Annotated in this window: 52 protein-coding genes (1 of these 52 running past the window's edge); 28 read left to right on the plus strand and 24 right to left on the minus strand. The window is 63.0% G+C overall.

Translation table 11 applies throughout. The features are described 5' to 3' along the window. Window positions 1-145 precede the first annotated feature (145 nt). Window positions 146-1135 (plus strand): LysR family transcriptional regulator, encoded by a 990-nt coding sequence (locus HY26_RS02330; protein ID WP_146740157.1) that lies wholly within the window; start codon window positions 146-148, stop codon window positions 1133-1135. Window positions 1136-1181: 46 nt separating this feature from the next. Here HY26_RS02330 and HY26_RS02335 read toward each other — a convergent pair whose 3' ends face one another. From HY26_RS02335 to HY26_RS02345, 3 genes are all read right to left on the minus strand, one after another. Continuing rightward, window positions 1182-1559 (minus strand): helix-turn-helix domain-containing protein, encoded by a 378-nt coding sequence (locus tag HY26_RS02335; protein ID WP_139068786.1) that lies wholly within the window; start codon window positions 1557-1559, stop codon window positions 1182-1184. Window positions 1560-1823: 264 nt separating this feature from the next. Beyond that, window positions 1824-5942 carry a translocation/assembly module TamB domain-containing protein gene (locus HY26_RS02340; RefSeq protein ID WP_112072852.1) on the minus strand — a complete coding sequence of 1373 codons (4119 nt, stop codon included), beginning with the start codon at window positions 5940-5942 and terminating at the stop codon, window positions 1824-1826. Then, window positions 5942-7789 (minus strand): autotransporter assembly complex family protein, encoded by a 1848-nt coding sequence (locus HY26_RS02345; protein WP_034768134.1) that lies wholly within the window; start codon window positions 7787-7789, stop codon window positions 5942-5944. The genes HY26_RS02340 and HY26_RS02345 overlap by 1 nt, the downstream gene beginning before the upstream one ends. A gap of 169 nt (window positions 7790-7958) precedes the next feature. On the opposite strand from HY26_RS02345, the gene HY26_RS02350 reads away from it, so the two are divergent. Further along, entirely contained in the window at window positions 7959-8987 is a 1029-nt protein-coding gene (locus tag HY26_RS02350) for a calcium/sodium antiporter (protein ID WP_112072853.1), read from the plus strand. After that, window positions 8980-9447 carry a preQ(1) synthase gene (gene queF / locus HY26_RS02355; RefSeq protein ID WP_034768138.1) on the plus strand — a complete coding sequence of 156 codons (468 nt, stop codon included), beginning with the start codon at window positions 8980-8982 and terminating at the stop codon, window positions 9445-9447. Before HY26_RS02350 ends, queF begins: the two co-directional genes overlap by 8 nt. 9 nt (window positions 9448-9456) lie before the next feature. Here the strand turns inward: queF and HY26_RS02360 are convergent, their stop codons facing one another. Both HY26_RS02360 and HY26_RS02365 read right to left on the minus strand, forming a co-directional pair. Continuing rightward, the gene (locus HY26_RS02360; RefSeq protein ID WP_112072854.1) at window positions 9457-10062 is read right to left on the minus strand and encodes a hypothetical protein; all 606 of its coding nucleotides are present in this window, start codon (window positions 10060-10062) and stop codon (window positions 9457-9459) included. Window positions 10063-10065: 3 nt separating this feature from the next. Next, entirely contained in the window at window positions 10066-10647 is a 582-nt protein-coding gene (locus HY26_RS02365; RefSeq protein WP_065382767.1) for a nitroreductase, read from the minus strand. Window positions 10648-10817: 170 nt separating this feature from the next. Here HY26_RS02365 and HY26_RS02370 point away from each other — a divergent pair, with 170 nt between their 5' ends. From HY26_RS02370 to HY26_RS02415, 10 genes are all read left to right on the plus strand, one after another. Further along, window positions 10818-11513 carry a TetR/AcrR family transcriptional regulator gene (locus tag HY26_RS02370; protein WP_034768413.1) on the plus strand — a complete coding sequence of 232 codons (696 nt, stop codon included), beginning with the start codon at window positions 10818-10820 and terminating at the stop codon, window positions 11511-11513. Then, the gene (locus tag HY26_RS02375) at window positions 11513-12694 is read left to right on the plus strand and encodes an efflux RND transporter periplasmic adaptor subunit (protein WP_034768142.1); all 1182 of its coding nucleotides are present in this window, start codon (window positions 11513-11515) and stop codon (window positions 12692-12694) included. The genes HY26_RS02370 and HY26_RS02375 overlap by 1 nt, the downstream gene beginning before the upstream one ends. A gap of 6 nt (window positions 12695-12700) precedes the next feature. Further along, window positions 12701-15832: an efflux RND transporter permease subunit gene (locus tag HY26_RS02380; RefSeq protein ID WP_034768144.1), complete on the plus strand. Its 3132-nt coding sequence runs from the start codon at window positions 12701-12703 to the stop codon at window positions 15830-15832. A gap of 83 nt (window positions 15833-15915) precedes the next feature. Beyond that, entirely contained in the window at window positions 15916-16728 is an 813-nt protein-coding gene (gene cysE / locus HY26_RS02385; RefSeq protein WP_034768146.1) for a serine O-acetyltransferase, read from the plus strand. Between the two features lie 321 nt (window positions 16729-17049). Continuing rightward, the gene (locus tag HY26_RS02390; RefSeq protein ID WP_034768148.1) at window positions 17050-18252 is read left to right on the plus strand and encodes an OmpA family protein; all 1203 of its coding nucleotides are present in this window, start codon (window positions 17050-17052) and stop codon (window positions 18250-18252) included. Window positions 18253-18298: 46 nt separating this feature from the next. Then, window positions 18299-20044, plus strand: coding sequence for a hypothetical protein (locus tag HY26_RS02395; protein WP_112072855.1), 1746 nt, complete (start codon window positions 18299-18301; stop codon window positions 20042-20044). Window positions 20045-20160: 116 nt separating this feature from the next. Continuing rightward, entirely contained in the window at window positions 20161-21894 is a 1734-nt protein-coding gene (locus HY26_RS02400) for an SUMF1/EgtB/PvdO family nonheme iron enzyme (RefSeq protein WP_112072856.1), read from the plus strand. After that, window positions 21891-22298 carry a hypothetical protein gene (locus HY26_RS02405; protein ID WP_034768150.1) on the plus strand — a complete coding sequence of 136 codons (408 nt, stop codon included), beginning with the start codon at window positions 21891-21893 and terminating at the stop codon, window positions 22296-22298. The genes HY26_RS02400 and HY26_RS02405 overlap by 4 nt, the downstream gene beginning before the upstream one ends. Next, entirely contained in the window at window positions 22292-23677 is a 1386-nt protein-coding gene (locus HY26_RS02410; RefSeq protein ID WP_034768152.1) for a hypothetical protein, read from the plus strand. The genes HY26_RS02405 and HY26_RS02410 overlap by 7 nt, the downstream gene beginning before the upstream one ends. 69 nt (window positions 23678-23746) lie before the next feature. Further along, a complete protein-coding gene (locus HY26_RS02415; RefSeq protein WP_034768154.1) occupies window positions 23747-23956 on the plus strand; it encodes a DUF3126 family protein in 210 nt (69 codons plus the stop codon). Window positions 23957-24029: 73 nt separating this feature from the next. Here HY26_RS02415 and HY26_RS02420 read toward each other — a convergent pair whose 3' ends face one another. Continuing rightward, the gene (locus HY26_RS02420; protein WP_034768156.1) at window positions 24030-24458 is read right to left on the minus strand and encodes a hypothetical protein; all 429 of its coding nucleotides are present in this window, start codon (window positions 24456-24458) and stop codon (window positions 24030-24032) included. A 237-nt stretch (window positions 24459-24695) separates the two neighbouring features. After that, window positions 24696-26099 (minus strand): exodeoxyribonuclease VII large subunit, encoded by a 1404-nt coding sequence (gene xseA / locus HY26_RS02425; RefSeq protein ID WP_034768162.1) that lies wholly within the window; start codon window positions 26097-26099, stop codon window positions 24696-24698. A gap of 132 nt (window positions 26100-26231) precedes the next feature. Between xseA and HY26_RS02430 the strand changes: the two genes are divergently transcribed. Continuing rightward, window positions 26232-27095, plus strand: a complete 864-nt coding sequence (locus tag HY26_RS02430; RefSeq protein WP_081813186.1) for a class I SAM-dependent methyltransferase — start codon at window positions 26232-26234, stop codon at window positions 27093-27095. 73 nt (window positions 27096-27168) lie between these two features. Here HY26_RS02430 and HY26_RS02435 read toward each other — a convergent pair whose 3' ends face one another. After that, window positions 27169-27801: a hypothetical protein gene (locus HY26_RS02435; protein WP_112072857.1), complete on the minus strand. Its 633-nt coding sequence runs from the start codon at window positions 27799-27801 to the stop codon at window positions 27169-27171. A gap of 101 nt (window positions 27802-27902) precedes the next feature. After that, complete coding sequence (locus HY26_RS02440) at window positions 27903-28316, minus strand: hypothetical protein (RefSeq protein WP_146740158.1); 414 nt, start codon at window positions 28314-28316, stop codon at window positions 27903-27905. Between the two features lie 42 nt (window positions 28317-28358). On the opposite strand from HY26_RS02440, the gene purD reads away from it, so the two are divergent. The 4 genes from purD (at window position 28359) to HY26_RS02460 (ending at window position 35185) form a co-directional block, all read left to right on the plus strand. Continuing rightward, the gene (gene purD, locus HY26_RS02445; RefSeq protein ID WP_112072859.1) at window positions 28359-29654 is read left to right on the plus strand and encodes a phosphoribosylamine--glycine ligase; all 1296 of its coding nucleotides are present in this window, start codon (window positions 28359-28361) and stop codon (window positions 29652-29654) included. A 132-nt stretch (window positions 29655-29786) separates the two neighbouring features. Beyond that, entirely contained in the window at window positions 29787-31727 is a 1941-nt protein-coding gene (locus tag HY26_RS02450) for a hypothetical protein (RefSeq protein WP_112072860.1), read from the plus strand. Window positions 31728-31784: 57 nt separating this feature from the next. Further along, window positions 31785-33713 carry a hypothetical protein gene (locus HY26_RS02455; protein ID WP_112072861.1) on the plus strand — a complete coding sequence of 643 codons (1929 nt, stop codon included), beginning with the start codon at window positions 31785-31787 and terminating at the stop codon, window positions 33711-33713. Window positions 33714-33754: 41 nt separating this feature from the next. Beyond that, entirely contained in the window at window positions 33755-35185 is a 1431-nt protein-coding gene (locus HY26_RS02460) for an amidohydrolase family protein (protein WP_158531401.1), read from the plus strand. A 196-nt stretch (window positions 35186-35381) separates the two neighbouring features. On the opposite strand, the gene HY26_RS02465 is transcribed toward HY26_RS02460, so the two are convergent. The 3 genes from HY26_RS02465 to HY26_RS02475 are packed head-to-tail and all read right to left on the minus strand — an operon-like array spanning window position 35382 to window position 37778. Then, a complete protein-coding gene (locus HY26_RS02465) occupies window positions 35382-36443 on the minus strand; it encodes a zinc-binding dehydrogenase (protein WP_112072863.1) in 1062 nt (353 codons plus the stop codon). 9 nt (window positions 36444-36452) lie between these two features. Continuing rightward, on the minus strand, window positions 36453-37229 hold the full coding sequence (locus HY26_RS02470) for an SDR family NAD(P)-dependent oxidoreductase (RefSeq protein ID WP_112072864.1): 777 nt from the start codon (window positions 37227-37229) through the stop codon (window positions 36453-36455). A gap of 15 nt (window positions 37230-37244) precedes the next feature. Then, window positions 37245-37778, minus strand: coding sequence for a cupin domain-containing protein (locus tag HY26_RS02475; protein WP_034768174.1), 534 nt, complete (start codon window positions 37776-37778; stop codon window positions 37245-37247). A 200-nt stretch (window positions 37779-37978) separates the two neighbouring features. Between HY26_RS02475 and HY26_RS02480 the strand changes: the two genes are divergently transcribed. Then, the gene (locus HY26_RS02480; RefSeq protein WP_034768175.1) at window positions 37979-38608 is read left to right on the plus strand and encodes a TetR/AcrR family transcriptional regulator; all 630 of its coding nucleotides are present in this window, start codon (window positions 37979-37981) and stop codon (window positions 38606-38608) included. Here HY26_RS02480 and sigJ read toward each other — a convergent pair. The 12 genes from sigJ to HY26_RS02540 all read right to left on the minus strand — a co-directional run bounded on the left by sigJ (window position 38605) and on the right by HY26_RS02540 (window position 48132). Further along, the gene (gene sigJ / locus HY26_RS02485) at window positions 38605-39483 is read right to left on the minus strand and encodes an RNA polymerase sigma factor SigJ (protein ID WP_034768176.1); all 879 of its coding nucleotides are present in this window, start codon (window positions 39481-39483) and stop codon (window positions 38605-38607) included. The two genes, HY26_RS02480 and sigJ, sit on opposite strands and share 4 nt — an antisense overlap. After that, entirely contained in the window at window positions 39480-40016 is a 537-nt protein-coding gene (locus HY26_RS02490; protein WP_034768177.1) for a hypothetical protein, read from the minus strand. The genes sigJ and HY26_RS02490 overlap by 4 nt, the downstream gene beginning before the upstream one ends. After that, complete coding sequence (locus HY26_RS02495) at window positions 40013-40399, minus strand: hypothetical protein (protein WP_034768179.1); 387 nt, start codon at window positions 40397-40399, stop codon at window positions 40013-40015. Before HY26_RS02495 ends, HY26_RS02490 begins: the two co-directional genes overlap by 4 nt. A 56-nt stretch (window positions 40400-40455) precedes the next feature. After that, window positions 40456-42336 (minus strand): ABC-F family ATP-binding cassette domain-containing protein, encoded by a 1881-nt coding sequence (locus HY26_RS02500; RefSeq protein ID WP_034768182.1) that lies wholly within the window; start codon window positions 42334-42336, stop codon window positions 40456-40458. 821 nt (window positions 42337-43157) lie between these two features. Next, window positions 43158-43646, minus strand: a complete 489-nt coding sequence (locus HY26_RS02505; protein ID WP_112072865.1) for a hypothetical protein — start codon at window positions 43644-43646, stop codon at window positions 43158-43160. Next, the gene (locus HY26_RS02510) at window positions 43636-44352 is read right to left on the minus strand and encodes a hypothetical protein (RefSeq protein ID WP_112072866.1); all 717 of its coding nucleotides are present in this window, start codon (window positions 44350-44352) and stop codon (window positions 43636-43638) included. The genes HY26_RS02505 and HY26_RS02510 overlap by 11 nt, the downstream gene beginning before the upstream one ends. Continuing rightward, window positions 44349-44876, minus strand: a complete 528-nt coding sequence (locus HY26_RS02515) for a nuclear transport factor 2 family protein (protein ID WP_233351511.1) — start codon at window positions 44874-44876, stop codon at window positions 44349-44351. The genes HY26_RS02510 and HY26_RS02515 overlap by 4 nt, the downstream gene beginning before the upstream one ends. After that, a complete protein-coding gene (locus HY26_RS02520) occupies window positions 44873-45634 on the minus strand; it encodes a hypothetical protein (RefSeq protein WP_112072867.1) in 762 nt (253 codons plus the stop codon). Before HY26_RS02520 ends, HY26_RS02515 begins: the two co-directional genes overlap by 4 nt. After that, on the minus strand, window positions 45631-46425 hold the full coding sequence (locus tag HY26_RS02525; protein WP_112072868.1) for a hypothetical protein: 795 nt from the start codon (window positions 46423-46425) through the stop codon (window positions 45631-45633). Before HY26_RS02525 ends, HY26_RS02520 begins: the two co-directional genes overlap by 4 nt. Beyond that, a complete protein-coding gene (locus HY26_RS02530; protein WP_112072869.1) occupies window positions 46422-47231 on the minus strand; it encodes a hypothetical protein in 810 nt (269 codons plus the stop codon). The genes HY26_RS02525 and HY26_RS02530 overlap by 4 nt, the downstream gene beginning before the upstream one ends. A gap of 116 nt (window positions 47232-47347) precedes the next feature. After that, on the minus strand, window positions 47348-47947 hold the full coding sequence (locus tag HY26_RS02535; RefSeq protein ID WP_034768185.1) for a murein L,D-transpeptidase catalytic domain-containing protein: 600 nt from the start codon (window positions 47945-47947) through the stop codon (window positions 47348-47350). Further along, a complete protein-coding gene (locus HY26_RS02540) occupies window positions 47944-48132 on the minus strand; it encodes a hypothetical protein (RefSeq protein WP_034768186.1) in 189 nt (62 codons plus the stop codon). The genes HY26_RS02535 and HY26_RS02540 overlap by 4 nt, the downstream gene beginning before the upstream one ends. Window positions 48133-48245: 113 nt before the next feature. Here HY26_RS02540 and HY26_RS02545 point away from each other — a divergent pair, with 113 nt between their 5' ends. From HY26_RS02545 to HY26_RS02585, 9 genes are all read left to right on the plus strand, one after another. Further along, window positions 48246-49334, plus strand: a complete 1089-nt coding sequence (locus HY26_RS02545) for a phosphotransferase family protein (RefSeq protein ID WP_034768188.1) — start codon at window positions 48246-48248, stop codon at window positions 49332-49334. Continuing rightward, on the plus strand, window positions 49331-50569 hold the full coding sequence (locus HY26_RS02550) for an MFS transporter (RefSeq protein ID WP_233351512.1): 1239 nt from the start codon (window positions 49331-49333) through the stop codon (window positions 50567-50569). The genes HY26_RS02545 and HY26_RS02550 overlap by 4 nt, the downstream gene beginning before the upstream one ends. A 13-nt stretch (window positions 50570-50582) precedes the next feature. Next, entirely contained in the window at window positions 50583-51806 is a 1224-nt protein-coding gene (locus HY26_RS02555; RefSeq protein ID WP_233351513.1) for a serine hydrolase, read from the plus strand. A gap of 31 nt (window positions 51807-51837) precedes the next feature. After that, window positions 51838-52749, plus strand: a complete 912-nt coding sequence (locus HY26_RS02560; RefSeq protein WP_112072870.1) for a hypothetical protein — start codon at window positions 51838-51840, stop codon at window positions 52747-52749. Window positions 52750-52759: 10 nt separating this feature from the next. Then, complete coding sequence (locus HY26_RS02565; protein ID WP_034768194.1) at window positions 52760-53254, plus strand: DUF4262 domain-containing protein; 495 nt, start codon at window positions 52760-52762, stop codon at window positions 53252-53254. Next, complete coding sequence (locus HY26_RS02570; protein WP_034768196.1) at window positions 53251-54162, plus strand: crotonase/enoyl-CoA hydratase family protein; 912 nt, start codon at window positions 53251-53253, stop codon at window positions 54160-54162. Before HY26_RS02565 ends, HY26_RS02570 begins: the two co-directional genes overlap by 4 nt. Before the next feature lie 61 nt (window positions 54163-54223). Beyond that, window positions 54224-55504, plus strand: a complete 1281-nt coding sequence (locus HY26_RS02575) for an amidohydrolase family protein (RefSeq protein ID WP_034768198.1) — start codon at window positions 54224-54226, stop codon at window positions 55502-55504. A gap of 154 nt (window positions 55505-55658) precedes the next feature. Beyond that, window positions 55659-56531 (plus strand): OmpA family protein, encoded by an 873-nt coding sequence (locus tag HY26_RS02580; protein WP_158531402.1) that lies wholly within the window; start codon window positions 55659-55661, stop codon window positions 56529-56531. A 267-nt stretch (window positions 56532-56798) separates the two neighbouring features. Beyond that, window positions 56799-57671, plus strand: partial view of a DEAD/DEAH box helicase gene (locus tag HY26_RS02585; protein WP_034768429.1) — the 5' portion only. It continues 477 nt past the right edge of the window; the window shows 873 of its 1350 coding nt (coding positions 1-873); its start codon is at window positions 56799-56801; its stop codon lies beyond the right edge, outside the window.

Genomic DNA, 57671 nt, shown 5'->3' on the forward strand with positions numbered 1-57671 from the left:
TCGCGGGTTCGAGTCCTGCAGCCGGCACCATGCGGAGATATATCCGACATCCTGTGGCCAAATATCCTAATGCCTGCGGCAAAGTATTGCGCTGGGGCCATGTTGCCTGTGTAGTCGTCGCTCTGACGCGGGAGAGGTGAGAAGCGTGAGCGAACCGGATGGCATAATAATGACCGAACGGATGGACTGGGATAATATGCGTGTGTTCCGCATCGTTGCGGAACTTGGCAGCATGAATGCAGCAGCGCATCGCCTCCAGGAATCCGCGCCAACGATCGGCCGCAAAATCGACCAGCTGGAAAAGGACCTGAACACGGTCCTGCTCGTGCGCACGACGCGCGGGGTCGAACTGACAGACGCTGGCCGGATCGCGCTCAGCCATATTCACGCCATGGCGGAATCGGTCGGCGAGGTCTTCGAAAACGCAGGGAATCGCGACCGGGACGTGGAGGGCCGCATCGTGCTGGCCACAGGCGACGGCCTCGGGCCGTACTGGATCGCGCCGCGCCTGCCGGAGTTCCAGGCCGCCAATCCGCGTGTCCAGCTACGTCTGAGAGTCGTCGATACCGTGCCGGACCTTCTGGAAGGCGAAGCTGACATCGCAATCCAGTTCACAGAACCGAAATCTCCGGAAATCATCGGCCGGAAGCTGGGCGTTCTTCATTATATGAGTTTCGCGTCCGAGGCTTATCTGGCCGACTATGATGAACTGCCCAACAGCCTGTTCGAATACTACCGCTACAAGACCATCCTTCATGAAGGCTATGTGCACCAGATCGAGCGCTGGGCGCCGCGCGTCGCTGAACTCAAAAAGATGATCGACTACTCGCTGGTCACCAATTCTGCCGCTGCCATGATTGAGGTTTGCGCGCATGGCGGGGGCATTGCGGTGCTGCCGTCCTATATCGGCGAGATCGACAAACGGGTGAAGCCGCTGAACCTGCCGGAAATCGCACCCATCCAGTTCTGGCTGACCTATACCGAACGGGTGCGCCGCCTGCCTCATGGCCAGGCTGTGCTCGATTGGCTGTGGACCATATTCGATGAGCGCCGGGTCGCCTGGTTCCGGGATGCCTTCGTGCATCCGGATCAGGTGAAGTATGGCGCAGAATCGCAAATCGCCCGGACTTTCTAGGCGGACCTGAAAGCCGGACGACCGGATATTCGCGAGCGGGCAGGGATCAGTCTGCCGACAGGGCCTTCAGCACGCGGGCCATGGCGCCGAGCTTTTCGACGGAATTCGCCCGGTTGATCCAGGAGTGGCACTCGTTGCGGGCCTTCTCCAGCGGATCGGGCGCATTGCCCTTGTTGGCATTGGTATCTTCGAACAGGTCTGTGATCTCGACGCGCAGCACATCAGCGACGTTCGACAGCATGCCGGCGCTCAGGCGATTGGTGCCGGTTTCGTATTTCTGCAGCTGCTGATGAGAGATGCCGAGTTCGGATCCGAGTTCGGCAAGTGTCATGTTTCTGTCGAGGCGAAGTTTGCGGATTTTTTCGCCCACCATCTGGTCGATTGCGGTGGGGGCGCGGGATGTAGTCTGTCGGCGAGATGGCACGTCCAATATCCTCAGAAGTTTACGGATTATGGGTTAGCAAACTCTTCTCTCCTAGGGTGTAGAAGCAAATCGAGTGCTTATAACAAATTTGAAACACCACCCTGCCGACGCTATTCGATAGCGAATATTACATTCTTTTGGTTGGTATGCATAGGGACCCTAATCGCCTATAAATTCAGGGATTATTCCTAAGGATATCGATGCGCTACTTTCTGTAGCAATTCTTATAGAAGTTGCTGTCTTGCCGGGGCATTTGGAGGACAATCAATAGTCTCTTTTCCACCGGATAGAGACTTTGCTGTCGCCCGTCGCATTTGTCTCTGACGTAACGGAAATCTGGGGTCTGGGCTTCCACTCGACCTCGACTGAGCTACCTTCGGCCCCTGCAGATTTCAGCTCCAGATAAACGTCATCACTCAGATATTGGCCAACACCAATTTCCGCGCCGCCAGTTTCAGAGGTGCCGATAGAGAATCGGTCGATCCCGAGCGCCGCCTGGAATTCGCTTGCCGGGTCGAATCCGGTGGAGTTTCCCGACAGCCGCGCAATGGTGTTGGCAAGCTGGGCAGCCTCCAGCGCGGACAGGTCCATCGAGGAACGGCCGAACAGCAGCCGGGAGAGGATTTCATCCTGGGGAAGGTCAGGGGAGCTTGAGAGCTCGATCACAGGCTTCACTGGCGAGCCCGTCACATTCACCTGTACATCAAAGTCGTTCACCGACCGTTCGGCGGAGAGATTGATCTGGGCCCTGTTCACAGGGCCATCGAATGTGATGGTTCCAGTGTCGAAGACGAAGGGCCGGCCGGCGAGATCCAGATCGCCTCGGACCAGGGTCGTTGTGCCGTTAAGGCGAGGCGCGGCCGGTGTGCCGGTCAGCTTCAGGTCCGCCCGCCATTCGCTGTCGAGGCCCCGGCCGGTGACATAGACCCGGCGGTCGGCATTGATGTCGATATCCAGCGACAGGGTCCGGCGCAGCCGGCTGGCGTCCGGCTCGGCCGGCGGGTCATCGGTCCAGCGCACATCGAGTGCGTGCGGGCGCGAGGAAGGCAGGTTGTCCAGCGAATAGCGGGCCTGTGTGATCGTTACTTCGCCCGTCAGGCTGCGCGTGACTGCGCTTTCGGCCAGCACAAGCTTGCCGCTGCCCCTTGCGTGATCGCCATCGCGATTGAACAGGAGCAGGTTGCGGAATTCGGCCTCAAGGTCTGTGCCCTCGCCGGCGAGACGGCCATCCAGAGAGAAAGTGCCGCCGCCCGGCGCACCTGCCTTGCCGGTGACGGTGAGCGCTTCGCCGTCATAAGCGGCATCAGCGGTAATGTCTGACAGCTGGAAGCCCATGCTACCCAGTTCATAGGTGCCGTTCCGGAGGCTGGCCTGCGCGTCATAGGCAGGGGCCTCCAGCGTACCGCTGAGGTTTGCGGAAGCGTCGATCTTGCCGCTGACGTCATGGCCATAGGCGAGGGCGGCGGTGCGCAGCACGGCGAGATCGCCGGTCAGGCTGGCCTGGCCTTTCAGGGGAGCCGTCCGGTCCGGCGCAACCAGTTTCCCGGCCTTGGCTGAAACTGGCACGATCGAGCTGCCGCTCAGGACCAGGCGGCCACCATAATCGCTCCTCAGGTCGATGGTGAGGCCGCTGCGGGTCAGCGTCCCGTCGAGGTTCATCATGAAGGAGGAATCGAGTCCCGGCACGTCGCTGGCCGCGACGACATGGATAGTGCCGGACGGGGCCGCGCCGAAGACGCGCAGGTCGCCATGGCCTTCCATGCGGGTGCGATTGGTCGTGGTCTCGAAGAGCGCGAGCACCGGGCTGAGGTCGATGCCGGTTGCGTCAAAGATGAGGCGGGTGTCGTCGCCGCCACCCGTCAGGCCGGCCTTGATGCGGCCGCTGAGCAGGGAAACGTCGGCATCGAGTTCCGGGGTATCGCCAAGCCGCCAATGCGCCGGAGCTGCCGTGTTTATGGGCTCTCCCAGTGCGGTGCCGGAAAGTTCGAACATGCCGGTCGCGGCAGGCGCGCCGAAACTGGCGGATGCGATGAAGGTCAGGTCGGTCGGGTAGGACGGCACGTCGGAGATGAACCGGGCGCGGATGTCATAGCCTTCCGGCGCATTGCGCAGGGTAGCGCTGGCCTTGTCGAAGACCAGTGCGCGGCCGGGGCCGAGGGCGAGGTCCGTGACATTCAGGTCCGCCATCAGCGCGAACGGGTCGGCGCCCTTGCGCTCGAAATGGATGGTGCCCTTGGCCTCGCGGGCGGCGCCGCTGCTCCAGGAAAGGGCCGTGCCGTCGACATTGATATCGCCCGTCAGGTCGCCGGAATCTGCAAGGGATACAGCGCCGGTGAACCTCCCGGGGCCAAGGGTGCCGGTGATGTCTGCGAGCTGCGTGACGCCCTCCGCCCGGAGGAGGTTTGCATTGGCGGACACCGGTTCCCCATCGGCAATGGCGCTGAGTGTGAGCGGGCCGGAAATACGGCCACGGGCGCCCGCCAACTTTGCCGTCAGGGCCAGGTCGTCGACCTGCCGCCCGGCGCCATTTGCGGTGCCGCCGGAGGTGTCGATGTCATAACGAAGGGCGCCTGAGCGGCCACCAAGCCGGACTTGTGCATGACCAAGGGAGACTTCCCAGCCACCTGCGGTGACCGGTGCGGACTGTATCAGTTCGGCCCGCACGTCGCTGTTGCCAGACCATGCCCAATCGCCGGCCGCGGTGACCACGGCCCGCTGGCCGGAGAGCCGCGCAGACGAAATGCCGAGCGAGCCGGACTTCACCTGAAGTGAGGCGTTCAGGGTCGGCGCCGTGCCGGTCAGCTGCAGGAGCGGGTCCGGCAGATCGGCAAGGTCCTTTGCGGCGAGACTGAATTCAATGGCCGGGCGGGCGAGGGCACCGCTCAGCGAGAAGGGACCGCTCAGCTGGCCGCTTGCGCCGCCGGGCAGCGGGTCAAGCGCGGTTGTGAGCGTGCCGGAGAGGTCCAGCCTGCTTTCCGCGAGATCGATCGTGCCAGTGGCGCCGACGCGGCCCTTCGAGAGGGCGGCATCGGTCTGCTCCAGCATGAAACGCTGGGTGGCGCGGTCGTAGCGGCCTTCAGCACGAAGGGCGGTGGTTTCGCCGAACAGCGGTGCTGCAGCACTGATGCGGCCGAGCAAATTTGTGATCTTCAGGTCACCGGTGAAGGCGATGTCCGGTCGGCCGATGGACACTTTCACCGGACCTTCGGCCTGTTCGAACGGGATGGCGTTCTCGCCGCTGACTTTCAGTCCGGCCTTGCCTTGCAGCAGCCAGTCTTTCCGGTCCTTTGCCGCTGTGCCGATGAAGGAGAACTTGCCCGGCTCGCCCAGAATGGGCTGCAGGTCTGTGACCTCGACATCGAGATCCGCCGCCCCGGTCAGCGCCCAGCTGCGTGTATCGACCTTGCCACGAACGGACAGAGTGCCTGCGCGCAAGGAGGTCTCTATGCCGAACGGCGCTTCCCGCAGCCCTGTCGTGCTTTCGAGACGGACGGTGGTGGCATCGCCGACAAGCGAAACGATCTGGCTGCCCAGCATGGGCAAGCGTGTCGCGTCGAGCGTGGCATCGGCGGTGAGGCGCTTGTCCTTGATCTTCAGCGTCGCGGTCGCGGCCGGCTGGTCGCCGATCGTCAGTGTTGCATCGCCTGTGGCGGTGTCAGGCGTGCCAGAGGCCGAAGCTTTCAGCGTCACGCCGGTGGCGTTCTCAAGGCCGATCAGGTTTGCAATCACGCCGCCGGGGGCGCCATTGATGTCTGCGTCCAGGCTGAACGGGCCGGTGGCCTCGCGGCGCAGGTCGATCAGGAACCGGTCTGTGCCTGCGTCGCGCGGGGACGCGTCGAGCTTTGCCGCCAGGGTCCGCCCGGCCTGGTCGTAGCGGCCACTCACGTCGAAGTGCGCCTCCGGCCCGGCGAAACCTTCCTGGAAGGCAAGGTCCGGAATAGTCAGGCTACGGAGCTTGATGCGGATGTCGCTGCCACCGCTACTCGATGGCGGCTGCTTCTCCGTCACCGGGCGGCGGATGAAGTTGAGTTTGCCTGCCGACAGCGCTTTCACATCGACGAGGCCGGAGACGAGCGCCATGGGCGCCCAGTCGACCGAAATGTTCTGCGCGACGACCCAGTCTCCGTTTGCATCGCGTACGGCCAGCCGCCGCAGGTACATCTTGCCGAGCGGGTCGCCCGACAGGCCTTCGGCGTCAATCGTGCCATAGGCGCCCGCCTTGCGGCCATCGATCTGTGAGAGCAGCCAGGCCCGCCCGCCATCGCTGGCGATCCACACGCGTGCCGAGATGACCACGATCACAATGGTCAACAGCAAGGCTGCAGCCGCTGAGAGCCATGGGTGTTTCCGGACCGGGTCGATGAGCGTCTTCAGGGCTGGCATCAGAATGCCTGCCCGATCGAAATGTAGATCTGTACCGGATCGTCGCCGTCGCGCGGACTGATCGGTGTTGCGATGTCGAGCCGGATCGGACCGAAGCCCGGATAGTAGCGCACGCCGACACCGAAGGCGCTGCGCAGGTCACCGAAGACTTCGCCGAAATCGGCTGCGGCAGCGCCGGAGTCGACAAAGGCGACATAACCCCAGCGTTTCGATTTGCGCCAGCGCAGCTCAAGGGACGCATCGAACAGTGCTTCGCCGCCGACATAGTCGCCGTCAGCGTTGGTCGGTGACAGCGACTGGTAGGCATAGCCGCGCACGGTGCCGCCGCCGCCCGCGAAGAACAGGCGGTCTGCCGGTACGTCCGTGTCGCCAAGGAAGCCGCCGGCTTCCACGCGTGCGGCAGCGATCAGGCTATCCGTGAACGAATGGTAGGTCGTCGCGTTGGTGAGGTAGCGGGTATAGACCGCATTCACCGTGCCGGTGGAGATACTGGGCTCAAGCGTCAGGAACAGGCGGTTGCCATCCTGCGGGTCCAGCGCGTTCCTGACGGTATTGTAGGTGCCGCTCAGCGGGGTGGAGAAGGTGACCTGGTCGATCGGGTCGGAGGGGCCAGACCGCGTCAGCTCGTATTCGACCGTGCGGGTTACATCGACATAGGCACCGGCCGAGATGGTGAAATTCTTGTTGAACGGCTGGGACAGGGTCGCGCCGGTTTTCAGGCCGGTCAGGTCGTAGGCGTCGGTTTCTTCCTGACGGGCGCCGATTTCCGCATCCAGCGTCCGGCCGTAGCGGCCGATGTTCGGCAGTTCGTAACTGGCGGTCAGGTGGCGGCTGATATTGGCGACGGCGCCTTCCACGCGCACCGTGTCACCCCGGGCGGTGATATTGCGCTTTTCCCAGAAGGCATCGACCCCGGCGCCCTCGGTCGTGGACAGGGATGCGCCGATACCGATGGAGCGCGGTTTCGCGTCTGCCAGCAAAAGCTCGACGGCGTGGGTGCCATCTGCGTCTGGCGTCTCGGATACTTCAATGCCGATCCCGTCATAGAGGCCGGACGAGCGGAGACGTGTCCTCAGCGTCCGGATTTTCTCCGGCGTGTAATAGTCGCCTGTCTTCCAGGTCTGCATCACGCGGACCGAGGGCGGCCGGGTCGTGATATCGTCCGGCAGGATGAGTTCGCCGAGCTTCACCCGAGGCCCGGGGATCAGCGTATAGGTGATCTCGACACTCGCATCGGTGCGGGAGGCAAGCACGTCGATATCTTCGCTCGCCGCGAAGGCATAGCCGGCCTCTTTCAGGTGGTTCACCAGAACCGTGTCCATCCGCTCGATGGAACTCGTGTGTGCGGGCCCGCCGATCAGCAGGCCCTTCTTCGCGCGTTCGATTTCCGCACCGGTGTCCGAGTCTATCTCGCCGTCGATGGAGACGGTGACCGAGGCGATGCGGAACCGTTTGCCAGGCGTGATCTCGACCTTTGGCGTTGTGGCAGCGGTGTCGATGGGCTGGGGCACCGCGCTGGCGGCAAGGTAGCCTTCGGAGGAGAGGAATTCCTCAATCGTTTCGGCGGCCCGGTCGGCGCGGCGGCGTGCTTCGAGAATGGAGGCGGGCGGCGCCTTGTAGGTTTGCAGAACCGAGTTCGCGCGAGAGGCGAGATTGTCAGGCACACCGTCAAGCGACGCGGGAGCGTAAACCGTGCCGGAGATGCCACCATCCGCGCCGTTTCCGCCCAGCAGCGTGCATGCCGAAAGGGTTCCGGCCAGCGCAAGGCTGGCGGCTCCACGGGCAAGGCCCGCACCCTTCTGACGCGGGCGGGAAGGCATATCACGGCCGGGCATCGATTTAACCATGCGAGTTCTGGACCAAATTCATCGGTATTTCATGAATATGGGAGCTCAGATTGCCTGAATCCTGCATGAACTGCGGTAACTTCCTGTTAGGCCGCTAATGAGTGATACGGAACCATTGTGCGGGACCGCCCGTAAACTATGTTTGTCCGGTTTTCCGAAAGGCCCTTTGATGGACTATCTTCTGGTGCTGGCGGGCCTCGGCCTCCTGATCTTTGGCGGTGAGGGACTTGTCCGCGGATCGGTCGCGGTCGCGCGCAAGCTCAACATCTCGGAACTCGTGATCGGGCTGACCCTGGTTGGCTGCGGCACCTCCATGCCGGAACTGGTGACCAGCCTTCGCGCCATCGATACCGGCGCGGTCGGTATCTCCATCGGCAATGTCATGGGGTCCAACGTCGCGAACATCCTGCTGGTGCTGGGTGCGGCGGCGCTGGTGAAGCCGATCATGACCAATCCCGGCGCGCTGAAGCGGGATGCGGCGGTGGTGATTGTTGCCACGGCGGCGCTGTGCGGGCTGATCTGGCTGGACGCGTTTACCCGGCTCAGCGGGTTCCTGCTGGTCACCGCACTCGTCCTCTACATCATCCTGTCGCTGGTGGCGGACCAGAAGGGCGACACGCCAGAGGCCGAGATGCATGCCGGCGAGGGTGAGATCGTCGAGGCACCCTACGGCATCGTGAAAGGCCTGCTGATCGCGCTGGCGGGGCTGGCGGGCATCGTGTTCGGCGCGCGCTTCATGGTCGACGGCGCTGTGGGCATTGCCCGTGATATTGGGGTCAGCGAAGCGGTGATCGGCATGTCCATCGTCGCCGTCGGCACCAGCCTGCCGGAACTCGCGACCTCGCTGGCGGCGGCCCGCAGCGGCAAGGCGGATGTCGCGCTCGGCAACATCATCGGCTCCAACATCTTCAACATCCTCGGCATCCTGGGCGTGACGGCGCTGATCCACCCGTTCAGCGTGATGCAGAACCATGCCGGGGACATCGCAGGCGAGGCCTTGCAGGCGGGCGGCCATAGCATCGTCAGCTCCACCGATATCGGCGCGCTGGTCCTGTCGCTGTTCTTCCTGTTCCTTTTCGGGATAACCGGGAAGAAGATCGCGCGCTGGGAAGGGGGGCTTCTTCTGGCGGGCTATGCGCTTTACATGGGGCTCCTGTTCAACATCATTCCTGTCCCGGCGCTGCTTCCCAATGTCTGATAATCCGATCTACCAAAACCTCGGCCAGCTCGGCCAACAGACCGCCCAGCCGCAAAGCCCGGAAGAGGCGCAGTTGGAGCGTGTGCAGAACCCGCACACCGGCACACTGTACCTGACGCGCTTCGTGGCGCCGGAATTCACCTCCATCTGCCCGGTCACCGGCCAGCCGGACTTTGCCCATCTCGTGATCGACTATGCGCCAGGCGAGTGGCTGGTGGAGTCCAAGAGCCTGAAGCTCTACCTCACCAGCTTCCGCAATCATGGCGCCTTCCATGAGGACTGCACGGTCTCCATCGGCAAGCGCATCTTCGAGTTTACCGACGCCAAATGGCTGCGCATCAGCGGCTACTGGTATCCGCGCGGCGGTATCCCGATCGACGTGTTCTGGCAGTCGGGTGAAGTGCCGAAGGGGCTCTACGTGCCCGACACCGGCGTCGCGCCATATCGCGGGCGGGGATAGCCCTCTGCTTCAGGAAATCGGGCAGCTCAGGTCGCTCTTCATTTCAAACGGCTGAACAACATTTTTCCGTCCCCGATGGGACGGATAGGACATAGTTCCGATCAGGCAGATCGCTTCGCGTTCATATTCGGCCTGGGCAGGGCCGGGCTGGCATGCTGCTGACAACCCTTCCGGGCGCCCATTGTCGTCGATGTCGAAGCGGACGTCGCACATAACGGCCTCACCACAGGGAATGGGGCCTGCTTTGCGGAGAATGTCCGGCGCATACTGGCCCATGCAGCGGGTCTGCTCGACAATCGCACCGCCTTCCCGGCAGCTGGCCAGCCAGGCGGCACGTTCGATCTCGTAAACATCGCCCGATGCGAAATAGCGTTCGCGATTTTCAGGGCTTTGGGACAGCCAGTCGTTCAGCTTGCTTTCCATGCATTTGTTCCGGCACGTCACAGTCAGTGGTTCGTGCGGATCAGCAGCTACGGCTTCGCGAGACCGGCTGGGTTTGCAGTTCTCGATGAATTCATAGATCTCATCTTTCTGGGTCAGAACGCCCTGCGCTGTGGCTTCCAGTGAGATGGCGAAGGTGCCGATCAGAAGGAGCAGGATGCCACAACGCACCATTCTTCAGCCTTCCCAGCGGGTGATCTTTTCGGCCATGTCGGCGCGGGGGCGTTCCGGCGGGGCCATCGTGGCGGTGCCGAGATAGATGAAGCCGGCGACGCGTTCGCCGTCTTCGAGGCCCAGCAGCTTGCCGGCGTCCGCGTCGAAGGCTGGCCATTCCGACAGCCAGTTGCCCGCCCAGCCGCTCGCATTGGCGGCCAGCAGGAGATTGTAGCAAACCGCCCCGGCGGAGAGTTCCTGCTCCCAGACCGGCGTCCGTCCGTCATTCACCGGCGAAGAAATCACGCACACCACGACCGGCGCGCGCAGCAGCAGTTTGCGGGAATTTTCGACTTCCGGCTCCGGATCGCCGCGGCCGGCGCGGATATCCGCCAGGCCTGCGCCAAAGCGGGCGCGGGCCTCGCCTTCGAACACAACAAAGCGCCACGGGGCGAGCTTGCGGTGGTCCGGCACGCGGGCTGCGATCTGCAACAATTCATCCAGATCTGCGGGCGAGGGGCCGGGCGCACCCATGAACTGCTTGTTGGCCGACCGGCGCAGCGCGAGCATCGCGCGAGCCTCGGCGCTGGGCCTGACAGAAAGCATCGGTTCACCGAGCGGCGGGGCGGGAGGAAACCTTTTCGTCATACGCCGTCCCTACAGTGAACCGATCCGGGCGAAAAGCGGGCTTTCAGACTCTGTGCTTGCCGGGAGGGCGATGGCAGTCTATTTTAGTGAACACTGTTCACTTTTCGAACGTTGATCGTGGCCGCGGCATGGATTCGGACTACACTCTCGAGCAGACTCCCGCGACGCGGCGGCGCAACAAGGTGCGCGAGGCAATCCTCGCCGCTGCCGAGCGCATGTTTGCGAAAGAGGGCGAGAGCGGCCTGTCCATCCGGCGGCTGGCCGAAGAGATCGATTACTCCCCCTCGGCCATCTACAAATATTTCGGTTCCAAGGAAGAGCTGCTGGAGGAGCTGAAGGACAGTTTCTTCGAGCGCCTGCTGGACCAGGTGGACCGCGTGTCTGCCGCCAACATGAATTTCCATGACCGCGCCCGCGCCTGCGTGACGACCTATGTCTCCACGGCGACGGCCCGCCCGCACCATTATGCCGCCGCCTTCTCGTCGATCCCGACGCGGGAGGAGCTGGCGGCGCGCCGGCAGCTCAGCTGGGACGATTTCATCGCCACGCCGAAGGGGCAGGCCTTCAAGATCCTGGTCGATCTGGTGGAAGAGGGGCAGGCGCTTGGCGTGTTTGATCCGGCGCTGGAACCGATCAAGTCAGCCAAGTCGATCTGGGCCTCGTCCCATGGCCTCGCGCTGCTGATGATCCACATGCCCATCCTGCCGGACGTCCAGCCCTGTCCGACCCAAACCGACGGCGACTTCGTCGCGTATCATGCAGACATCGTCATGCGCGGCCTGGCCGTGCCCGCTGACCCTCCGCACAAGAACGGAACACGCTGATGACTCACTCGCACCCTTATGAGGGCAATGAGATCAGGGAGAAGAAGCCAACTGCGCTGAAGGGGCTGGTCTTCCTGCTCCTGTTGATCGGGTTCGGCGCCGGCATGTTCTACGCCGCGACCCGCCTGCGCAGCGCCGAAGGGCCGAAAGTGGCGCATGAGGCCCCGGCACCGCTGACGGTGGCCGTGGTCACCGTGGAGCCGACCAGCGCGTTCGACCTGAAGGAAAGCTATACTGGTCTTGCCGAAGCGCGCCGCACCAGCATGCTGGGTTTTGCGTCCAGCGGGCGAATTGCCGAGATACGTGCCGATGTCGGCGACAAGGTGAAGACAGGCGCTCTGCTGGCAAAGCTCGACACGCGCAGCCTACAGGCGCAGCTCGCCTCGGCGAATGCGCAGGTCGAGGAAGCCCGCGCGGCACATGACCTGGCGCTCAGCACCGTGCAACGCCAGCGCCAGTTGAAACTGCAGGGCCATATCTCGCAACAGAGTGTCGATGAGGCCGAAGCGCAGGCGAACACCGCGCTGGCCCGTGTCGAGGCCGCCAAGGCGCAGGCCGATACGCTCCGCGTCCAGATCGACCTTGCCGCCATCACGGCGCCATTCGATGGCGTCGTGACACAGCGCCTGACCGATGAAGGCGCTATCGCAGCAGCTGGCCAGCCAATCCTTGAGCTGGTCGAGAAGAGCCATCTCGAAGCCCGCCTCGGCCTGCCGGCCGCCAGCGCGGCACTGCTGGAGCCGGGCAAGGAATACACGCTGGTGGCCGACACCGGCGAAGTGACGGCCCGCCTGCGCAATGTGACCGGTGTGATCGATGCCAATCAGCGCACCGTGGGTGCCGTGTTCGATATCGAAAATCCGGACGCTATCGCTGCGGGCGCTGTCGTGCGCTTCGCGCTTGACCGGAGTGTCGGCGAAGCGGGCTTCTGGGTGCCGGTGAAGGCGCTCTCCGCCGCGTCCCGCGGACTATGGACGGTCTATGTGGCAGACCCGTCGGACTCTGGCTGGACGGCGGTGCCGCGCCCGGTCGAAATGGTACACAGCGATGGCGACCGCGCCTATGTGCGCGGACCTATCCAGCCGGGCGCACGGGTGATCGTCGACGGCCTGCAACGCATCACGCCCGGCATGCCGGTGACACCCCGCGAGTCCCAGCGGGCCAATCTCGCAGACGACTGACGAGCCATGGTGAAGGCGCTCAGTCTCTTCTATCGCCTGCCGCGCCTGACGGCGCTGTCGATGCTGATCATGCTGATCGGCGGGCTCGGCGCGATGTTCACGCTGGGGCGGCAGGAAGACCCGACGCTGATCGAACGCTACGGGACTGTTGTGGCGTTCCTGCCCGGCGCAGATGCCGAGCGGATGGAAGCGCTCGTGACCGAGCCGCTGGAGTCGGCGCTGATGGAATTGCCGGAGTTGGAAGAGGTGAACTCTACCTCGCGCGCCGGTGTCTCCCAAATCACCCTGAATGTACGCGAGGATCTGAACGGCACGGAAGTGGACAATGCCTGGACACTGGTCCGCCAGAAGGTAAGCCAGGCGCAGGCACAATTTCCAGCCGGGGTCTCCCAGCCGGAAGTCACGCAGCAATATGTCGGCGCGGCGACGATGGTGATCGGCATAAGATGGGACAGCGAGGAAGACCCGCCCATCGCGGTGATGCGGCGTCTGGCGCTGGACCTGCAGGACCGGTTTGAACGTCTTCCGGGCACGGAACTAACGCAGACTTACGGCCTGCCGTCTGAAGAAGTGCGCGTAGTCATGGATCCTGACGCGCTGGCGGCGACAGGGCTGTCCTTCCGGCAGGCGGCTGCGGCGCTGGCAGCAGGGGACTCCAAGGCCCCGGCCGGGCGCTTGCGGGCGGAAGGCGGCAATGTAGGCTTCCAGATCAGCGGCGAGTTCGACTCGATTTCCCGGGTGCGGTCCGTGCCCATCATTCAAAGAGGCGACGGCACAGCGGTGCGCCTTGGCGACATTGCGGACGTGCGCAAGGGCCTCGCCGACCCGCCGGTGAATATGGCCTTCGAGAACGGGCACCGGGCCATCCTGATCGGCGTCTATATCTCGCCGGGCCAGCGTGTCGACCAGTGGGCGGATACGGCCCACGCGGTCGTTGAGGACTTCGCGCGGAACACGCCGCCGGGCATGACCATCGCCACGATATTCGACCAGAGCACCTACACAAATGCGCGCCTCACCGGCCTTGCGCAGAACCTGCTGATCTCAGCCGGGATCGTGTTTTGCGTCCTGTTCCTGACGATGGGCTGGCGGTCTGCTTTCGTGGTGGGCATGGCCCTGCCGTTGACCGTGGCGCTGGTACTGATCCTGTTCAAGGTGTTTGGGCATCCGCTGCACCAGATGTCGGTGACGGGCCTCGTGATTTCGCTCGGCCTGCTGATCGATAATGCCATCGTCGTGGTGGATGATTTCGACCAGTGGCGCGTGCGTGGCTTGAACCGGCTGGACGCCATCGAGCGCAGCCTGAAGCATCTGGTTGCGCCGCTTGGCGCCTCGACCCTGACGACGGCGCTGGCCTTTGCGCCGATCGCCATGCTGCCCGGCCCGGCAGGGGAATTCATCGGCATGATCGGTCTGTCGGTCGTCTTCGCCATATGCTCCTCCTTCCTCATTTCGATGACGGTGATCCCGGCCATGGCGGGCTGGTTCGACCGGACGCGCGGCTGGGAACGCGGCGAGGCAACCCGCCCGCGCCGCTGGTGGCGGGACGGCATCACGTTCGACTTCATCTCCGACGGTTACCGCGCGACGGTGGAGGCCGTGCTGCGCTTCCCGCCGCTCGGCATTGTGCTGGGCATCGCCCCGGCGATCCTCGGCTTCTGGCTGGCTGGCCAGTTGCCAAACCAGTTCTTCCCCCAGACCGAGCGCGACCAGTTCCAGCTGACCCTGGAGCTGCCGCCCGAAGCGAGCCTGGCCGATACCGAAGCGGCGACCCGTCGGGCGACCGAACTGATTCAGTCCATCGAAGGTGTGAAGGATGTGACCTGGGTGCTCGGGGAACCCGCGCCGCGGGTCTATTACAATGCCATCAATAATACGCGCGGGGTTGAGGGGCTGGCCTCCGGGTGGGTGCAGCTGGACAACAATCTCCGTACACGCCAGATCGTGGCCGATGTGCAGCAGCTGGTGCGCGCTGAATTCCCGTCCGCGCGTTTCCTGGCGCTGCCCTACGAGCAGGGCCCGCCTGCCGATGCGCCTGTGGAGTTCCGGATTCTCGGCGACGACTTCGAAACGCTGAACCGGCTTGGAAACGAGACGCGCGCTGTTCTCGCGCAGACACCGGGTGTGACCTACACGGTCGCCTCCCTGCAGCTTGGCGCGCCGACCATGAAGCTCGATGCGGACGAGACGGCTGCGGCTCTGACGGGTGAGCGTCTGACAGACCTCGCGGCAGACCTGAATGCCGAACTGGAAGGCGTGCGGGCGGGCTCCGTTCTGGAAGGTACGGAGGAGCTGCCCGTCGTGGTGATTGCGCCGGACAGCCGGCGGCGGGAATTGTCGAACCTGCGCTCGGCAACGGTCGGGTCGGGCTCCAGCGGTACGCCGCTGTCTGCCCTCGGGCAGTTGTCGCTCGATCCGGAGACGGCGGTCATCACCCGCTGGGATGGCCAGCGGATGAACCAGATCCTCGCTTATCTCGAACCCTACACGATCCCGGCGCCCGTGCTGGCCGACTACCAGGCGCGCCTTGAGGCGACTGGCTTCACTGTTCCGGCGGGCTACAGCGTCGTCATCGGCGGCGAGGCGGAGAATTCGGCCGAGGCCGTGACGGACCTTGCCAGCGTGGGCGTGCCGCTGATCCTGGTCATGGCCGGGGCGATCATGCTGGTGTTCAATTCCTTCCGGATGATGGTGTTGATCCTGTCGACGGGGTTCCTGTCCATCGGGCTCGCTTTCTTCGGCGTCTGGCTGTTCAACCTGCCTATGGGCTTCAACGCCATTGTCGGCAGCCTTGGCCTGCTCGGCATTTCCATCAACGCGTCGATCGTGGTGCTCAGCTTGCTGCGGGCCGATCCATGGGCGATGGCCGATGATGTCGTCCGCCAGCGGGAGATCGTCGTGGACGCCACCCGTCACATCGTGGCGACGACGCTGACGACAATGGGCGGTTTCATTCCGATCCTCTTGTCGGGGGACAATTTCTGGCTGCCGCTGGCGGCGGGAATCTCCGGCGGCGTGGCCGGATCGGCACTGCTGTCGCTTTATTTCACGCCGGCCATCTTCCGGATCATGACCTACAAGCCCGTGCGCCGCCTGTTTGGCTATCGTCCTGCCATTCCGGAGACATCCGGCGAATAACCCAATTGTGAGCGCGCCGGGGCTTGATGCCTGCGGCAAGCTGCCCCATGTGAGCTTCACACCCTGAGCAAGAGGGAACGAGAATGCCAGAAAATCCCGACATCGGCGCACCGCCGCCCGCATGGAAGCGCCTGCGCTTTGAAGCTGCTGCTGCCGCTGCAGATGAGCCGTCGCTGGCCGGCTATATCAATGCCGCGATCCTGGCCCACGATTCCCTCTGCGATGCGCTGGCCTATCACCTGGCTGAGAAGATCGGCGACTCGACCATCGGCACCCAACAGGTGCGGGATATCCTGTCGGATGCCTGCGAGTCCCACGACGAACTCGTCGAAAAGGCGGAGGCCGACATGATGGCCGTTCTGGAGCGCGACCCGGCCTGCCGCGGCCTGCTTCAGCCCTTCCTGTTTTTCAAAGGCTTCCAGGCCCTTCAGACCCACCGCATTGCCAATGTGCTGTGGCGCGAAGGCCGCGAGACGCTGGCCTTCCATTTCCAGTCCCGGGCGTCCGAACTGTTCGGCGTCGACATCCACCCGGCCGCACGGATCGGCAAGGGTGTCATGCTGGACCATGCGACAGATATCACCATCGGTGAAACGACCGTCGTCGGCGATGGCTGCTCGATCCTGCAGGGCGTGACCCTGGGCGGTACCGGTAAGGAAGTCGGCGACCGTCACCCGAAGATCGGGCGCGGCGTGCTGGTGTCCGTTGGCGCGAAAGTGCTGGGCAATATCCATGTTGGCGACGAGGCCAAGGTCGCCGCAGGTTCGGTCGTCCTGAAGGATGTGCCGGCGCACTGCACGGTTGCGGGTGTCCCGGCGAAGATCGTTTCCGGCCCTTCCTGCTGCCAGCCGGCCAAGACGATGGACCAGTCGCTGCCCGATTCTGCAGAGAACTAATCCGTTCTGACCGGACATCCGTTCCCGGAAGTCTGGTCGTGACTCTCCCTCGGCGGTCCGCTGATTCCGCCTCTGCGGCGGGACCATAACCAATTCGCAGGTCGGCCGTTGCTTTCACCGGTCATTTCCCGCCCGGCGAGACTGCCGGAGCGGGAATTCGTGCGCCGCACGAACCCGGCGCCCCTGAAGCCGCTTTTCTGCACGGCTGACGCGTCCGCTATGGATGCACAATGTTGTTGCCCCGAAACGTTTCGACTAAACTTCGGCGGCTAATGCGTTCGCATTCCATGAGAATTTTCCGCGTCAGAAGGAGGCGGCCGGGTGAGCTTTGAGACCGTCGACGGGGAAGAGGGCGAGCGCGTTGTGCGCATGCGCCGGCTTGTCCGCCGGGAGGGTCACCTGCCGTTTGTACCGTTCGGGTTGATCCCGCTGGCCGGACTGGGCCTGTTGTTCCTGATCGCGCTGGTGCCGTTTGCCTTGGGCGTACAGGGCGCGACCAAGCGCGCCGTGACCGAGGCGCTGGCCGCGAATGGCGTGGACTGGGCGCAGACGTCCGTCAGCGGACAGTCTGTCACCATTACCGGAGCGGCGGCATCCGGCGCCGAAGCGCACAAGGCCCGGATGATCGCGAAGCGCGCCGTCTCGGCGACGCCGTTTGGCCTGGCCCGCCCGGCGACGCGCGTGACCGTTCCGCAGGGGCCCTACACCAACCAGCCAAGTGCAGAAGATGTTGAGGCGCCGCATCCCGCTGCACCGCTTCAGGATGTGACCGACGAAGCCATCGCGGCGCCTTCCTGGACCTTCACCCTGACCCACGGCGTCCTCACCCTGAACGGCACGATGCCGGACCAGGACACGAAGGACACGGTTGTCCGGCACGCCTTTGACAAGATTTACCCGCCCCGCATCACGGGCGTGAACGACTATCTCGACATTGCCGGCCTCGTGCCGCCGGAGGGCTATGTCGAAGTGGCGCTGCGCGGCGTGAACACAATCACCCAATGCGACACGGGCCAGGCCGGATTCGAACGCGGGCGATTCAACCTGCGCTGCGAACTGCCGGACACCGAAGCCGACGACGTGCGCAATGCCGCTGTTGCCTCCATGCCATTGGGCACGATTGGCAAGATCGATATCCTGCCGCACGAAGCGGTCGTCAGCTGTGAGGCGGAACTGACCGATTTACTGAAGGAGGCTCGGATCGAGTTCGACTCTTCCAGTGCCGTCATCGACGCCTCCAGCAATGACCTGCTGGATGCCGTCGCGGCGGCGGTAAAGAAATGCCCCGGCACACTCCGCATCGGAGGGCACACCGATTCCACCGGTCCGGACGACGAGAACGAAACCCTCAGCCGCAACCGGGCGCTCGCCGTGCGCAATGCGCTGGTCGCCCGCGGTGTCGACCATCAGCGCCTGATCGCAGAGGGGTATGGTGCGGCCCAGCCGGTATCCTCAAACACAACGCCGGAGGGGCGCGCGCGCAACCGCCGGATCGAGATCCGCGTCGTGCGGGCGTCCGAATGAAGTTTAACCCAACAGGGGGCTGCGGCCCCTGATACGAGTAAAATCCATGCTGTTCCTGCTGCTCCAGATTTTCCTGCTGATGGTCCTCGCCGCCGCGTGCGGGGCGGGCCTTGCGTGGTGGTGGTTCCGCCGGAACTTCGAGGACGTCACCGTCTATCACGAGGAACTGCTGACCGGCGCTGAGCGCGCCAAGGACCAGCCACCGCCGGTAACGAAGGAAGAGCTGAAGGAGAGCCTTGCCAGCCTGGCCCCGCCGGACCTGTCGCCCCTGCATGAACGCCTGGCAAAGATTGAAAGCGCGCTGTCGCTGACCGGTGGTGCCGGCCTTGGTGCGATCAATGACCGGTTCACCGAAACGCGCGGCCTGCTCAGCCGGATGGAAACCCTGATGCAACAGCCGGACGAAGCGCTGGAAGGCGTGCTGGGCCGCCTGTCTGATATCGAAAGCTCGCTCCTGTCTGTCTCCAATGAAGTGGCCAGCCTGCAGAATGCCGATCTCGATCCGCTTGAAATCCGCTTGGTTCAACTGGAAGAGCTTATCCGTGGCCAGACCATGCCGGAGGTCGATCTCGGCCCGGTGCATTCCGGTCTCACGCGGCTGGAGCTGGCCATCGAGAACATGGAGTTCCCGGATGTAGACTTCGAGCCGGTGCGCACGCACATGGCGGCCATGGAAGCGCGGCTCGCCGAGTTTGCCGACCGGATCGATACGGCCCGCAAGGCCGACATCGAAGAGCTGATGATCCGCATGTCGACGCTTTCCTCCTCGCTGGCGGGCCTGCGTGTGCCGGATCTCGACTCGGTGAAGGAGCGCCTGTCGAAGATCGAGGATGCGGTCGCCAACATCGAGTTGCCGGAGATGGACTTCACGCCGCTGGTCAACGAGTTCCGCAATATCGAAGGCATGCTGCGGGCGCCGTCCGAAGACATGCGTGTCATGCACACCAAGCTCGCCGATATCGAAGGCGGCAGTGCGTCGCTGCACTCCAAACTGTCCGGCGTGGAGCATACCGTGGCGATGCTGGCCCGGTCGGGTGTGGACCTGACGCCGGTGCAGACGCGCCTGTCGAATGTCGAATCCGCGCTCGCCTCGTTGCGGGTCGAGCTGCAGTCGCTGCCGGACTTCGGCCCGATGGAGCGCCGTCTTGCAGCCTTGCAGGATTCCATGCTGGCGATGCGCGAGCCGGACCTGTCGCCGGTGCTTTCGTCCATGCGCAAGCTGGATGCCCGGCTCGACATGGGCGTGGTCGACAGCCGTCTGGCCAATATCGAGTATACGCTGGCCGCCCTGAACCACATCCTGCGTGCAAGGGATTTCAGTCATCTGCGCGGGGAGGGCGAGTATGTCTACCGCCAGCCTGTCGCATCGCCGCCGCGGCCGGAAACGTCCGCCTTCGCCAAGATCGACCAGGTGTTTCCCAAAGCCCCGCCGCCGCAACGCCCGGCCGAGCCGGAACCAGAGCCAGAGCCGGAGGTGAAGCCGGAAAGCACGGCCCACCCGCTGGAAATCGCGCTCCGGCCCGGTGACAAGGCCAATCTGCTGATCGAGCCTGCCTTCGGGAACGAGGACGATCTGGAAGTGATAAACGGCATTGGACCGATGCTGGGGGAACTGCTGAACGAGATCGGCGTCTATTATTTCTGGCAGATTGCCGAGTGGGGCCCGGCGGAGATCGAATGGGTCGACAACAAGCTGGAGCATTTCAAGGGCCGGATCGAGCGGGATGAATGGGTCAGCCAGGCCAAGGAGCTGGCCAAACTGCCGACGTCTGCGAAGCATCCGGCCAGCTGATCAACTCTGCCTGAGCGGTCCATATCTTCCCCTTTTCCCCTCCGCCGAATTGCGGTTAAGCTGAGTTCCAGTGCTGGGGATGACGGTGACGATCTCAAGGGAAGGGGACACGTGCCATGCTTCGCCTATTCCTGCTTGGAATTGCAGGTTTTTTTGTCGTGCTGGCCTCCGAGGCCCAAGCGGTCCAGCCTGCGCGCTATGCGCTGGTGATTGGGAATTCTGACTATCAGCAACGGGGATGGCAGCTGGCCAATCCCGCAAATGATGCCCGCCTGATGGCTGAATCCCTCGCCGACGTCGGCTTTGAGGTTGATCTCGTCCTGAATGCCGGGGAAGACCGGATGGAGGAGGCGTTCGCCGCCCATGGCGCGCGCCTGAAGGCCGGTGGCAACAAGGCCGTGGGCCTGATCTATTATGCCGGGCACGGCGTGCAGTCTCAGGGCCTGAACTATCTCGTGCCGGTGGATGCCAATGCCCGGTCTGAACAGGACATCTGGCGCCAGGCGCCGCGCCTCGGCGATGCGCTGCGCTATGTCGAGGATGCGGGCAATGCGGTAAACTTCGTGATCCTGGATGCCTGCCGGGACAATCCGCTGCCAAGTGCAACGCGCAGTGCAGCGGGCGGACTGGCCGAGGTGAAACCCGCCCGCGGCCTGCTGATCTCCTATTCTACGGCGCCCGGTTACGTCGCCTATGACGGCGACGGTACGAATTCCGCCTTCGCGCTCGCTTTGGCGCAGACGCTGAAACAGCAGAACCTGATCGCCGAACAAGTGTTCAAGCGCGTCGCGGACAGCGTCAATGCGGCGACCGGCGGGCTGCAGACCCCGTTCTATAATTCCGGCCTGACCGGCGCAGACTTTTGCTTCGCAGGCTGCAGCGGTGCCTCCGCCTCTGCGCCCACGGAGATTTCGGATACGGTGCTCTCGACGCGCCTTCCAGCCGGAACACGGTCGATGGCATCGACCAGCGAGGCGCCCGTGCCAGGTCCGGCGGCTTCGCCCGCGGCGGGCGCGGTCTCTGGCCTTTTGCGACAAGGTGCTTTCGCGGCGGCGGCCAATGGCGGCCCGGTCGAGGCGCGCAAGTTCAGGGATTGCACGGACTGCCCGCAGATGGTTGCGATTCCGGCAGGCACATTCCTTATGGGCTCGCCTGAGAGCGAGCCGGAGCGCAAGGACACCGAAGGCCCGCAATGGGAACCGCAGGTCGGCCTCTTTGCAGCCTCCGAAAAGGAAATCAGCTGGGCTGATCTCGACGACTGCATCGCCGCAGGTGGCTGCGCCGGGAATGAGGCGAAAGCTGAAACCCGGTCTGACCGCTGGAAACGCGGCGCCATGCCCGCCATCAACATCACCTGGTGGGAAGCGATGGACTATGTCCGCTGGCTGAACGAAAAGGTGGAGGGCGAGCCCTATCGCCTGCTGAACGAGTCGGAGTGGGAATATGCCGCCCGCGCGGGTACGACGACAGCGTTCAGCACCGGCGACTATCTCACCGATAAGGATGCAAACTTCAATGCCGGCGGGCGCCAGTACAATGGCGGGCCGAAAGGGAAATGGCCGCGCCAGCCGATGCCGGTCGGGTCATATCCGCCGAATGCGTTTGGCCTGTATGACATGCATGGCAATGCCGCTGAATGGGTCGCCGATTGCTGGAGCCACGATTATATGGGCCGCATCGGCAAGGCGGAGGCTGAACCGGGCGCGGAGAAATGCTCGCGCTCGGTGCGGGGCGGTAGCTGGGAGAAGATTCCGTCCTATGTCCGCTCTGCCGTGCGGGACGCGTTCCCGCCGGGCGGGCGGGACGATGCCATAGGCTTCCGTGTGGCGAGGGATCCTGATCCGTCATGATCCAGTCCATCAGCCCCCTGATCAGCCATCACCGGGACCAGCTGAAAGCCGAGTCCCGGTTGAACCGGACACTCCTGATCGGGGCGATGCTGGCGGCACTGGCGGCGTTCAGCGTGTTCCTGCTGACCCTGTTCGGGCAATATCCGCTGCCAGTCGGCGAGCGCATCTTTTCCGGCAATCCGGAACGGATTCTCGGCGCATCGAACTTTTTTGTGGCCACCGCCATCGGTGCAGCCCTCAGGATGTGGCGGATGCGTCAGACGCGGATCAAGCTGCTGATCGCGGAGGCGTTCCTGCGGGAAAATGAAGACGAGACGGGCCTGCGCCTGCTGCTGGAGCCGATGTTCGGACCGGATGTCTGGCGCGGGACGAAGCTGAACGATTCAGGGGGAACGGAGTGGTGAGCACGGAAAACGAGACAAGCCGGTCGCCGGTCACATCGCTGGACCTGCTGATGGAGCTGCAGGGCGAGCAGCAGTCTTTCCGCTTCCTCGTGCGTGCCCTGGCGGCCTTGCTGGCAACGGCTGCGGTGATCGCAGTGGGCAGCGTGATCTATTTCTATTTCGAGCTTCAGGGCCTGCGCGCGGAATATGCCCGGCAGGCACAGCTGAATCAGGTGAACCTGCGCATTGTGGCAGGCGAAGCAAGCCGGCAGAGGGAGTCCACACAGGCGCAGCTGGTTGCCATTCGTGAAGAGAACGAGGCCGCCCGCCGGCAGGCCGAGCTGTCGCGGGAGCTGCAACAGGCCGGCTCACCAGGGCAAATCGCCTCCTACAAGGACCGCGCCGTGTCCATCGCGCGGGGGCACATTCTCGGCAAGACGATGAACGAGGTGACCTCGCAAGTCGTCGCCATGGTGCTGCGCGCGGATCAGGCAGGCAGCGTCAGCCTGCTGACAAATGGCGAGCGCGTCCTGATGCAGGCGGCGCTGGACGATTGGGGCGGGCAGGTCGAATCCGCCACAGTGCGAAGCGAGTTCCAGACCCTGCTGGATGACAGTTCAAGTCTGACCGATCAGGGCGTCGGCGCAGCGGGTCTTGCCATGCTGGAATACCGCAAGGCGAACGGGAACTCCCTTGGCTGGAACCGGGGCTGTTCCACGGTCGTCGACTATGTGAACCAGGCCGCTGCGCGGGGCCTGAACGAGCCGATGCTGCTGCTCTGGAAGGGGCAATGCCTGCGCAAGCGCGGCGATGCCTTGCTGGCCTATGAAGCCTTCAGCCAGGCAGCGAAGCTGATGGAATCCGACCCTGAGGATATCACGCTGGAACAATCCCAGATGGCGCATCATGGCGTGGGCACCACGCTGATCGCCTTAGCCGCGCAGTCGCAATTGCCGGAAGGCCAGGACAAGAATGTCGCCCTTCAGGAGGCCCTGTCGGAACTGCGCACAGCGGCCAAGATAAGGGCCGATCGCGGCTCCACCCGCGTTGGCGTGGCGTATACGGAAGAAAACATGGGTTTCATCTATATCCTTGAGGAAGACTGGCCAGCCGCGCTGTCTCATACCGAGAGCATCGACAACATCCTGCCACTGGCCTGGAACCTGACGGTGCGTAACATCGCGGCGCGCGAAAACGAACAGGCGCTGAAGCGGGGCGGTGCCAGCCGCGAGGCTGTTCAGGAAATGCGGCGTATCCAGAATGATACGGCCATGGTTCTGTCCCTGATGGACTGCGGCCAGATCGACAAGGCAGAGCTGATGCGCCTGCTGCCGCAGACCTATTCTGACGAAGTCGATGAGCTTGCGGCGCATTGCCTTGTGGAATCGGGCGGAATTTGATGCAGCCTTGCTGTTGAACCCATAGAGAAACCAACTAGGTTGCGCCTCGCGAAGAAAAGGACACTTATAATGACCCGCGAAGAAACGCTCCGCCTCGAAGCCTATCTCAAAGAAAAGCTGAATCCCGGCCTGCGCCTGCTGCCGCGCGACAAGACGGACGATTCTGTCGAAGTCTATCTCGGCGCCGAGTTCCTGGCCGTCGTCTATAAGGACGTCGACGAGGGCGAGACCTCCTACCAGTTCCAGATGACCGTGCTGGAAGAAGACATCAACGGCTAAGCCGTCGCGGGACCGTCCCGTCGGTGGAACGGTCCCGTTTCAGGCTGGTTTGACCGGCCAGTGTGCGGCCTGCCTAATAAGGCAGGGCGCGTATGTCCGGCTCGACCCATTCGCGCCGGGCTTTCACGCTGAACAGCGTGTCCCGCCGCCAATACTCGAAAACCCAGTCCGGCTTTCCGCAGGGGCCGGCCAGCAGGCCGGTCAGGACGGTGTGCAGCGGCGAACCTTCGGGCGCAGCGCGATAGGCGTGTTCGGCCGCTTTCAGCGAGGCGATGGTGATCGTTTCGTGATAGCCTTCGGTATCGGTATTCCGGCCACCCACGGATTCATTGTAGCTGCGGATCATGCCGGGCATGCCGCGATATGCGGCGGCGGCGTCCTCCGCGATCAGGCCAAGGGCGGCGGCCCAATGCGCGGCATGGGTCCATTTTTCCTTCGGCAGTGTCCGGTTGCGGAAGCCATCCAGCAAGTCGGCTATATCGGTATCGGTTTCAAAACTCATCTTGTCGTTCCTTCAGTCATGGCGGGACCAAAACAAAAGCCCCGCCGGGTGGCGGGGCTTGTTTGGTCGAATGCTGTCGTGACGCGCGGTCAGTCAGGCAGTCGCCAGGCACAAGCACGCGCCGGCTGGATGAACCGGGTCTGTTGCTGAACGGTGATCGCGTGTTTGTGCATACAGGCCGGGTAGCCATTCCCTCGCAGGATGGCAAGTCCGTATTTGTCCGTAGGCAGACGCGGCCTAGAAAAGCGAGCCTTGCTGGCCTTTTGGTTTTGCCTTGGTCGGTTTCGAGGCAGGGGCCGGAGGTGATCCGGAAGACCCGGTTGGCACCGCGGTCACGTCCCCATCTGCAAAACTGATCTTCAGGCTGGCGGCGCTCGCGGCCGGGCCGGCGGAGCGGACGAGCTTTCCGGCATCGTCTCGCACCAGCGCATAGCCGCGCTTCAGCGTCGACTGGTAGGACAGCGTCTCCAGCAGCTTGCCCTGCGTGGCGAGTGCGGTTTCGCGCTGTTGCATCAGGCGGGTCAGCGCAGGCCAGGCGCGCACGGCAACATCGCGCAAGCGCTGTTTGGAGGTGCGGATTTCGCTGCGCAGGCTGGCCGGGCTGATGGTCAGGCGCGAGAGGCGGACGCGGGCCTTCTGCGTCAGGGCGAGGGCGGCGCGAGGCAAGGTGGCGGCGGCATAGTCCAGCCGCTGGCGTTTGGTCTGCAGCAGGCTCTCCGGGCGCGGCAGGCGCGCGGCGGTCAGCTTGTCCTTCGCCTGTCCGGTGCGGCGGGCGAGGGCGCGTTTCAGGCGCTCGCCGGCCTCGCTGGTCTGCAGCAGCAGCTCCTGGCGCACCGGCACGGCGATTTCGGCCGCGCCGGTCGGCGTCGGTGCGCGGGCGTCGGAGACATAGTCGATCAGCGTCGTGTCGGTCTCGTGGCCCACGGCGGAGATCAGCGGGATTTCGCTCTCGAAGGCGGCGCGGACGACGATTTCCTCGTTGAACGGCCAGAGGTCCTCGATCGAGCCGCCGCCGCGGGCGACGATCAGTACATCCGGGCGGTCGGCGCCGGTCATGGCGTTGAAGCCCTTGATGCCGGCGGTGATCTGAGCCGCGGCGCTGTCGCCTTGCACGAGGGCCGGCCAGACGATCACGCGGACCGGGAAACGGTCACGGATGCGGTGCAGGATATCGCGGATGACGGCGCCGGTCGGGCTGGTCACCACGCCGATGGTGCGCGGCAGGAAGGGCAGCTGTTTCTTGTGCTCCGCCGCGAACAGGCCTTCGGCGGCGAGCTTTTTCTTCCGTTCTTCCAGGAGGGCCATCAGCGCTCCGGCGCCGGCCGGGCGCATGGAGGCGGCGATCATCTGATAGTTCGACCGGCCCGCATAGATCGACAGCTTGCCCGTCGCGATGACTTCCAGGCCTTCTTCCGGCCGGAAGGGCAGGCGGTCGACCTGGCCTTTCCACATCACCGTGTTCAGCACGGCCTTGTCGTCCTTCAGGTCGCAATACATGTGGCCGGAACGGGCGATGGTGACCCGGCCCAGCTCGCCGCGCACGACGACATGGTCGTAATTCGTTTCGATCGTCCGCTTCAGGCTGGCGGCGAGGTCGGAGACGCTGAGAGCGGGATCGTTGGAAACGGGGGCATCTGACATGCTCCTTTTCTGAACGCGGTTGCGGGCCGGGGCAAGGCCCAGAACAAGCAGAGGCTGCAAGGCTTGACCTCTGTCGCCGACTCCCTAAGCAGCTTGGGGTTGTTTCCTTCTCCTGCCAGCCGGACCTGCCTCATGACCCAACAGACTTCCAGGCCGTGGTATCGAGCGGCGGCAGGCGTGCTGCCGCGTTCGGTGCGGCGCCGATTGCTGTGCCTGGGCCGGGACCTGGCGAGCATTCGGGCCCGCCTGAAACCGGGCGCGAAACCGGCACCATGGTCCAGTTTGCACGATGTCGGCGGCGGCGAATTTCACACGGTTGGCCGCGTGATCCTCAGCCATTTGATCAATGAAGCGGGCTTGACGCGGGACGATCATGTGCTGGACATTGGCTGCGGCACAGGCCGCGTTGCCTTTGCCTTGGCGGACTATCTGTCGCCCAAGGGCTGCTATACCGGATTTGACGTGGCCCCCAGCGGACTTGCCTGGATGATCCGGCACCTCCCGCCAGCTGCGGCGCCGTTCCGCATCGTCCGGGCAGACGTGTTCAACACCGAATACCGCCAGAAGACAGCCAGCCGGGCCGAAGCCTATCGCTTCCCCGTCAGTGACGGCAGCGTCGATGTGGCCTTCGCCACCTCCGTCTTCACGCACCTGTTGCCAGCAGACGCCGAGAACTACATCGCCGAAATCGGGCGCAGCCTGCGGCCCGGCGGGCGGGCCTATGTGACCGCCTTTCTGATGACGGAGGCGCGCCGAGCCCCGGCGACAAGCGGGCAGGCTTTCGTGAAATTCCATCGTTTCGGCGACGTCGCGCATGTCGGCGATACGAAAGTGCCGGAAGCGATGATCGCGTTCGACGAGACGGTCTTCATGGGCTGGGTCGCCAGGGCGGGGCTGGATCTCGTCCCGCCGGTGAAATACGGCCACTGGAGTGGTGAAGCCCCCGTGCCGGGACAGGATTTCCAGGACGTCCTTGTACTGAGGAAGCCGGCCTAGGCGTTTCCGCCAGCGCGTTCGCCTCCCGTCACAGCGCGTGAGGGAGCGGGCAGGCCTGATTTTGCGCAAAGCGTCAGGACGAGTCGTGGCTCTGCGCGTCCAGCGCGATTCCGTGCAGGTATTGCATGTTGTCGGCCTTTTCCGGGTCCAGCGTCGGATCGAGGAAGGCTTTCGGCTGGGGCGCCAGTAGCGGCTTCGGCGGCGCAAGGAGACGCGCGCTCATGGCCTGCAGGTAAAGCTCGCCGTGCTCGAACACATGGATCAGCGCCGCGATCCGTTTCAGCAAAGGCGCAGACGACATCAGTCCATCCACCATCCTGTATGCGGGCATGGGAACCCCGGCCGCCGGGGCCTTCAGGCAATAGTCCAGATCGCCCGCACGGGGCGCGCGGATCACGGGCACGGGCAGGCATTCATCGAGGCAGAAGAGGAGGCGCCCGCCCTCCGGTGGCGGGACCATCGGGCCATACTCTGCGCACATGATAACCAGCATACGCCGGACCAGCGCCTCGAAAATGCTGAGGGTCAGCGAGATGGCGCCCGCCTCGATGCGCGGCAGGTGCGGAGCCGCCATATCGCTCCCGGTATCGTGCGCGGTGCCTTCAGCAGGATTGCAGCGCCGCCACAAGTTCTGTACCGCGTCCTGCACGGTGTACCACCAGCGGCTGATCAGATCATGGGTGCGGGCAGGGACGGGAAAGCTCATCCCGCAAGAGTGCCTGCGGCGGGTATCCCGTTGGATTGGCATAGCCGGATCAGTTGCAAGCAAAGGCAACAGGGCGCGGAAACCGCCGCGTCTGTCCTACATCAGGCCCCGGCGGCGAGCTGGACCGCTAGCGAGGCGCCCGTGCGGGTGGAGACGCGGCTGAGTGTGAAAGTGCCGGAGATCCGCGCATCTTCGGAGAAGGACCAGCGCCCTGCAAACCGGGTAAAGGACGCATCCACCGCCCCGCAATAGATCAGGTCCGGCTGGATGATGCCGGTGTCGGGCGTATAGCGTTTCGAGAGCAGGACGTGCTGGCCGCAGCGGTCCCCCCGGACAGTCGCATCATATTCAGGTTCGTAGCCAAGCAGCGGGCCGAACGTCACCGGTTCCAGTGTCGTGCCGCACAGTTTGCCGTCGATTTCGGTGAGCATGGCCGTGAAGTTTACGCACTCGCCATTGGCGTCGTACCGGAACTCTCCACTCCACAGGCCGCTCATGTCTTTTAGTCCGCTCATATCTACTTGATCTCAGACGCAGAGCCGAGCATCAAGCGCTTCATGAATATTCTTCTCATCGGATCGGGTGGCCGCGAGCATGCGCTGGCTTGGAAAATGGCCCAGTCGCCGCTGGTTGACGTGGTGCATTCGACGCCGGGAAATCCCGGTATGGACGAGGTCGGCCCGTGCTTCGATGTCGGCGCGACAGATATCGAGAACCTTGTAAAACTTACACTTCAGGTGGAACCGGACCTGGTTGTCGTGGGGCCTGAGGCGCCGCTGGCCGAGGGGCTGGCAGATGTGCTGAGGGCGCGCGGATTCGACGTCTTTGGACCGAGCCAGGAAGCGGCACAACTCGAAGCATCAAAAACTTTTTCCAAGGGCCGGATGACAGCCTATGGCGTGCCGACGGCCGCTTATGGCGAATTCACGGAAGCTGGGCTGGCAAAAGCCTTTTTGCGCAAAATGCAGGCACCTTACGTGCTGAAGGCCGACGGACTGGCAGGCGGCAAGGGCGTCGTGATCGCCGAAACGCTGGACGATGCGGATGCCGCCGTGGACGAAATGCTGGGCGGACGCTTCGGCGACGCCTCCGCCACGCTGGTGATCGAGGAGTTCATGCATGGCGAGGAAGCCAGCATCTTCGTGATCACCGATGGCGAGGGCGCGATCTACCTGCCTGCCGCGCAGGACCACAAGCGCGTCGGCGATGGTGACACGGGTGAGAATACCGGCGGCATGGGCGCCTATGCCCCGGCGCCGGTCGTGACCGACGAGATCATGGCCCGCGTGAAGCGCGAGATTGCCGAGCCGATGCTGAAAGGCATGGCGAAGGACGGCATGCCGTATCAGGGCGTGCTCTATATCGGCGTCATGGTGACGGCCGAGGGCCCGAAGGTTGTGGAGTTCAACGCCCGCTTCGGCGATCCGGAATGCCAGGTCCTGATGAAAGGCCTGAAGGGCGACATCGTCCCGGCGCTGCTCGCCTCGGCGACCGGCGGACTGAAGGGCAATGAAGAGGCCTTTGAGGCGCTGCTGGAACTGGACCAGTTCGAGCCGACCGCAACCGTGGTGATGGCCATGACGGGGTATCCCGGTGCCGTCGAGAAGGGCTCGGTGATCAAGCATGTCGGCAAGGCGAACGATTTGCCGGGCGTGCATGTCTTTCATGCCGGGACCGACCGCAACCAGCTGGGCATGCTGACTGCCAATGGCGGGCGCGTGCTGAACGTCACGGCCAGCGGAAGCACGCTGCGCGAGGCGATCGACCGGGCCTATGCCGGGGTCGACGCGATCGATTGGCCGGAAGGCTTCTGCCGCCGCGACATTGGCTGGCGCGCGCTGGAGCGCGGCTGAGGCACTCATCCGTTCAGGGGATGGCCATGGCAGACCCCCGCCGGTAGGATTCGGCAAGGATAATATTGAGCCGATATTACCGGGCGTAGGGCGAAGACTTGTCTGCGTCATGGCCGGGTGGGGGAGATTGCTTTGCTGCGCTGGTTCGTGCTGGCCATAATGGCCCTTTGTGTTTCGCTGTCCCTGCCGCTGAAGGCGCATGCCTGGAAGGACATTACCGTTGGCGATGCGCGGCAGACCAGCGATTGCCTGAACGAGACGCCGTCCGACGAGTGCGTGACGAAGACCGGCCGCTATGTGCGCACCAATACGGGCACTGAGCCCGGCACTGTGCCGGTGCGGCTTTTGCTGCGCCGGAACCTGCCGCAGGACCAGTTTGACGCCCTCATGCGCAAGTATGGCATGATTGAAGGCAAGTATCACGAGTGGTTCGTCAATGCCGGCGACAAGGACTATTACAAGCGTGCAATGACACTGCAGGGCCTGACGGCGATGGACGGGAAGACCGTTCTGCTGCCGGCGGAGTTCACGCGCGTCCTGCCGCTCAGCGACCGCGTGGCGCTGGTGCGGACGGTGAAGAATAACTGGTACTTTGCGACGCTTGGTCCGGGTGAGACGACGCTGACGGAGCTGACCCATCCCTGGGACGATCTGCAATGGTTCTCCGGTAACGAGCCCAAGCGGCCATTCATGGTCATGCTGCGCCAGTATGGGGAGACGAAGGAAGACCTGCGATCCTACACGATCCTCGATGGCGACGGGGAGGCGGCCTACACGGTCAGCGGCGTCATTCCGAATACGCACGGCACGGATGACTACTTCACGTTCCATGCCAGCTATATTGGCTTTCCCGTGCGCGTGGACGCCAGTGAGTTTTCGGTCATCTTCAATATGATAACGCTGGAGCTGGAGAAGATGGGGCCGGTCTTCGACATTCTCGACGTCGGCTATGCGCTGACGGAGAAATGGGGCGACAACAAGTACGACAAAAAATACTACCCCTTCCAGAAGATTGGCGAGATGCCGTCCGGCAAGGGGCTTCTGTCAACAGACATATTCGAACCCATCGATGTAGGGAATGCGGAGCCGCACCCGCTTTCGGACCCGAAAGCGACGCGGGGCATGGTGCCGTTGCGCCTGCCGGGCCAGATCGACGGCATACGCGGCTGGCTGATGGTGTACGCCAATGCGACGGACCAGTGGTACAAGCTGATCATGCATGCGCCAAAAACGGATGAATATCATGCGGACAAGTTGGGCCGGTGGGATGAACTCACCCCCTCGTCTGTCCGGGTGTATCTGTGGGAACCGAACGAATACCTGCCGCTAGCCGATATCTGGATCGGCACGATCTCGGACGAGACGCACAAGGCCCTGTTTGCGAACGCAAACCCGAAGGATATCCCGCCGCCAAGCTATCGCGTTGCGGCACGTTTCTTCGAGAACCCGCAGCAACTGTCGGCGGGCGGCGTCACGGACTGGTACCTGATCGGTAGCGAACCGAGCGCGGAGAATTTCCAAAAGATCTACGACACGCGCTCCATGCGGGCCTCGCACCCCGACAATCCTCAGGCGCTGGCGACGCCGGAACTCATCGCGGAGATGAAGAAGGAATGGCAGGCGAAGGCCGCCTATCGCGAATATATCGAGACGCCTTGGGAGGTGCAGGTGGCGCGGGCGCAGGCCGAGCAGGAACGCACGCTGCTGGCGGCAGCAGACAGCGCGATTTCAGGCGGCTACGGCATCGATTTCAATGGCGACTTCTATTACATCGCACGCACCAAGGGCGGGAAATACCTGCAGGCCTATTGGAACAAGTATCACCAGCTGCCGCGGTCGGCCGATGCCTATGACATTTGCCGCCGGTTCGGCTCGTCCAGCATGGAGTGCAACCTCGTCTATGCGTGGGCGGACAATATCTCTCAAGGCCAGCGCGAAGCGGCCAGGCGGGACGCGGACCGCTACAGCCAGAAGCAATTCAACCAGGGCTACAAGACGGAATACCGGCCGCCCATGTCGGAGCCGCGCTGCTACCAGACGGGCGCGAAGACGGAGACGTGTTTCTACAATTAAAGACGTCGGGCCATAGGGGATGGCCCGGGGATTGGAGTATTTGATTTGTTCAGACTGATGGTTATTGCCATTTCGGCCTTTTGTATTTCGCTGAATGCTCATGCGTGGAAGTCGTATAGCGACGCGGGCAGCCTGCTGGCTGACCATAGCCGGGGCAGGTGTGTTGAGAACGCACCGAAAGGGTTCAACTGCCTTTCGAAAGATATCCGCTATGTCCGTACCGATACGGGCACCATGCCGGTGCGGCTGTGGTCGGTTTCGCAATTGGACGGCGAGCAGATGGGCGCCATTCTGGACCGGTACAATCTTCCGCGTGAGGACTTCGCAAGGTACGCGCAGGAATATGGCGGCCAGAACAAGGGCAATAGCTATAGCTGGATCTCCAAACAGGTCGTACTGCAGGGCCTGGCGGCCGAAGACGGCACGATCCTGTTGCCGGCGGAATACATCCAGGTACTGCCCATCAGTGACAAGGTGGCCCTCGTGAAGGCGCTGGACTACCGATATTATTTTGTGACCCTAGACCCGGAGAAGCCGCGCCTCTTCAAGCTGCCGTTCGCGCGCTTTGAGTTTTACTTCATCTATGGCCGCAAGCCCGAAACACCGTTCACGCTGATGTTCCATGACAAGATGGCGACGGATACGCGAGGCAAGACGCTGGTCGTTATGGACAATCAGGGCAAGGAAGCGCACCGCATTACCGGCGTGTTGAACGAGGGCAGCGGGGACTACGACTTCTACCAGTTCGGCAATGGTAGGATCGCCTTTCCGGTGAAGGGCGAGGACGGCACGGGCCTGTCCGTGGTCGTCAATTCTCTGACGCTGGAGATGGAAGAAGTCGGGCCGTATTTCGAGACGCTGCCTGTCGGCTATGCGCTGACCGACGACTGGAGTCGGAACAACCGCAACGACTACAAGCAGGTGGCGGTGCAGAAGGTCGCGGCGATGACGTCCGGACACGGCATATTGTCAGGTGAGAGCATCTACCTGCCGATGCGCCATGAGGATGGCGAAGTGACGCCGTTCGGCCATCCCAACATTATCGGCATGGTGCCGCTGTACCTGCCGGAGATCGAAGGCGTACGCGGCTGGCTGGTCGTGTACGAAGCAGCGGATGGGCGCTGGTATCGCCTGATCGGCGGCGCGGTAGACGGCGACCTGATGCGCGGCAAGCCTCAAGAGCTGCTGCCGGCAAGCGTCATGGACTATATTCTCGGACGCAAGAACTATCCGCCTTTCGCCGATATCTGGATCGGCACGATGGACGAGGACGAGTATTACGGCCTGTTCGCAGGCGCGGACCGCCGCGATGTGCCGGAGCCGCCGCTGCGGATCGCGGCGCGCTATTTCAAGGATCCGATGAACCGCTCCGCGGGCGTGACCGACTGGTATGATGTCGGCATGGACATTGGCCCGGAGGAACTGTGGGCGGCCTATGAGGCTCGGGACCGGAAAGCAACGCACCCGGACAATCCGATGGCCATGGAGCGGCCGCTCATCCTGGCGACAGCCCGCGAATGGTGGGAAAGTAACAAGGCCTATCGCGAATACCTGGAGACGCCATGGGACGTGCTGCAGGCCCGGTATGAGGCGGAATCCCGCGCGACACTGAAGGCCAGCGCCGATGCGATCCTGGCCATGAGCGGCGCCGATGTGCCCTATGGGGGGGACTTCTACACCGCCGCGCGCACACTGGGCGGAACGTATCTCAGCACCTATTGGCGGCGCTGGAAACGCCTGCCGCGCTCCAGCGATGCCTATGACATCTGCAGCCGTTTCGGGAACAATAGTCCGGAATGCAACTTGGTCATGCCGTGGGCGCAAAATGCCTTTGACGCCCAGCGCGCACAGGAACAAAAGGCCTCCGATGCTTATGCGCGTCAGGTGGAGCTGACCAAACGCAAGCCGCCAGCCTACCGCCCGCCGTCTTACGGTCCGCGCTGTTACGACCAGGGCAATGGGAAAGAGCTTTGCTTCTATGACTAGGCTGGCGTAACGCAGTTCACATGATGAAACACACGTTTAAAATGACTAGCTCGGCACTTGGCGTTGCCATGCTGGCATCACTGGTTGCTTGTGCGACCGAACCCGCAGCGGAGCCGCTCAACGGGGACCTGCTGATCCGCGATGTCCGCACGATCGGCTTCGAGGGCGAAGCGCCTGCGATCCGGGACCATGCCTACGTGTTGGTGAAGGACGGGAAGGTCCTGGCCGTCCGCGACACGGCTGACGGCCTCTCCGCGCCGCAAATTGTGGACGGCGCAGGGCGCACGATGGTGCCAGGCTTGACCGACATGCACGTTCACATCTGGGACGAGGCGGAGCTGGGGGCCTACCTCTCTTGGGGCGTGACGCGGGTGCGCAACATGTCCGGTCTCTCCTTCCACTTGCCGCTGGCAGAGCGGATCGAAGCGGGCGAGGTGATGGGGCCGCACCTCATCACGACGGGGCCAATCCTGAACAGCCCCGGTCCGAATGCGCAGATCAATCACCAGATCGTCGAAACGGCAGACGAAGCCCGCGCCGCGGTTCGCTGGCAGGCCGAGGCCGGTTTTGACAGGATCAAGGTCTACTCTAACCTGACCCGGCCGACTTATGAAGCCATCATCGAAGAGGCCGCCGCGCGCGGCATGCCGGTCTCGGGCCACACGCCGGAGGGCGTGCGGGAAGACGGCATGCCGGACGAGAAGCCTTTCGACATTTCATTCGAGGAAGTCCTGGCCAATCATTTCGAGACCATCGAACACATCGAATCCGTTGTCTGGCATGGCCTGCGCAACCGGCATGATGAAGACGCCGCCCGGGAACTTGGCCGGAAGATCGCCGCAGAAGGCGTGCCGGTGACGTCCACACTTCTGGCGCACCGCAATCTGGTGCTGGTGGCCGAGACTGACGGTGCTGCCGTCAGCCGTCCGGGTACAGAGTTCCTGAATGCGGTCGAGCAGCAGACCGAGGTGGAGCACCAGACTTTCTGGGCAGGGCAGGATCCGGCGCCGGCGGCAGAGGATGCCGCCTTCTATGCCCGTGTGGCAAAGATCTTCCAGGAAGAAGGCGTGACCCTGCTGGCCGGCACGGATGCGGGCATCTTCACCAATATTCCCGGCAAGTCTCTGGGCGAGGAACTTGTACTGCTGGCCGATGCAGGCCTGACGCCTTATGAAGTGCTTCGGTCAGCGACCCACACGCCCTCCATGGTGCTGGGCACGGCGGGGCAGGATGGCTGTGTCGAGGCCGGGTGCGCGGCGGATCTGGTCCTGCTGCCCTGCGACCCCCTGGCGGACATCGCCTGCGCCACAGAACCGGCCGGGCTCGTTTATCGCGGGGCCTGGCTGGACCGCGCGGCGCTGGATGGGCTGCGCCAGTCTTCGGCGCAGCAGAATCCCGAACGGACGATGACGAACGTGTTTGGCGGGCTCGCCGAATATGGTGTCGATCTGAGCGCGCTGACGGGCGAATAGGCAAACCGGCAGGTGCGCCATGCCTTGGATGTGCGGTCCAGAAATGGCGGTTTGCCCGCCGCTAGGCGATTTGGGGGGAGTGCGGCGGGCAAAACGCGGGACGCTGTGAGGCGTCCTGAATTTCAAACGCATGAGCGCCGGAAATCCGTCGCGGAAATTTGCCCGGCGGACGACTTTTTTTCCGAGCGCATGGCCCTCAGGCGTGGGGGTCGATCAGGATCTTGATTTCATGAGGATCCTTGGCGAGCGCATCGAAGGCGGCTTCGGTGCTGGCCAGCGGCTGGCGGCTGGTAATCAGCCGGGCAGCCTGATCGGCATGGGCTTCGATCAGGTGAAGCGCCGTGCTGAACTCCTCCGGCCGGTACGCGAAGCTGAACTCCAGCGTCAGTTCGCGCGTGATCCCCTCCAGCGGCGTGATCTTCTCTTCATGCGGGCAGACGCCGACCACGATGATGTGGGCATGCGCCGGGGCCGACTGGATGATCTGGCCCATGACGCCGGGTGCACCGGTGCATTCGAAAATGTTCTGCCCGTGCGGCTGTCCGCGGAAGTCCCGCGCCAGCAGCGGTGACATCTGGGCCGGTTCGTGGCCGAGATCGCTCCAGCGCTCGTAGGGGCTGTCACTGGCCGGGTCGAACACGATGTCGGCGCCGAGGCTGGCAGCGACGGCGCGGCGCTCGGCCGAGAAATCCGCCGCAAGGATGGGCCCCCGCCCGGCGATCTTCAGCGCCAGGATGACGGCAAGCCCCACCGGGCCGCAACCGATCACCATGTTCGGCCCGTCATTGCGGCTCGCGAGATTCACGGCGTGCAGGCCGACCGAGAATGGCTCGGTCAGCGCCGCGAGGTCGTCCGGAATGCCGTCCGGCACGCGGAAGGTGCGCTCAGCATCGATGCAGGAGAGCGTGGCGAGCCCGCCGCTGTGGAAAGGCGAAAGGCCGATACAGGCCGGGCCGTCATGGCTGTGCGTGAAGGGCAGGCCGGTCACCCGGTCGCCGATCTTGAGTTCTGTCTCCGTGCCCGGAGCGATGCCAACGATTTTTGCCGAGAACTCATGGCCGGGGACGATGATGGGCAACTGGTGCTGCGCTTCCGGCGGCGTGGCGTCGGCCAGCTCCGCCATCTGCTTGCGCAGGCTGAGATCGCTGCCGCAAATGCCGTTGAAGAGGGGCTGGACCAAAAACTGGCCGGCAGCAGGTGACGGATCGGGAAGGTCCGAGATGCGAAAGGATTTTCCCTGCAGGGTGAGCGCGCGCATCGAGCCTTCCTAAATGCCGGCAAAGAGGGCGACTTCCGGCTGGCCGGTATGCGCCGTTGTGCCACCATCTGCCACGACGATGGAGCCGGTCATGTAGGACGCGTCATCCGACGTGAGGAAAGCGACAACTTTCGCCATCTCTGCCGGCTGGGCGCCGCGGCCCATCGGAATGCGCTTGTGCCATTCCTGCGGCAGGCCGGGCATCTCGTTCATGCCTGCAGTGATGGGCGTTTCGACAAGGCCCGGGCAGAGGGCATTCACGCGAATGCCGTCACGGGCATGGTCTATGGCGAGCGCCCGCGTATAGTTGATTACCGCGCCCTTGGCGGCGTTGTAGGCGGCAAACCTGTAGTCCCCACCCAGGCCTGAAATGGATGCCGTATTCACGATGGCACTGCCGCGCGGCATGTGCGGAATGGCATGGTGGCAGGCATAGTAGACGCTGTGCAGGTCTACCGCGATCACCTGTTCCCACTGGTCGGGCGGCAATTCCACCGAATTGGCGAAACTGCCGATACCGGCATTATTGAAGAGTATGTCGATCCGTCCGTGCGCGTCGGTGGCGGCCTTGATGAGGGCGCCGACGTCCGCCTCTTTCGAGACATCGCAGGTCACCGCCATGGCATCCGGACCAAGCGACGCGGCAAGGGCATTTGCCGCGTCTTCGGAGATGTCGGCGAGCACGACTCTGGCACCTTCACCCGCCATCAATCGTGCGGTTGCCGCACCAATGCCAGAGGCAGCACCAGTGATGACGGCGACCTTGTCTTCAAATCTTTTTGTCATCCGATGGCCACTCCGTCAGGACAGGACAGAGCTGGGAGGAGACTCGTCTGCCCATGCGGAGCGGCGCTCGGAGATAACCCCCGAAATCTTCTGCCAGGCTGGCAGCGTCTTCGCGAGGAACTTGATGTCGAAGTCTTCCTGGGTACGGAATTCAAGCACTTCCACGCCGTCGGGGCCGGGCGTGTAGCGATAGGCCTTGCCCGCACCCAGGAAGAAACCGTCGCCTGGACCCAGCATGTCTGTGCCCAGTTGGAGGCTGCCAGCGACGATATAATAGAGACAATCGGAATTATGCGTATGAAGAGGAAGCGGGAAGCCGCTCTTGAACCAGGCATAGGTGAGGCTGAAGCCCGGCTGGGAGAAGAGGGTCTTGACCACATTGCCTTCGGCAAAGCCGGCTTCGAGCGCGGCGCCGATGCCGGCTTCGAGGTCTGGCGTCATGTCGGCCACTTCCATATGCGCGGTCTCGTCCAGCGAGGGCGCCTCCGACGTGCGGAAAATCTGGTAGCCGGTTGCGGCCGGTTTTTCGGTGACGGGTGCGTCGCTCATCTTCAAATTCCTCCCAGAGGCCGCGATGGGGTTCGGGCCATCATCGCAGGTGCCGGGCTTGGGCCCGTGTCTCTCTGCCTGAACTAGGCTAGCGGGAAATTTCAAATAGTCAACACTGACTAGTATTGGGCGAGCGCGGTTGACGCGGGCGGGCCGCTGACCATTATCGGCGCCGGGCAGGGTAGGAAGCGGCGAACGGAATGACCGACACGAAAGAGCGTTCAGGACGCCGGCGAACCCGCCGCGGCGAGGAAACCCGCCGGCAGCTGATCGAAGCCTGTATCGATTGCCTGAACGAGCGCGGATATGCCGGCACATCAATCGAGGCCGTCATGTCGAAAGCCGGGATCAGCCGCGGATCCGTCCTGAACCAGTTCCCGACCCGGCTGGACCTGATGACCGCGACCATTGAGGCCGCGATGCGCGGCATGATGGCCGACACCAGCGCCCGGTTCGCCCGGATTTCAGATCCGGTCGAGCGCCTTCGTCGTCTGTGCGACCTCTACTGGGAAACGCAACGCCTGCCGGTGTCAGCGGCGGTGACGGAAGTGCTGCTGGCGGCGCGCTGGGACACCGATCTGGCGGCCATGCTGGGCCGGGTCACCAAGGAAATCGAGATCGAGCTGGACGCCGAAACGCGGCGGCGCGGCGAAGAAGCGGGCGTCAACGACATCGAGGCGCTGGTCGTGCATGCGCGTATGCTGATCCTGTCGCTGCGCGGGATGACGCTGGAACTCATGTTCGACCCGGACCGGCAGATCATCCACCATGCGCTGGAGGAAATCCGCACATCGCACCAGGTTTTCTGCGACCGGGTGCTGGCAGGCTAGGTCGGAAGCTTGTCCGGATTGCGCATGATATAGAGCCAGGCAATGCGGCCGTCTGCGCCGGGGGCGAGCGTGATGACGAAATCGACCTGCCCGTTCACGCGGCGCATGATGGCCGGGGTGCCATTTGCATGGCCGAGTTCCAGCGTCCATGGCGTCGTCTCTGCCATCTTCGCGGACTTTTCCGTCACCGCAAAAAGCACTTGCACGATTTCGGCCGCGCCGTTCAGTGGCCGGAGGGCCGCGCGCGCTTTCTTTCCTCCGTCGGAATAAGCGATGGCACCGGGCGAGAACAGGGAGAGGGCGGTCTCGTGGTCCTGCGCCGCGGCGGCGCTCATGAAGCGTTGCAGCAGCGAAGACACTTCGTCCGGCGAGGCGTCAAAGCGCGGGCCGCTTTCCTGCAAACGTGTGTGCGCCCGGCTGACGAGCTGGCGGCAGGCCGCCTCCGACTTGCCGGTCGCCGCTGAGATCTCGTCATAGCCGGCATCGAAGGCTTCGCGCAGGATGAAGGCGGCCCGCTCCGTTTCCGACAGGCGTTCCATCGCCCAGAGCAGGGCGAGCTCGCACTCCTGCGCTAGCGCAAAGCGTTCCTCGATACCCAGGCTTTCGCTCTCCACCAGCGGCTCCGGCAGCCACGGGCCGGGATAGGTTTCCCGCCGTGCCCGGGCGGAGCGCAGCGCATCGATGGCGATGCGTGTGGCCGTGCGGCGTAGCCAGGCGCGGGGGTTTTCGATGGCGTCGTGATCGGCCCGCTCCCAGCGCAACCAGGTGTCCTGCACCGCATCCTCTGCACCGGCGCGCTCGCCCAGCATGCGGTAACACAGGGCCGTCAGGGCCGGGCGTTCGGCTTCGAACAGGGCAGTGTCGGCGGTGCTCATGCGGCGAGCTTCACGACCTTGCCACCAAAGTCCAGCCTGTGGCAGGCCTGACCGTGGCCGAGGCCGCGTTTCAGCACCGGATAGATACGGCCAGATGCCGCCGCAAAGGCGCAGGAGAGCGCGGTTTTCTTGCCGAACTCGCTTTCGATTTCGCGGCGCAGATCGTCGGCGCCAATGTCTCCGGCGATGGCGGCGCAGGCAAAGCGGAAGCCGAGCCCCATGGCGCCGGCATCTTTCGGGCGGCCTTCCACGCAGGCCTGCAAGGCGTCTGCATCGGCGCCGTTCGCCAGTGCCATGTCGACGACAAGCTGGGCACACGGGCCGCAATCGCCTTCCAGCGTGGATGCCAATAGCGCGCCGGTCCAGACCGGGTGGCCGCTCGCAGGGCCGCGATATTTGTAAAAGTTCGGCAGGCGAGACAGCGAGATTGCCGCGCCGGGCGAAACATCCGCGATTTCGTGCATATAGGTCACGTCATAGCGGAAGGCGCGGCCGAATTTTCGGATCTGGGAATGAAGGATCTTGCGGATCATGTTCTGATCTCCTTGCGGGTAAAATTGAGGGCGGCGGCGAGGGCCAGCCAGGCCGGGATCTGGATGCCGGTGAGGTTCACGAAGGCGATCTGGTCGAGCGGCACACCGCGCGCGAACCAGATCCAGATGTGAAAGAGCGCATGCAGGGCGGGCCACGCTGCACCGCAGACGGCAGCGGTCCGGTCAAACTTCAGGATGCCATAGGCCAGCGCGCCGGAACTCATCCCGAAGGCAAGGGCGATGTCCCGCACGAAGTGCAGATTGAACGGGCCCATCATCGCAACGCCGGGCACGGTCTCGTACCAAGTGTGCGGCGCGAACCACATGATCAGCGCGTTGGCGAAATGGGCTGCCGCAATGAGCAGAAGGATCGGTCTCCACATGTCATGTCTCCTGTTTCAGGGACATGACGAGACAGCGCCCGGTTTTGTGACAGGTCTTAGGCTTCGGCTTCCAGCGCTTCGGCGGCTTCGAGCCAGGCGTGTTCGGCTTCTTCGGCCGTTTCGGCGTGGGTGGCGCGGGTTTTCAGGAGCTTTTCAAGCTCTTCCGGCGGAGGGGTGCCTTCGGCGAGTTTCGCGTCAATCTTCGCGATGGCGGCGTTCGCCTTTTCCATCCGCTCCTCGGCTTCGCGGGCTTTTTTCTTCAGGGCGGTGAGGCGTTTCTTGTCCTCCGGCGAGGCGGCCGGTTTCGGGGCGGATGATTTCGGCTTCGCGTCTTTTGACTTGGCCTCTTTCGCCTCGGCGCGGTCAGCCTTCATGACGAGGGCGCGGTAGTCTTCGAGGTCGCCGTCATAGGTCGTCGCGCGGCCGTCTTTCACCAGCCACAGACGGTCAGCGGTCGCTTCGGCGAGGTACACGTCGTGCGTGATCAGGAGGACGGCGCCGGGGAAGTCGTTCAGCGCGTAGATCAGTGCCTCGCGGCTGTCGATGTCGAGGTGAGAGGTCGGTTCGTCGAGGATCAGGATGTGCGGCGCCGAATGGGACATGAGGCCTAGCAGCAGGCGCACTTTTTCGCCGCCCGACAGTTTCTCGACCTTTGTTTCCACTTTCTCCGCCGAGAAGCCCATGGCGGCCGCGGCGGCGCGCACTTTCGCGGGTGGCGTGTCCGGCGGCAGCAGGCGGCGCACATGGTCCAGCACGCTATCGCCCTCGGACAGCTCGTCCAGCTGGTCCTGCGAGAAATAGCCAATGCGGACAGCCTTCGGCGTGACGCGCTGGCCCGCCATGAGCGGGAGGCGTTCGGCGATGGATTTGACCAGCGTGGTCTTACCCTGTCCGTTTGCGCCGACGATGGCGATCCGGTCGTCCGGATCCAGACGAAGGTTGACCTTCGACAGGATACGCGCGCCTTCGCCATAGCCGAGATCGGCATCCTTCAGTTCCAGCATCGGCGGGGCCAGCTTGTCGGCGGGCGGCGGGAAGTGGAACGGCGTGGTGCGGTCGGCGACGGGGATGGAGATGTCCTGCATCTTCTCCAGCATCTTGATGCGCGACTGGGCCTGCCGGGCCTTCGAGGCCTTGGCGCGGAACCGGTCGACGAAGCTCTGCAGGTGCGCGCGCTCCTTGGCCTGTTTGGCCTGCTGGGATTCCAGCTGTGCCAGCTTGGCGGCGCGAAGCTTCAGCCAGTCATCATAGCCGCCAGGCGTGATTGACAGCTTCCTGTGTTCCAGCGCCATCGTGTGGGTCACGCAGCGGTTCAGCATTTCCCGGTCGTGGCTGACGATCAGTACCGTATACGGATATTTCCGGATATAGGTTTCCAGCCAGGCGGCGCCTTCGAGGTCAAGATAGTTGGTCGGCTCGTCCAGCAGCAGGAAGTCCGGCTGGGAGAAGAGCACGCCGGCAATGGCCGCGCGCATACGCCAGCCGCCGGAGAATTCCTTGGTCGCACGGGTGAGGTCTTCATCCGAAAAGCCGAGGCCGTGGAGCACTTCGGCGGCGCGGGCTTCTGCCGACCAGGCGTCGATGTCCATCAGGCGTTCGTGGATCTCGCCGATCCGGTTCGGATCCGTCGCGGTCTCGGCTTCCTGCATCAGGGCGTGGCGCTCGGTGTCGGCGGCGAGGACAACCTCCAGCACGGTCTCGTCGGTCGGGGCGACTTCCTGTGCCACCCAGCCAAGCCGGGCGCCGGTGTTCAGCCGGATCGCGGCATCATTGGTCGGATGTTCCACATCCTCCCGGATCAGGCGCAGCAGGGTCGACTTGCCGGTGCCATTGCGGCCGACAAGCCCGACTTTCCAGCCGGCCGAGATCTGCGCGGAAGCAGACTCGAACAGGGGCCGGGCTTCGACCTGAAAATCGAGGTTCGTGATGGTGAGCATGCGCGGGTGTGTAACCGCGCCTGTGGTGAAAGCAAGGCCGGGAATGATACTGAAGAAAATCTGTGCAGTGGCGGAAAAAGGGGCCCGCCATGCCTATCAATCCGGGGGGCAGGACCAGGCATGGCGGGCTGTTCGCTGTCCCCGAGTGCGGTGGGAGAATGGGGAAATGGTATCCACAGCGAAGAAGGCCCAAAGTGCGGGCTTCACAGACAGGACGTTTCGGTCCGGCGCTTTATCCAGAATTTTTTCGCTGACCTGAGAATAAAGTGGAGCCCGCCGTCCCGGTTGGGATTTCCGGCCCGGCGGGCAGTCCGCGTCTGACAGTTTCAGGGCTGTCATAGCGAACGGGACTTTTGAACATGACGACCGGCCCGCGCGAATTATCCATATCGGCCGAAAAGCGAGACAAAACCCGCCATGTCGTCTATCGCGGGGGGTGAGGACGGGACGACATGGCGGGCGGTTCGCCGTTCGGTTTCCAGGGGGGGAAGAAACGTTTCGAACGGGACCTCTCTCGTCCTTTCCATATGGGAGAAGCAGGCGCCGTTTCCATGGTATTCACGCGTTCGTGAGAGGTGAAATTCCGGTAAGGAATCGGGGCCTGAAAATGGAGGTGCCCGCCATGCAGTCTGTTGGGGCTCAGGGGGTAAGACAGACAGCATGGCGGGCGGTTCGCTGTGTCATTTCAGGGAGGATACAACAGCGAACGGGACCGGTTGCGGCGAACCGCTTAAAAGTCAAACGCAGCGCGCTGCAGTTCCCGTCGCAGGAATCTCGATTGTGGCGGAAGTTTAATCCGAAGGGCGCAGCGAAGCTGCCGCCTATTTGATTGCTTGCAGATCGTCCCAGTATTCGATGGGCGGAACGTCGCGGATCATCTCTTCGACCATGGCCGTGAAGCCGGCATTGAAATAACCGGACGTCAGGGCCCAAAGTGCGCGGCCGCGTTCGGTGCCCAGCACGAAGTAGATCACGCCGCGATAGGTTTCCCACGACTCCTTGTCCATGGCGCCGGACTTGTATTGCAGCCACTCATATTCCCGCGCACGCATCTGGCCGATCATCCAGAAGATCACCTTGGTCTTCTCTTCGAAACTCGGCGTTTCGACTTGCGACAATATCCGGCCGAGTTCCGGAAACTCGACGAATTTGTAGACGCCGGTCTGGTCATTCGCGAGCTGTGTCTGCCGCGACTCCGAGCGCAGCAACACGGTGCCCTGCCGGACTTGTATCGTCAGGAAAATCAGGGTGGCGGCGACGACAATGACACCGGCGATCTGGGCGATATAGGCAAGCTGCTCAAGGCTCATGTGGGGGCTCCGGCTGAGGCAGTGCCAGCAGGGACTCCGCAGAGATGGACGGGTCCGCACGCAGGCAGGACATTTCCGGATGTGTTCCGGCATCCAGCCGATCCGCGAGGCAGTTCGCCCAGCGGCCGAGCCGGCTCATTTCGCCCCGCCATTCGCGCAGGCGATCCATGCTGGCGCGGAATTGCGGTTTCAGGGCTGCGCCATCATCCGTATAGAAGTATCCCGGATTGCCCGGTTCATAAGGCAGGATGTCGTCCTCGACGAATGTCACATAGCGAATGTATTTGCGGCCCACCCCATCCATTTCCGAATAATACATGTTGAGGTCGAAGATGGTGACCGGATCGAACAGGCCGATAATGTCCATCTGTTGCAGCACGCTCCACGTGTTGGGCGGTATGTCGGAGCCATCCATCCGGAAATAATAGGGGGCAGGGGTTTCTCCGCGCTGGAACGCGGCTTCCCAGTCGGCAAGACCGGCATCGATGGCGGGAATGGCGGCTTGTTCCATCACATAGGTTGCGTCCTTCAGGTCGGTCACGAGCGCCGCGACAATTTCAGCCTTCCGGGCTTCGGCGGCCCGCGCTTCGTTCCAGTTGTTGACCTGCAGGCCGAGGAAAACGCCGAGGACCACGATCAGTGTTTCGATGGCGACCGTGAACCAGTCCTGCCTTCGGAAGGCTTCGGTGATGCGGCGAAGGATCATGGGGCTGTGTCTGCGGGGCAGAAACTGCCGCCGCATTCCTCCGTCGAAAATATTTCCGCTTCCAGTTGCCATCCGCCATCTGCATTGCGCCATTTGGCACTGTAGACGCCTGACGCAAACGACTGGTTATCGTCCGTGTGCTCCCCGCGCCAAATGCCGGTTTCGAAGGCGATCGGGAAGATGGGCGAGACGGAGACACATTCTGTGGCCCGGATGTAGATGGTGCGGTCTGCGGCCGCGAAATCTTCCCTCCAGATCAACACCTGTTCGTCACGGCCATCGAACAAGGAGCTGTCGGTGCCGGTCACCAGTATCACATCCGGCGCGAGCAACCCGGTGATTGCGTTGATATCCTCGTCCGCAATCGCCTGGTTGAAGGCAGCGCGAGCCGCACTCACTTCCTCGGCGGCGGGACTGGCATTGCCGGTGCACGCGGGCGCGCGCGTTTCAGGCCCCTGAAAAGATGCGCACGAGGCCAGCACAATTGCGGCAAAAAGAAAAATCGTGATGCGGCGGAGCATCATTGGCGGCGCTCCATTTCCTTGTCGATCACTGCCAGGGCGCGTTCCGCCGTTTCGTTCTGCTTGTGAAGGTCGGCGGGTGTCGAGACCATTAGGCCGGCCCATTCGGTCAACAGCGGTTCGATGTCAGGATTGGCCGCGATCTTCTCGGCGGTACGGCGCGCAGCCTCATCGGTGGCACCTTTCGGACAGTCGAGAATGTAGGTTTCGGCGCCATCTTTGAGGTCGTAGCAATGTTCCCAGTAGAACGCCTGCGCGTCGAGGGGGATCAGCTGGCGCACGCGCGAACGGTAGGCGGGTACAAAATTGGTCACGGACAAATTGTCGTTTGTTGCAAGATACGCCTCAACGGCGTCGATGATCTCGCGTGACCGAGGCAGCCCCTGCCGGCGCATCTCGGCATAGGTCGACCGGTCGACGTCGATGGGTTGCCACTGGGAGGCGTGAAAGAAGTCCACAATGACGGGCCAGCATTCCGTCCCGCAGGAGGCACCGTCCGCCATGAAATCGAGCGAGCGTTTCCCGGCGGCCACGACCTGACCGATGGCGTCGGCCTTCTGGTTCGTGACGCGGATGGAAGTTTCGACTTCCTCCTTCAATTCAATAAGAAGGGCCGTTTCCCGCGCCCTGTCCGCGCGGGCTTCGTTCCAGTTGCCAAGCTGGATGCCGAGGAAGACGCCCAGCACGACGATCAACGTTTCGATGAAGACGGTGAACCAGTCCTGCTTGCGGATGGCATGGGTGAGACGGCGGAGGATCATAGGGATTCGCTCTCACTCAATTCTGCGGCCAGAGCGGCATCGAGATCATTCAGCACCGCGATCAGCTGCTCATATCTCTCAATGTAAGAGTTGAGGCGCGAGACATTGTCGACGTATTCGGCGAGGAAAACCCTGCTTTTACGCATTTCCTCCAAACTACAGCGACTGGTCCATTTAAACCCCCGCCCGTCGACTCGCCCATCCACACGGTTGTTTCGCTGCATGACAAACAGCGATGCGTCGTCGACATCGACCGGCTCGGGCACGTACCAGATGGCTTCCGGGTGACGCGAATTCAGCCGATAAAGCTCATTCACCGCTTCATCATAAGCTCGCCGGGCCCGGTCTCTGACGAGAACAAAAGCCCGCACACTGGTTCTTATCGTGTCATCTGTGATCAGATCAAGCCGCCCGGTCGCGATCGCCTCTTCCAGTGCGGGAAGGTCGTCTGTCGGGGCCGGAAGCCAATGGGAAATTCCGATCAGGCGGCATTCGTTCTGGGTCAGATCCCGTTCCGGCATTTCGTCGAAGAGTAACGCGTGAGCAGCGTTCATCATTTCAATTCGAGGAAGATGATATTCATACTCAGCTCTCTGGATATCCAGAAGTGTGCCTGCTTCCTCATCCAGCCGCACCAGCAGTTTTTGGGCATCCGCCCGTTGCGCATTGCTTTCATTCCAGTTCGCCACCTGGATGCCGAGGAAGACACCCAGCACGACAATCAATGTTTCGATGAAGACCGTAAACCAGTCCTGCTTGCGGAAAGCATTTGTGAGACGGCGGAGGATCATGGCGCTCGCCTTTCGAGGTGGTCGGCGAGTTCCGACTCCAGCGCTTCCGTCGCCGCAGCAAGATGTTGGACGAGGGCTTCATTGTTGGTCGAGATATATCCGCGCCAGGAGAGCTGGGCGATGACCTCATCCCAGAACTCGGAGTCAGGTGGCATAGCAAGACTGCCGCCCTCCGCGTCATAGATCGGCCCTTGCCGGGCTTTTTCCTTGAACTCGGACGAGATCTGCGCAGATGGCGGCAATTCCATGCTCATCAGACCGTCGTCCCATCTGCGAGGTGGGATCCGGTTGCTCATGATAAAGTCGGCATACGCCCCATCGATGAAAACCGCGTTGTTCTTGTCGATGGCCGCTTCCAGACGCGCCGTGCTGTAGAAATATGAAATGATGGCTGCGCGCAGATCCGGATCGGAAATGATGTCGAGCTTTCCGGAGCCCTGAAGATTCAGGAAAGTCGGGCTCTGCGTCCGCAAAGTACGGCGCACCATCAACATACTCAACCCCATGTCGATTTTCAGGGCACGGTCGTCGGAGGTGTCATTGCGGATCAGGTTGAAGGTCTGGGCGGTCAGATTCACCTGGAACTGTTCAAATTCGATCTGCGCATCGACTTCCGCCTGGATGTTGTGGAGATCGTCCTGCAATTGCCGCAGGTATTGCGTTTCATCATGCCTGTCGCTGGCATACTGGTTCCAGTTTGCGAACTGAATACCGATGAACACGCCGAGCACGACGATCAGGAAATCGATACCGATGGCGGTCCATTCCTGCTGGCGGAAATGCTTGATGACGCGAGAGAGGATCATTGAGACTCCTCTGGCGCAGATCGTTTCAACCGCATGCGATTGTCCCCCGGTGCCAATTGGCAAGGGGATACACTAGGAGATTTTGCCGGGCTGACAACAAATTGTCAGTGGGCCTGTCACTTGCCGACGTAGATTAGCGTGCGGCGGGGCACGTCTTTCAGGAAGGTCGCCAGGTCTTTCTTTGAGAAGACGATGCAGCCATTCGAGCGGCCGAGTTTGCCCCATTTCTGCAGGAAGGTCGGCTCGGCGTAATCGGCAGCGTGGATGACGATGGCCCGGGCGCGGGCATTGGCATTGGTCGGGTCGAGGCCGTCGAGACGGAGCGACTTGCCATGCTTGCCGACATATTGCTCGGCCAGCAGGTAGGCGCCTTCAGGGCTCGCCGAGGAGCCGGGCACGTCGGAGAACTGGTCGAGGAAGCCGTCATGGTCCGGGTCGGAGCCGGATCCATGGGCTGCGCGGAAAGCGGCTTCGACAAGGCCGGTCTCCAGATTGACCAGATAGGCCCGCTTCTCGTCAGAGCGGCGGGCATAGTCCACGACGACGAGGTGGGTCTGGTCTGCTGTGTCGCTATGCGCTTTCAGGGAAGCCAGCGCCTGGCCGAGCAGTTCCGGCCGGATGAGGCCCTGCGGATCCACGGGAATCGCCGCCGCGGGCAGGGCAGAAAGGCAAAGGGCGGCGAGACTCACACTGGTGAAGGTCAGAAAACGTCTCATGGTGCCTTTTTACTCCTCACAGGTGCAGCAAGTTGTGCTGTCTTTGCCGTTAGGGAAGCTGCCTTTCCATGATGCAGCATACGGCCAGCTTCTCGCCAGATCATGAACGTGACAAGCCCCGCCACGCATACGCTGGCGATGCAAATGATAGTGATCGCTGTGATCAGGGTTTTGATCTGGAGCATGTCGCGTGCCTTTCCTTGCCGGGCAGGTCACGCGGACGTCGCGGAAGGCCTTGGCGCAGCGTGGCCCGTGAGTATGGTATCCTTTGAAAAATTGCGGAAATGAGGGCAGGAAAATGGCCGACGCGCCAACAGCAAACGATCTGTTCAGCGGCACCAAAGAGGTAGCTGAGACGCACAAGTTCGACGAGGCGGCCCTGGCCGCCTGGATGGAAGAAAATGTCGAGGGCTATGAAGGCCCGCTGGAAGTGCGCCAGTTCAAGGGCGGCCAATCGAATCCGACCTACCAGCTGGTGACCCCGAAAAAGAAGTATGTGCTGCGCCGCAAGCCGCCGGGCAAGCTGCTGCCCAGCGCCCATGCCGTGGACCGGGAATTCCGCGTGATTTCCGCGCTTTACCCGCTCGGATATCCGGTGGCCCGTCCCTATGGCCTCTGCACAGACGACTCGGTCATCGGCACGATGTTCTACGTCATGGACATGGTCGAAGGCCGGATCCTGTGGGACGGCACGCTGCCAGACTATGAGCCCGCCGAGCGCCGAGCCATCTATGAGGCCAAGGTGAAGACCTTCGCCGACCTGCACAATGTCGACTGGCGCGCCGCCGGCCTCGAAGGCTTCGGCAAGGAAGGCGACTATGTTGCCCGCCAGATCCACCGCTGGACGAAGCAGTACAAGGCGTCCGAAACCCAGCATATTCCGGAAATGGAACAGCTGATCGAATGGCTGCCGAAAAACATCCCGCCGGGTGACAGGACGACCATCGTCCATGGTGACTACCGCCTCGACAATATGGTGCTGCACCCGACAGAGCCGAAAGTCATTGCCGTGCTCGACTGGGAGCTTTGCACGCTGGGAGATCCGCTGGCGGACTTTTCCTACCACCTGATGAACTGGGTGATGCCGCCGGGTGATTCCACGCGCGGCTCGATCATGGCGATCAAGGACCTCAAGGCCTGGGGTATCCCGACCATGGAAGAATATGTCGAACTCTACTGCAAGCATACGGGCCGCGACGGCCTGCCGGAGCTCGACTACTACTTCGCCTATAACGGCTTCCGCCTGGCAGGCATCCTGCAGGGCATTATCGGCCGTGTGCGCGACGGCACGGCAAACAGCGCGAATGCGGAAAGCAATGCCGCCCGGGTCGTGCCGCTGGCACAATTTGCCGCCAGCTATGCCCGCCGTGCCGGGATGCCGGGGTGACGCCCGACCCATCCGGTGACGGGGACCACCCGGCTCAACACACACAGCGCCTGGGGCGGCGGGATCTGATCCTGCTGACCCTGGCGGGTGCTGTTGTCACGGCCAACGCTTATTACATTCATCCGATCATCGCCCTGGTGGCGAAGGATTTTGGCGTGTCGCCCTCCGAGATCGGACTGGTGCCGGCCCTGAACCAGATTGCGCTGGCGCTGGGCATCCTGCTGTTGCTGCCGCTGGGCGACCGGGTCTCGAACCGCAAGCTGGCGACCATCTTCGCCACCGGCCAGCTGGCAGGACTGATCGTCATGGCTGTGGCGACCGACTTCCGGGTCTTCGTGGCGGGCTCCACCTTTCTCGGCTTCTCCACCATCACCCCCTATTTGTTGCCGGCCTATGCCTCCAAGCGCGTGGCGCCGGAGCGGCTCGGCCAGGTAACCGCGACACTAACCACCGGCGTGATCGGCGGCATTCTGCTGGCCCGTGTCGGGGCCGGCTGGGTGGGGGAACATCTGGGCTGGCGCACGGTCTACTTCATCGCGGCGGCGGTAATGGCGACGGTGACCTTCATGCTGCCACGGATCATGGATGAGCGGGAAAAGTCCGACAAGGATGCGCCGAAGCATAATTATGTCGGCCTTGTCCTGTCTGTCTTTCCGATCATCCGGAAGCATCCAGAAGTGTTGTTGTCGGGCACCATCCAGGGGCTGGGCTTCGGCATTTTCCTGTCGGTCTGGCTGGGCCTCGGCCTGTACCTGACCAGTCCGGCCATGGGCTATGGCGCCGACACGGTTGGCTATCTGGCGGCGGTGTCGCTGCTGAACCTGATGACCACACCGCCCATGGGGGCCTGGGCCGACCGGATCGGGCCACGCAAGGCGCGGGTCTACATTGCCGTGCTGCAGTTCAGCGCTGTCTGCCTTCTGGGCCTGTTCGGGCACAGCCTTTGGTTGCTGCTGATTCCGATCATGATGATGAATGTCGTGGGCCCGCTGATCGACATCACCGGCCGGATGACGTTCCTCAGCCTGCTGCCCGGCGTCCGGACGCGCCTGATGACGGCCTATATCGTGCTGATGTTCGTCGGTGGAGGCATGGCCAGCTGGGGCGCTACCTATGCTTACGAACATGCCGGCTGGCATGGCACGACCACGCTGACGCTTTGCCTGTCCGGCCTGTTGCTGACTTTGTCTTTCCTGGGATGGCGGTTTGGTCCGGAGCGTGGTGGAAAGGTGTGAGGAGGAAGCGGACATGGTCATTCTGAAACGCATGAGCCTGGTGTTCGCCGCGCTGATCGTCGCGTCGGGGATAGGCTGGATCCTGATCGGGCCGGAATGGCGCGCGCTGCTGGCGCACCAGCCCTATGGTCGGGACGTCTTGTTCTGGAACCAGGCGCAGCGCGATGCGGGCTTCCGCATGATCGACCGTATTCCTTTCGTCATCGAGTCTCATGCCATTGCCCATGGCGATACGGCGCGCGACCTGCCCGAAGGCGAGCCGCTGGACCTGGGCCTTGATCTGGATGCCTATCTTGCTGCGAACCGGACAGCAGGCCTGGTTATTTTGCAGGACGGTAAAGTCCGGCTGGAACGCTATGAGATGGGCTTCCGTCCGGATGGCCGCTGGACCAGTTTTTCCGTCGCCAAATCCCTGACCTCCACGTTGGTCGGCGCTGCCGTGAAGGACGGAGCTATCCGCAGCCTGGATGATCCGGTGTCGGACTATATCGATGAATTGAAGGGCTCGGCGTATGATGGCGTGACGGTCCGTCAGGTGCTGACCATGACGTCTGGGATCGACTGGAACGAGGATTACAGCGACCCCCAGTCCGATGTTGCCCGGTTTGACCAGCAGGAGGCGGAGCCAGGGCGCAGCGCGCTGGCGACCTATATGGCAGGCCTCGGGCGCGCGCATCCGGCTGGGGAGGTGTGGAACTATTCCACGGGCGAGACCAACCTGATCGGTGTGCTGGTGAGCCGCGCCACGGGCCGGAACCTCGGCGGGTATCTCTCCGAAAAGATATGGGCGCCCTATGGCATGGCGCAGGACGCGACCTGGCTGCTCGGCAATGACGGGCATGAAATCAGCGGCTGTTGCATCCAGGCCTCGGTGCGGGACTTTGCGCGCTTCGGCCAGTTCATGCTTGAGGGCGGCAAAGCCGGCGGACAGAATGTGCTGCCTGAGGGCTGGATTGAAGCCGCCACCGTGACGCAAGCCGACATTGGCTCACCCGGCGAAGGCTATGGCTATCAATGGTGGACGTGGGATGACGGATCGTACCAGGCTGATGGCATTTTTGGCCAGGGCATCTTTATCGATCCAAACCGCAACCTCGTTATCGCCTCGAATGCCAGCTGGACGTCTGCATTGGGCGACACGGGCGGCGAATGGGAAGCCCGCAAGGCATTCTACAAGGCAGTTCAACACGCCATCGATATGGAGGCCGCGTCACCGCTGGGTGACGCCGTGCCATGATGGTGGCAGACTTCAGAAAAAGGGAAACGCCATGACCGAGACAATCAAGGGGCCGCTGCGAGCGCCCGTGCAGATGCTGCAGGAACAATCCTATGACGGGCACAAGAGCCTGCATGATGACAGCGAAGCCGAACGCCTCGGCATCAAGGCAGGCCCCATCGAAGGGCCGACGCATTTTTCCCAGTTTGTGCCTTATCTGGCTGACATCTGGGGCAATGACTGGTTCGAGCGCGGCTGCTTCTCCAGCCACTTCCTGAACATGGTGTTCGAAGGCGAGAAAGTGCGCGTTGAGGTCGACCGTCCGGCGCCCGGCGAAAGCCGCACCCTGTGCCGCGCCTTCAAGGAAGACGGCACACCCGTGCTGGAGGCGAGCGCCTCCATCGGGCCGGATCATGGCGAGACCCTTCTGGAAGGCCGGATGAAGAAGTTGCGCCCGCCGGGCGATCTCGTCATTCTGGAAGACATGAAGGTCGGCATGACCGGCATCGCCGACGAGACCGTGACCATGGGCATGCACCAGCATATGGGAAGCCTCTACCCGTTCTCACTCGCCGACAAACTGAAAGTCATCACCGAGCCGATGGCGGTTTACAGCGATGCCTCCGCCGGACCATGGGGCAAGCCGATTGTGCCGCTGGAAATGGTCAGTGTGCTGGGCAATTACTCCAGCCGCACAGCAAAGTTCCCGGTCAAGCAGCCGGCGATCGGCCTGTTCGCGGACCTCGAAGTACGTATGGTCAATGGCCCGCTTCTGGTGGGGGAGACTTACATCCTGCGCCGCGAAGTGGTCGCCCTGTCGGAAAGCCGCCGGGTGGAGAATTACTGGATCCGCACGAAATTCTTCGACAAGACCGGAGACAAGCAAATCGCGGAAATGCTGCTCAATCACGGTGTGATGAAAGCCAGCTATCCCGCTTATCCAGCAGACAAGCTGCCTGCCTGAGGAGACCACTATGGCACTTTCCCCCGAACTGCAGGCCGTGGCCGACAATGTTGACCGTGACGGCTGGACAAAGGTCTATGTCCAGAAAAACCCGGCGGATCCGAATTCGCGCCTCCTGTTTACCGTGACCGTGGGCATGCAGGAAAAGTTCGGCCTGCCGGAACTGGTGGTCTTCGGCCTGAACCGTGAGACGGCCGATGGCATGATGCACAATGTCGCCGCCAAACTGGTGAAAGAAAAGAAATGGACCGGTGAACCGCTCCGCATGGATGGTGTGCTGAATGAAGCCGATGTCGAGCTGCGCCCGGTACATCCGGAACATCTTGGCGAAGTCGGTGCGATCAACATCATGGTCCGCCGCGAAACGGACCGTCCGCCGCTCGGGGGGATGATCCAGATTTTCTGGCCGGGGGATGATGGCCTGTTCCCGTGGGAGCCCGACAGTACGGACGAATTCCGCGATCAGCCGCGTCTGGATGTGTCCTGGAAGAAGGCCAGCCCATGAATGGATTCGACACAATTCTCTATTCCACGCAGGACGGTCATGCACGGATCACGCTGAACCGGCCCGACAAGCTCAACGCGCTCTCCTATGTCATGCAGTCCGAACTGTCCGCGGCCCTGTGGGAAGCGGACAATGACCGGTCCGTACACTGTGTGATCCTCGAGGGTGCCGGCCGGGCTTTCTGCGCCGGCTATGACCTTTCCGGCGCCGACGGAGACGTGCCCGTGTCCCCGGTGGAGGACAAGGAAACCAAGTCCTATCGCGGGGGTCGAAGCATCGATGACGACGCCTGGCAACTGGAGCGCCAGCAGCGCTGGCGGATGGCGCTGTTCGACATGCACAAGCCGGTGATTGCCAAAGTGCATGGTTATTGCCTGGCGGGCGGATGTGACCTTGCCCTGCTGGCCGACATGGTGATTGCCGCAGATGATGCGACCTTCGGCTTTCCGCCTGCACGGGATCTAGGCGCGCTGCCCAACAATTTCTGGGTCTACAATTGCGGCCCGCAATGGGCGAAGCGCTTGCTTCTCACCGGCGACACCGTGACTGGCACGGAGGCGCAGGCCATTGGCCTGGTCATGAAGGCCGTCCCGGGCGAAGACCTCGAAAACGAGGTCGTCGGCCTTGCCAGCCGCATGGCGAAAATCGACCCGGACCTCCTGTCCGCCAACAAGCGGATCGTGAACCTCGCCATGGAGCTTATGGGGGCGCGCACCCTCCAGCGGCTCGCGGTCGAGAACGATGTACGCGGGCACAATACGCGCGCGGCGGATGGCTTCAGGGCGAGTGTCGCTGAAAAGGGATTGAAAGCCACGTTGAGGGCCCGCGATGCCGCGTTTGGCGATGGACGCGCCCGGGTGCATGGACCGGAAAAAAGAGATTCGGACGGTCGTCTGATAGAAGAGTAGTGCACCGATTGCGGTGTTGTGGGGACGGGGCTAGGCTCCTCCCAACTGGAGGGATTATCTCATGAAACGCTTTGGACTGGTCGCGGCGGCGGCATTGGCATTTGCAGGCATGGCAAACGCACAGGAAGCGGTGATCCATGCGGGTTACCTGCTGGCCACGCCGGGGGATGGCTATCTGCGCAAGCAGACAATCATCGTCGAAGATGGACGGATTGTTTCTGTCGAAGCAGGTTACAAGCCCGGACCGAAAGGTGTGCCGGTGATCAATTTGCGCAATGCCTATGTGCTGCCGGGTCTGATCGACAGCCATGTGCATATCACCAGCGAGAACGGACCGGGCGAACGGATCAAGACGTTCGAGGACACGACGGTCGACCAGGCCTTCGACGGCGCAGGCTACGCGCACAAGACGCTGCTGGCCGGCTTCACAACCGTGCAGGACGTGGGCGGTTCAAACGATGCCGTGTTCGGCCTGCGCGATGCCATCGCGAAAGGGCTGGTGCCCGGGCCGCGCATGCGGGCCGCCGGACAGGCCGTGTCCGTGACCGGTGGACATGGCGACATCAACGGCTATTCGCCGGAAGTCATGGCGCTGTTCACCGGCAAGAATATCTGCAACGGCGCGGACGATTGCCGCCGGGCAGTCCGCCAGCAGGTGAAGGAAGGGGCTGACGTTATCAAGATCACGGCGACGGGCGGTGTCCTGTCCAACACCAAGGCCGGTCTTGAGCAGCAATTCACCGCTGCTGAACTGGAAGCCATCGTCGAGACGGCGCACTCCATGGGTCGCAAGGTGACGGCCCACGCGCACGGAAAGGTCGGCATCGAATCCGCCCTGCGTGCCGGCATCGATTCCATCGAGCACGGGACTTACACCGACGACGAAACCATCGCCTTGTTCAAGGAACACAACGCCACGCTGGTGCCGACCGTTTTGGCCGGGGCAACCGTGACAGGCTGGGTGAACGAGCCATGGCTGCCGGAAGCCAGCCGCGCGAAGGCAGCCATCGTCGGCCCGCTGATGCAAGACATGTTGCGCCGGGCACATGAGGGCGGTGTGAACGTGGCCTTCGGCACGGATACGGGCGTCTCGAAGCATGGCGATAATGCGCAGGAATTTGCCCTGATGGTGGGCGCGGGCTTCACGCCGGAAGAGGCCATCCGGTCCGCGACGGTGATCGCGTCCGAACATGTCGAAATGGATGCCGACATCGGCACCATCACGGTGGGCAAGTATGCCGACATCATCGCGGTCACGGCCGACCCGCTGAAGGACATCACGGAACTCGAAGATGTCGACTTCGTGATGAAAGGCGGCGTGGTCTACAAGAACGAAGACTGACCGCGTTTACCGGCGGCACCTCGCCCGGCCCGCGAAGGGTTTTGACAAGGCGGGGTGAACGCCGGATGCTGTTCGGGGATCCGGACGCAACCGGCCCGGATCATGCATGGGCTCCGTGAGAAACACGGATCCTGAAGGCATAAGGAAAGACAAGATGGCTCTGGCGACACGAATGGTTACCGGCGCTGCGGCAGTCCTGGCGCTGGCCGCCTGTTCGGGGCAGGACAGCGCTCCAACCGCACAGAAGGCGGCCTCGGTCGCCGAAGCGGACTGTATTCCGATCTCCGACGGCACCTACCAGATCCGCAATGGCAAGATCCTGGTCATGCGGGCGGACGCATCGTCCCGTCCTGAACCAGCCCCGATCACCGACATGTCGGGAGAACCGGTCGGCTGGGCGGCGAAACTGGAGCAGACTTTCGAAACCACCGGCTATCCCTGGCTTGGGCTGCAGGTCCGTGACGGCGTTGCTGCCGTCGTTGGGACAGCGCCGGGACTGGCCGCCCGGGACGTCAGCTTCCTTACGGCAAAAGCGGCGATCCAGAATGATCCGGAAGGCGCTGAAAAAGTCAGCCTGATCGTCAATGCGATGGCGGTCGAAGGGCGGGAGGACACGCTGGGGGCAGGCCTTACGCGTCTCATGAACAGCGACCTGTCGCTGGATGATTGCCAGGATGCTTTTGATCAGACCCTACGGGTCGACGACATCGATTTCCCGGTGAATATGGCCGCGCTGAATGCGGCTGAGCTGCCGGTGGTGGATACAGCGACCGGCATCGCCCGACTTTGTTCCGCCTATAATATCGAGATTGCCGAGCACACGGACTCGCGTGGATCCGACAGCTACAATCTCCAGCTGTCGCGTCAGCGCGCCGATGCAATCCGCGACTACATGATTGAACATGGTGTGGATGAAGCTGTCCTGACGGCCGAAGGCTATGGCGAATCCCGGCCGATCGACAGCGGCAATTCCGCAGCGGCCCGCGACCGGAATGAGCGGACAGAGTTCATCGTCACGGCGCGCTGACCGGGGAGACGCCGGCGGGTTTTCTCATCCGCTTCATTGACTGTTCATACAAACAGGGCCATGTGGCCCATGTCGACGCGCCGGAACCGGTGCATGGGGCAGGCAGCGTGAAACGTGCAGCGGGCATTCCCGCCGCGACCGGCCAGCCCCTTCAGGCATTCAATCAATGCCGTTGCCCCTGATCGCGCGGGGCTTCCACAAAATTAAACCCTCCAGGGCTGGCAGCGCGCAGGCATGCCGCGCGCCCGCTCGAATGAAAGACACTACATGACCAAGTTTTCAGACCTCGGCCTGAATCCGCTGCTGATGCGGGCAATTACGGAAGAAGGCTATGAAACGCCGACCCCGATCCAGGCACAGGCCATTCCGCTGCTTCTGGAAGACAAGGATCTTCTCGGCATCGCGCAGACCGGCACCGGCAAGACGGCAGCCTTCGCGCTGCCGACGCTCGACTTCATGCTTGAGTTTCCGCAGAAGCGCCGGGCACGGAGTGCCCGTGTCCTTGTGCTGGCGCCGACACGCGAGCTTGCCGGACAGATCGCAGAGAGCTTCCGTACCTATTCCCGCCACATGGACTGCAACGTGCAGACCGTATTTGGCGGCGTGAACATCAATGCTCAGCGCCGCGCCCTTCAGGGCGGTGCCGACATTCTGGTGGCAACACCGGGCCGCTTGCTGGACCTTGTCGGACAGAAGGCAGTCAGCCTTCAGGAAATCGAAGTCCTGATCCTCGACGAAGCCGACCAGATGCTCGATATGGGCTTTATCCACGACCTGAAGAAGATCGTGGCGCAGGTGCCGAAAGACCGGCAGACGCTGCTGTTTTCGGCCACCATGCCGAAGCTGATCTCCGATCTTGCCCAGCAATTTCTGGATAAGCCGGTACGCGTCTCGGTGACGCCGCCTTCCACCACGGCAGAGCGTGTGGACCAGGGCGTGTATCACGTGTCCAACAATGACAAGCTCGAACTTCTGTTTGATGTCCTGAACAATCCGGAAATCGACCGGGCCCTCGTCTTTACCCGGACGAAACACGGTGCCGACAAGGTTGTCCGAAAGCTTCTGGCCAAGGGCCTGGATGCGCGCGCAATTCACGGCAACAAATCCCAGCCCCAACGCATGAAGGCGCTGGATGCTTTC

Origin of the sequence: Hyphomonas sp. GM-8P (assembly GCF_003263315.1) — a bacterium.
Lineage (GTDB): Bacteria > Pseudomonadota > Alphaproteobacteria > Caulobacterales > Hyphomonadaceae > Hyphomonas.

Coding starts and splice junctions, on each gene's coding strand:
- HY26_RS02340 (WP_112072852.1), bottom strand. CDS start 5,942: ATGCCAGCCCTGAAGACGCTCATCGACCCGGTCCGGAAACACCCATGG.
- HY26_RS02345 (WP_034768134.1), bottom strand. CDS start 7,789: ATGGTTAAATCGATGCCCGGCCGTGATATGCCTTCCCGCCCGCGTCAG.
- HY26_RS02350 (WP_112072853.1), top strand. CDS start 7,959: ATGGACTATCTTCTGGTGCTGGCGGGCCTCGGCCTCCTGATCTTTGGC.
- queF (WP_034768138.1), top strand. CDS start 8,980: ATGTCTGATAATCCGATCTACCAAAACCTCGGCCAGCTCGGCCAACAG.
- HY26_RS02360 (WP_112072854.1), bottom strand. CDS start 10,062: ATGGTGCGTTGTGGCATCCTGCTCCTTCTGATCGGCACCTTCGCCATC.
- HY26_RS02365 (WP_065382767.1), bottom strand. CDS start 10,647: ATGCTTTCTGTCAGGCCCAGCGCCGAGGCTCGCGCGATGCTCGCGCTG.
- HY26_RS02370 (WP_034768413.1), top strand. CDS start 10,818: ATGGATTCGGACTACACTCTCGAGCAGACTCCCGCGACGCGGCGGCGC.
- HY26_RS02375 (WP_034768142.1), top strand. CDS start 11,513: ATGACTCACTCGCACCCTTATGAGGGCAATGAGATCAGGGAGAAGAAG.
- HY26_RS02380 (WP_034768144.1), top strand. CDS start 12,701: ATGGTGAAGGCGCTCAGTCTCTTCTATCGCCTGCCGCGCCTGACGGCG.
- cysE (WP_034768146.1), top strand. CDS start 15,916: ATGCCAGAAAATCCCGACATCGGCGCACCGCCGCCCGCATGGAAGCGC.
- HY26_RS02395 (WP_112072855.1), top strand. CDS start 18,299: ATGCTGTTCCTGCTGCTCCAGATTTTCCTGCTGATGGTCCTCGCCGCC.
- HY26_RS02400 (WP_112072856.1), top strand. CDS start 20,161: ATGCTTCGCCTATTCCTGCTTGGAATTGCAGGTTTTTTTGTCGTGCTG.
- HY26_RS02405 (WP_034768150.1), top strand. CDS start 21,891: ATGATCCAGTCCATCAGCCCCCTGATCAGCCATCACCGGGACCAGCTG.
- HY26_RS02415 (WP_034768154.1), top strand. CDS start 23,747: ATGACCCGCGAAGAAACGCTCCGCCTCGAAGCCTATCTCAAAGAAAAG.
- HY26_RS02420 (WP_034768156.1), bottom strand. CDS start 24,458: ATGAGTTTTGAAACCGATACCGATATAGCCGACTTGCTGGATGGCTTC.
- xseA (WP_034768162.1), bottom strand. CDS start 26,099: ATGTCAGATGCCCCCGTTTCCAACGATCCCGCTCTCAGCGTCTCCGAC.
- HY26_RS02430 (WP_081813186.1), top strand. CDS start 26,232: ATGACCCAACAGACTTCCAGGCCGTGGTATCGAGCGGCGGCAGGCGTG.
- HY26_RS02435 (WP_112072857.1), bottom strand. CDS start 27,801: ATGAGCTTTCCCGTCCCTGCCCGCACCCATGATCTGATCAGCCGCTGG.
- HY26_RS02440 (WP_146740158.1), bottom strand. CDS start 28,316: ATGAGCGGACTAAAAGACATGAGCGGCCTGTGGAGTGGAGAGTTCCGG.
- purD (WP_112072859.1), top strand. CDS start 28,359: ATGAATATTCTTCTCATCGGATCGGGTGGCCGCGAGCATGCGCTGGCT.
- HY26_RS02455 (WP_112072861.1), top strand. CDS start 31,785: ATGGTTATTGCCATTTCGGCCTTTTGTATTTCGCTGAATGCTCATGCG.
- HY26_RS02460 (WP_158531401.1), top strand. CDS start 33,755: ATGACTAGCTCGGCACTTGGCGTTGCCATGCTGGCATCACTGGTTGCT.
- HY26_RS02465 (WP_112072863.1), bottom strand. CDS start 36,443: ATGCGCGCGCTCACCCTGCAGGGAAAATCCTTTCGCATCTCGGACCTT.
- HY26_RS02470 (WP_112072864.1), bottom strand. CDS start 37,229: ATGACAAAAAGATTTGAAGACAAGGTCGCCGTCATCACTGGTGCTGCC.
- HY26_RS02475 (WP_034768174.1), bottom strand. CDS start 37,778: ATGAGCGACGCACCCGTCACCGAAAAACCGGCCGCAACCGGCTACCAG.
- HY26_RS02480 (WP_034768175.1), top strand. CDS start 37,979: ATGACCGACACGAAAGAGCGTTCAGGACGCCGGCGAACCCGCCGCGGC.
- sigJ (WP_034768176.1), bottom strand. CDS start 39,483: ATGAGCACCGCCGACACTGCCCTGTTCGAAGCCGAACGCCCGGCCCTG.
- HY26_RS02490 (WP_034768177.1), bottom strand. CDS start 40,016: ATGATCCGCAAGATCCTTCATTCCCAGATCCGAAAATTCGGCCGCGCC.
- HY26_RS02495 (WP_034768179.1), bottom strand. CDS start 40,399: ATGTGGAGACCGATCCTTCTGCTCATTGCGGCAGCCCATTTCGCCAAC.
- HY26_RS02500 (WP_034768182.1), bottom strand. CDS start 42,336: ATGCTCACCATCACGAACCTCGATTTTCAGGTCGAAGCCCGGCCCCTG.
- HY26_RS02505 (WP_112072865.1), bottom strand. CDS start 43,646: ATGAGCCTTGAGCAGCTTGCCTATATCGCCCAGATCGCCGGTGTCATT.
- HY26_RS02510 (WP_112072866.1), bottom strand. CDS start 44,352: ATGATCCTTCGCCGCATCACCGAAGCCTTCCGAAGGCAGGACTGGTTC.
- HY26_RS02515 (WP_233351511.1), bottom strand. CDS start 44,876: ATGATGCTCCGCCGCATCACGATTTTTCTTTTTGCCGCAATTGTGCTG.
- HY26_RS02520 (WP_112072867.1), bottom strand. CDS start 45,634: ATGATCCTCCGCCGTCTCACCCATGCCATCCGCAAGCAGGACTGGTTC.
- HY26_RS02525 (WP_112072868.1), bottom strand. CDS start 46,425: ATGATCCTCCGCCGTCTCACAAATGCTTTCCGCAAGCAGGACTGGTTT.
- HY26_RS02530 (WP_112072869.1), bottom strand. CDS start 47,231: ATGATCCTCTCTCGCGTCATCAAGCATTTCCGCCAGCAGGAATGGACC.
- HY26_RS02535 (WP_034768185.1), bottom strand. CDS start 47,947: ATGAGACGTTTTCTGACCTTCACCAGTGTGAGTCTCGCCGCCCTTTGC.
- HY26_RS02540 (WP_034768186.1), bottom strand. CDS start 48,132: ATGCTCCAGATCAAAACCCTGATCACAGCGATCACTATCATTTGCATC.
- HY26_RS02545 (WP_034768188.1), top strand. CDS start 48,246: ATGGCCGACGCGCCAACAGCAAACGATCTGTTCAGCGGCACCAAAGAG.
- HY26_RS02555 (WP_233351513.1), top strand. CDS start 50,583: ATGGTCATTCTGAAACGCATGAGCCTGGTGTTCGCCGCGCTGATCGTC.
- HY26_RS02560 (WP_112072870.1), top strand. CDS start 51,838: ATGACCGAGACAATCAAGGGGCCGCTGCGAGCGCCCGTGCAGATGCTG.
- HY26_RS02565 (WP_034768194.1), top strand. CDS start 52,760: ATGGCACTTTCCCCCGAACTGCAGGCCGTGGCCGACAATGTTGACCGT.
- HY26_RS02570 (WP_034768196.1), top strand. CDS start 53,251: ATGAATGGATTCGACACAATTCTCTATTCCACGCAGGACGGTCATGCA.
- HY26_RS02575 (WP_034768198.1), top strand. CDS start 54,224: ATGAAACGCTTTGGACTGGTCGCGGCGGCGGCATTGGCATTTGCAGGC.
- HY26_RS02580 (WP_158531402.1), top strand. CDS start 55,659: ATGGCTCTGGCGACACGAATGGTTACCGGCGCTGCGGCAGTCCTGGCG.